At 50.2% G+C, this 57671-nt stretch carries 41 protein-coding genes (2 of these 41 cut by a window edge); 16 read left to right on the forward strand and 25 right to left on the reverse strand.

Translation table 11 applies throughout. The annotated features are described in order from the left end of the window. The 3 genes in view from BLU47_RS10570 to BLU47_RS10580 are tightly spaced (at most 28 nt apart) and all read left to right on the forward strand, a layout consistent with a single transcriptional unit that may run on beyond the window. Positions 1–377, forward strand: the 3' portion of a protein-coding gene (locus BLU47_RS10570) for a cytidylate kinase-like family protein (RefSeq protein WP_091962257.1). Its footprint begins 244 nt before the window's first position; the window shows 377 of its 621 coding nt (coding positions 245–621); its start codon lies off the left edge, out of view; it ends in the stop codon at positions 375–377. Between the two features lie 28 nt (positions 378–405). Then, on the forward strand, positions 406–1398 hold the full coding sequence (mutY, locus tag BLU47_RS10575; protein WP_091962260.1) for an A/G-specific adenine glycosylase: 993 nt from the start codon (positions 406–408) through the stop codon (positions 1396–1398). Between the two features lie 3 nt (positions 1399–1401). Further along, positions 1402–1983 (forward strand): phosphoribosylglycinamide formyltransferase, encoded by a 582-nt coding sequence (locus BLU47_RS10580; RefSeq protein WP_091962263.1) that lies wholly within the window; start codon positions 1402–1404, stop codon positions 1981–1983. On the opposite strand, the gene BLU47_RS10585 is transcribed toward BLU47_RS10580, so the two are convergent. The 3 genes from BLU47_RS10585 to BLU47_RS10595 are packed head-to-tail and all read right to left on the reverse strand — an operon-like array spanning position 1970 to position 4772. Next, positions 1970–3454, reverse strand: coding sequence for a family 43 glycosylhydrolase (locus BLU47_RS10585; protein WP_091962266.1), 1485 nt, complete (start codon positions 3452–3454; stop codon positions 1970–1972). The two genes, BLU47_RS10580 and BLU47_RS10585, sit on opposite strands and share 14 nt — an antisense overlap. A gap of 21 nt (positions 3455–3475) precedes the next feature. Further along, positions 3476–3763: a SemiSWEET family sugar transporter gene (locus BLU47_RS10590; RefSeq protein WP_143025542.1), complete on the reverse strand. Its 288-nt coding sequence runs from the start codon at positions 3761–3763 to the stop codon at positions 3476–3478. Between the two features lie 31 nt (positions 3764–3794). After that, entirely contained in the window at positions 3795–4772 is a 978-nt protein-coding gene (locus tag BLU47_RS10595) for a hypothetical protein (protein WP_091962269.1), read from the reverse strand. A 76-nt stretch (positions 4773–4848) separates the two neighbouring features. Here BLU47_RS10595 and BLU47_RS10600 point away from each other — a divergent pair, with 76 nt between their 5' ends. From BLU47_RS10600 to ispF, 4 genes are read left to right on the forward strand one after another with little or no spacing between them, the layout of a single operon-like run. Further along, on the forward strand, positions 4849–5466 hold the full coding sequence (locus tag BLU47_RS10600; protein ID WP_091962272.1) for a fumarylacetoacetate hydrolase family protein: 618 nt from the start codon (positions 4849–4851) through the stop codon (positions 5464–5466). 56 nt (positions 5467–5522) lie between these two features. Beyond that, positions 5523–9008 (forward strand): type IX secretion system sortase PorU, encoded by a 3486-nt coding sequence (porU, locus tag BLU47_RS10605; RefSeq protein ID WP_255402160.1) that lies wholly within the window; start codon positions 5523–5525, stop codon positions 9006–9008. Between the two features lie 9 nt (positions 9009–9017). Beyond that, positions 9018–10181 (forward strand): type IX secretion system outer membrane channel protein PorV, encoded by a 1164-nt coding sequence (gene porV, locus BLU47_RS10610; protein ID WP_143025543.1) that lies wholly within the window; start codon positions 9018–9020, stop codon positions 10179–10181. Continuing rightward, positions 10178–10651 (forward strand): 2-C-methyl-D-erythritol 2,4-cyclodiphosphate synthase, encoded by a 474-nt coding sequence (ispF, locus tag BLU47_RS10615; protein ID WP_091962280.1) that lies wholly within the window; start codon positions 10178–10180, stop codon positions 10649–10651. The genes porV and ispF overlap by 4 nt, the downstream gene beginning before the upstream one ends. A gap of 453 nt (positions 10652–11104) precedes the next feature. Here the strand turns inward: ispF and BLU47_RS10620 are convergent, their stop codons facing one another. Further along, positions 11105–11572, reverse strand: a complete 468-nt coding sequence (locus BLU47_RS10620; RefSeq protein ID WP_091962283.1) for a nucleoside deaminase — start codon at positions 11570–11572, stop codon at positions 11105–11107. Positions 11573–11672: 100 nt separating this feature from the next. Here BLU47_RS10620 and BLU47_RS10625 point away from each other — a divergent pair, with 100 nt between their 5' ends. Both BLU47_RS10625 and BLU47_RS10630 read left to right on the forward strand, forming a co-directional pair. Further along, positions 11673–12947 carry a glycosyltransferase family 4 protein gene (locus tag BLU47_RS10625; protein ID WP_091962286.1) on the forward strand — a complete coding sequence of 425 codons (1275 nt, stop codon included), beginning with the start codon at positions 11673–11675 and terminating at the stop codon, positions 12945–12947. Beyond that, positions 12944–13738: a glycosyltransferase family 2 protein gene (locus BLU47_RS10630; protein ID WP_091962289.1), complete on the forward strand. Its 795-nt coding sequence runs from the start codon at positions 12944–12946 to the stop codon at positions 13736–13738. The genes BLU47_RS10625 and BLU47_RS10630 overlap by 4 nt, the downstream gene beginning before the upstream one ends. A gap of 86 nt (positions 13739–13824) precedes the next feature. Here BLU47_RS10630 and BLU47_RS10635 read toward each other — a convergent pair whose 3' ends face one another. From BLU47_RS10635 to BLU47_RS10645, 3 genes are read right to left on the reverse strand one after another with little or no spacing between them, the layout of a single operon-like run. Beyond that, on the reverse strand, positions 13825–16638 hold the full coding sequence (locus BLU47_RS10635; protein ID WP_091962292.1) for a glycoside hydrolase family 2 TIM barrel-domain containing protein: 2814 nt from the start codon (positions 16636–16638) through the stop codon (positions 13825–13827). Further along, positions 16635–20495 (reverse strand): malectin domain-containing carbohydrate-binding protein, encoded by a 3861-nt coding sequence (locus BLU47_RS10640; protein WP_091962294.1) that lies wholly within the window; start codon positions 20493–20495, stop codon positions 16635–16637. The genes BLU47_RS10635 and BLU47_RS10640 overlap by 4 nt, the downstream gene beginning before the upstream one ends. 9 nt (positions 20496–20504) lie before the next feature. Next, positions 20505–23156: an alpha-d-galacturonidase gene (locus tag BLU47_RS10645; RefSeq protein ID WP_091962297.1), complete on the reverse strand. Its 2652-nt coding sequence runs from the start codon at positions 23154–23156 to the stop codon at positions 20505–20507. Between the two features lie 622 nt (positions 23157–23778). Here BLU47_RS10645 and BLU47_RS10650 point away from each other — a divergent pair. From BLU47_RS10650 to BLU47_RS10660, 3 genes are read left to right on the forward strand one after another with little or no spacing between them, the layout of a single operon-like run. Beyond that, entirely contained in the window at positions 23779–24405 is a 627-nt protein-coding gene (locus tag BLU47_RS10650) for a hypothetical protein (RefSeq protein WP_091962300.1), read from the forward strand. 12 nt (positions 24406–24417) lie between these two features. Beyond that, the gene (locus BLU47_RS10655) at positions 24418–24711 is read left to right on the forward strand and encodes a winged helix-turn-helix domain-containing protein (protein ID WP_091962303.1); all 294 of its coding nucleotides are present in this window, start codon (positions 24418–24420) and stop codon (positions 24709–24711) included. Beyond that, positions 24708–26006, forward strand: coding sequence for an alpha/beta hydrolase (locus BLU47_RS10660; protein WP_091962307.1), 1299 nt, complete (start codon positions 24708–24710; stop codon positions 26004–26006). Before BLU47_RS10655 ends, BLU47_RS10660 begins: the two co-directional genes overlap by 4 nt. Before the next feature lie 61 nt (positions 26007–26067). On the opposite strand, the gene BLU47_RS10665 is transcribed toward BLU47_RS10660, so the two are convergent. The 10 genes from BLU47_RS10665 to BLU47_RS10710 form a co-directional block, all read right to left on the reverse strand. After that, entirely contained in the window at positions 26068–28068 is a 2001-nt protein-coding gene (locus BLU47_RS10665; protein WP_176780548.1) for a TlpA disulfide reductase family protein, read from the reverse strand. After that, positions 28055–28624, reverse strand: a complete 570-nt coding sequence (locus BLU47_RS10670; protein ID WP_143025544.1) for a hypothetical protein — start codon at positions 28622–28624, stop codon at positions 28055–28057. Before BLU47_RS10670 ends, BLU47_RS10665 begins: the two co-directional genes overlap by 14 nt. Positions 28625–28712: 88 nt before the next feature. Beyond that, positions 28713–29270 carry an RNA polymerase sigma factor gene (locus tag BLU47_RS10675; protein ID WP_091962316.1) on the reverse strand — a complete coding sequence of 186 codons (558 nt, stop codon included), beginning with the start codon at positions 29268–29270 and terminating at the stop codon, positions 28713–28715. 156 nt (positions 29271–29426) lie between these two features. After that, a complete protein-coding gene (locus BLU47_RS10680) occupies positions 29427–33281 on the reverse strand; it encodes a family 78 glycoside hydrolase catalytic domain (protein ID WP_091962319.1) in 3855 nt (1284 codons plus the stop codon). A 33-nt stretch (positions 33282–33314) separates the two neighbouring features. Then, entirely contained in the window at positions 33315–34772 is a 1458-nt protein-coding gene (locus tag BLU47_RS10685) for a glycoside hydrolase family 140 protein (RefSeq protein WP_091962321.1), read from the reverse strand. A gap of 86 nt (positions 34773–34858) precedes the next feature. After that, positions 34859–36859 carry an alpha-L-arabinofuranosidase C-terminal domain-containing protein gene (locus tag BLU47_RS10690; protein ID WP_091962324.1) on the reverse strand — a complete coding sequence of 667 codons (2001 nt, stop codon included), beginning with the start codon at positions 36857–36859 and terminating at the stop codon, positions 34859–34861. A gap of 108 nt (positions 36860–36967) precedes the next feature. Continuing rightward, positions 36968–39391: a glycoside hydrolase family 95 protein gene (locus BLU47_RS10695; protein ID WP_091962327.1), complete on the reverse strand. Its 2424-nt coding sequence runs from the start codon at positions 39389–39391 to the stop codon at positions 36968–36970. Positions 39392–39462: 71 nt separating this feature from the next. Beyond that, positions 39463–41142: an MG2 domain-containing protein gene (locus tag BLU47_RS10700; protein ID WP_091962330.1), complete on the reverse strand. Its 1680-nt coding sequence runs from the start codon at positions 41140–41142 to the stop codon at positions 39463–39465. After that, on the reverse strand, positions 41139–42359 hold the full coding sequence (locus tag BLU47_RS10705; protein ID WP_091962333.1) for a hypothetical protein: 1221 nt from the start codon (positions 42357–42359) through the stop codon (positions 41139–41141). The genes BLU47_RS10700 and BLU47_RS10705 overlap by 4 nt, the downstream gene beginning before the upstream one ends. A gap of 223 nt (positions 42360–42582) precedes the next feature. Further along, complete coding sequence (locus BLU47_RS10710) at positions 42583–44406, reverse strand: L-fucose isomerase (RefSeq protein WP_091962336.1); 1824 nt, start codon at positions 44404–44406, stop codon at positions 42583–42585. A 311-nt stretch (positions 44407–44717) separates the two neighbouring features. Here BLU47_RS10710 and BLU47_RS10715 point away from each other — a divergent pair, with 311 nt between their 5' ends. The 4 genes from BLU47_RS10715 to BLU47_RS10730 all read left to right on the forward strand — a co-directional run bounded on the left by BLU47_RS10715 (position 44718) and on the right by BLU47_RS10730 (position 46363). Further along, entirely contained in the window at positions 44718–45356 is a 639-nt protein-coding gene (locus BLU47_RS10715; protein ID WP_091962339.1) for an HU family DNA-binding protein, read from the forward strand. Between the two features lie 106 nt (positions 45357–45462). Further along, positions 45463–45681 (forward strand): DUF3791 domain-containing protein, encoded by a 219-nt coding sequence (locus BLU47_RS10720; RefSeq protein WP_091962341.1) that lies wholly within the window; start codon positions 45463–45465, stop codon positions 45679–45681. Continuing rightward, complete coding sequence (locus tag BLU47_RS10725) at positions 45681–46157, forward strand: DUF3990 domain-containing protein (protein ID WP_091962407.1); 477 nt, start codon at positions 45681–45683, stop codon at positions 46155–46157. The genes BLU47_RS10720 and BLU47_RS10725 overlap by 1 nt, the downstream gene beginning before the upstream one ends. Beyond that, on the forward strand, positions 46154–46363 hold the full coding sequence (locus BLU47_RS10730; RefSeq protein ID WP_091962344.1) for a hypothetical protein: 210 nt from the start codon (positions 46154–46156) through the stop codon (positions 46361–46363). The genes BLU47_RS10725 and BLU47_RS10730 overlap by 4 nt, the downstream gene beginning before the upstream one ends. 969 nt (positions 46364–47332) lie before the next feature. Here BLU47_RS10730 and BLU47_RS10740 read toward each other — a convergent pair. The 8 genes from BLU47_RS10740 to BLU47_RS10775 form a co-directional block, all read right to left on the reverse strand. Further along, the gene (locus BLU47_RS10740) at positions 47333–49153 is read right to left on the reverse strand and encodes a S41 family peptidase (RefSeq protein WP_091962350.1); all 1821 of its coding nucleotides are present in this window, start codon (positions 49151–49153) and stop codon (positions 47333–47335) included. A 30-nt stretch (positions 49154–49183) separates the two neighbouring features. Continuing rightward, the gene (locus tag BLU47_RS10745; RefSeq protein WP_091962353.1) at positions 49184–50698 is read right to left on the reverse strand and encodes a sodium:solute symporter family protein; all 1515 of its coding nucleotides are present in this window, start codon (positions 50696–50698) and stop codon (positions 49184–49186) included. A 17-nt stretch (positions 50699–50715) separates the two neighbouring features. Beyond that, positions 50716–51654 (reverse strand): dihydrodipicolinate synthase family protein, encoded by a 939-nt coding sequence (locus tag BLU47_RS10750; RefSeq protein ID WP_091962412.1) that lies wholly within the window; start codon positions 51652–51654, stop codon positions 50716–50718. A gap of 108 nt (positions 51655–51762) precedes the next feature. Next, the gene (locus BLU47_RS10755; protein WP_091962356.1) at positions 51763–52497 is read right to left on the reverse strand and encodes a phosphocholine cytidylyltransferase family protein; all 735 of its coding nucleotides are present in this window, start codon (positions 52495–52497) and stop codon (positions 51763–51765) included. 6 nt (positions 52498–52503) lie between these two features. Beyond that, complete coding sequence (locus BLU47_RS10760) at positions 52504–53547, reverse strand: pyridoxal phosphate-dependent aminotransferase (RefSeq protein WP_176780549.1); 1044 nt, start codon at positions 53545–53547, stop codon at positions 52504–52506. A 4-nt stretch (positions 53548–53551) separates the two neighbouring features. After that, a complete protein-coding gene (locus tag BLU47_RS10765; RefSeq protein ID WP_091962418.1) occupies positions 53552–54592 on the reverse strand; it encodes a lysylphosphatidylglycerol synthase transmembrane domain-containing protein in 1041 nt (346 codons plus the stop codon). A gap of 5 nt (positions 54593–54597) precedes the next feature. Then, complete coding sequence (locus BLU47_RS10770; protein ID WP_091962359.1) at positions 54598–55578, reverse strand: CDP-alcohol phosphatidyltransferase family protein; 981 nt, start codon at positions 55576–55578, stop codon at positions 54598–54600. 97 nt (positions 55579–55675) lie between these two features. Then, positions 55676–57671 carry the 3' portion of a family 78 glycoside hydrolase catalytic domain gene (locus BLU47_RS10775; RefSeq protein WP_091962362.1) on the reverse strand. 341 nt of this gene lie beyond the right edge of the window, so the window shows 1996 of its 2337 coding nt (coding positions 342–2337); its start codon lies beyond the right edge, outside the window; it ends in the stop codon at positions 55676–55678.

Genomic DNA, 57671 nt, shown 5'->3' on the forward strand with positions numbered 1-57671 from the left:
ACGGGCAGGAGCAAGACCTGACGAGTCATGAACTTTTTGACGCCCAATGTGCTGCTATCAGACGAATAGCCTCAGAGGAGTCCTGCGTCATCGTGGGACGCTGTGGCTTTGACGTCTTTGCCAATCATCCTAATGCGCTGAAAATCTTTGTTCATTCCAGTTTGGAGTGCCGTAAGCGTCGCATAGCTGAAAAGTATGATATCAGTGAGTTTGATGCTGCAGCTATGATAGTGGACAACGATTACAGCCGTGAACTCTACACGAAGAAATACACAGGGCGCAATTGGCTTGATGCCACCAACTATGATGTGTCCTTGGATGTTCGTAAGTTCGGTGTTAATGGAGCTGTTGACTTCCTGATGAATTGTATCGAGTAATGCTATTGTTTGGTCCTTGGCGATATAGATGACTTTCACCACAACGATATTACAATGGTTTCGGGAGAATGGCAGGGCGCTTCCTTGGCGTGAGACAAGAGACGCCTATGCTATATGGCTTTCCGAAATCATCTTGCAGCAGACGCGCATAGAGCAAGGGCGCCCCTATTGGGAGCGCTTTATGCAGCGCTGGCCGACGGTAGGTGATTTGGCGGAAGCCACGGAAGATGAGGTTTTGCGCGAGTGGCAAGGACTGGGATACTACAGCAGAGCTCGTAACCTACACGCGGCGGCTCAGCAGATTGTTGCAAGGGGTGTGTTTCCACAGACCTTGGAGGGCATTAAGACACTGAAAGGTGTGGGAGATTACACAGCTGCGGCTATTGGTTCTATCGCCTTTGGATTACCCGCTGCAGTGGTGGATGGTAATGTCTATCGTGTGTTGGCGCGCCATTATGGCATTGATACGCCTATAAATACCACAGTAGGTAAGCGTGAATTTGCATCACTAGCTCATGAGCTATTGCCTATTGATGAGGCTTCCGCATATAACCAAGGGATGATGGATTTTGGATCCATTCAATGTACACCACATAATCCCGACTGTATGAGTTGTCCGTTAATGGAAACATGTGTGGCATTGCGTGAAGGAAAAGTTGAAGAACTGCCTGTGAAGCAAAAAACGCTGAAAGTAAAAGAGCGTAAGTTGACATATATATATATAAGGTATAAAGGATTGTCAGTTATTCATCGACGTGGAAAAGGGGACATCTGGCAAGGGCTATATGAACCTTGGCTTACAGAGAATGTTCCTGAAGGGGCCCGATTAATAAGAAAGAACGTAAAGCACGTACTGACACATCGGATTATCTACGCCGACTTTTGGCTATGGGAACCAGATCAGCAACCAGTGCTGCCTGTGGATTATTGCTGGATTAATGAGGAGGATTGGGTTAACTATGGGATACCACGACTGATAGAAATTATGTTGAAAGAAATAAATAAGCAAACAAACAAATAAATAATGATAAACTTAGCCATTTTTGTTTCAGGAGGAGGCTCCAACTGTGAGAATCTAATCAGGTATTTCAAGACCTCAGACAGTGTTTATTGTGCATTGGTTGTCAGCAACAAAGCTGATGCCTATGCACTAGAAAGGGCAGGACGCTTGGGTGTTCCCACGGCAGTGGTCCCTAAAGTACATCTTAATGATGAGCGAATTATGATGCCGTTGTTGGAAGAGTATCGAATAGACTTTATTGTGCTTGCTGGATTCTTACCTTTGATACCCGACTTCCTGATTAATGCCTTCCCTCGTCGCATCATCAATATCCATCCTGCACTTTTACCCAAATATGGTGGAAAAGGCATGTGGGGACATCATGTACATGAGGCAGTGAAAGCTGCTGGCGAGACTGAAACGGGGATGACGGTGCATTATGTTACTCCCGTGTGCGACAGTGGCGAAATCATTGCCCAATATAAAACGCAACTGTCACCCACTGATAGTGTGGACGACATTGCGGAGAAAGAGCACCTATTGGAAATGGAGTATTACCCTAAGGTGGTGGAACAGGTGCTGAAAGATACATTCAAAGTTTTGTGAATTTGAAATTCTTGAAGGTGGCATAACCATTTCCTGAGGCGAAAACGCCAGGTAGCACACTTTGGAATTCGTAGAGCGTGTTATGGTTGTATCCAGAACAATCCATGCCCCACGTCTCACGTTTCCACTCCTTCCCATCCAGGCTGTACCAGCCTGTGATGATGTTGTCGCGATTAACCAGTCGGAGCCACATGTGGTTGGTATGGGTAGAATTGATGCCCCCACGCGTCTGTCCCCCCTTGCGATAGCGATATCTCTTCTCACGATCGAATCCTGTACCTTGGTAGAACTGGCTATTATAGTACATGACCAGGCCAGCCGTGACGTCACCATGTAATTCGATCTCAGCCTCTATCTGATAACGGTGGGTTCCTGCAACAAACATCAAGGGTGCCGATGTACCAGGTGAATCTCCTTGCGCTTTCAGTGTCAGTGCACCATTATTCACTTTTACTCGGTCAGGATTGAAGGCTTTATAGAATTTCCATTCTAGACCGAGGCGGAATTCTGACAGACGGGTATGACGGTCAACATTTACCACGTTCTTGATGGGGACACCAATAGGAAGAGCAACGTCAACTTGGTTGTAGCGATGAAACCATCCGTCTTGTCCAAGGTAGATAGGCTCCATAAGCGTCTGACGTCCTAGGCAGGTAAAGTCTTTTTCGTAACTATGGTAGACTATTACCCATTTCCCGTCGGGTGTGTCAACGATTGACCCGTGGCCCTTGCTCCACCAACGCTCATCCTTACTCCATGTATGGATGAGTGGATTGTTGGGCGCATTCTCCCATGGGCCATTGATACTCTGTGAACGGGCTTGTGTCACCATGTGGCTGGTCGGCGGACCTGCCGTGCCACCTTCTGCATTGAGATAATAGTAATACTTGCCAATCTTACGCAGTTTGGGACCTTCTAAGCAGAATCCCTCTGTTTCCCAATCTTCGGGATATTGCCATCCTCTATATACAATTTCTTCTGTATCTGGTATAGTGGCTAGTCCATCATCGGTAAGTCGTACGCGCTTGCCTGCGCTCATGAACAACCAACGTGAACCATCTTCGCCGACCACATGGCAGGGATCGATATTGCCAATGTGCAAGTCGATTGGAGCGCTCCATGGTCCAGCAGGATTGTTGGCCCATACCACATAGTTAGAGCGAGGCTGTGTGGCAACGGTAAAATAGATGTAATATTTGTCCTTGTACTTGCAGATGTCTGGAGCCCATATACTTCCAAGATAGGTTTTGAGGGCATATGAGATGGGTTCCCAGTGGACTAGATCCCGACTGTGGAAGACGGTGAGTCCTGGCTGGTAGTCGAAAGCCGAGTGCGTCATGTAGTAGTCGGAACCCTCACGCATAATGGTAGGGTCAGGATAGTCTCCACCTAAGATGGGGTTCGTGTATGTTTGTGAAAAAGACGATATACTCAATATGAGCATACTAAAAAGGAATAGTATTTGTTTCATGTTGGTTAGTAAAAGAAATGGTTATTTTTTCTTGGAATAGTCATTATATATCTTGATGACGAAAACAATCAGGCTGCAAGTGCCTGTGACGGTATTGGTTAAGAAGAGAGACCAGATAACCTCTGGCTCGTGGAGCAATGCCTGGATGACGAAGAATATTGCTCCTACGAACATCATGATGAATGTCGGCATAGCAATGCCGTCCGTATTACGGGTACGAATAGTTTGTATGGCTTGAGGCAGATAGCCTAAAATCATGGCCACACTGGCCAGCATACCACTCACTTCGTAAAATAATCCTTGTTCCATAGACTTTTATTTTAATATGATGCTAAATGATTTAGTCCCAATAGTCCAGCGTACGCTTCTGTAAAACGGTGGTATGTTGGCTTTGTTGACCTTTCTCCCAATAGGAGAGGGCGAGTGAATTGCTTGTCCAGTTACCATTGTCGTCACGAGTTAGGTAATTGTTGTGCATGGTAATGGTCATGATGCACTCCTTGTTCTTGTCGTACACCTTCTGATACTGAGTAGCAATGTCTCCCTCCTCGTTGTAATTATATTCGTTGATATAACTGATACCAGCTTCCGTGTTGGTCAAGGTGCGACGTTTTAGCCGATAGGCTTCATCGTATTCATATTGCACGGTGCTGTGTCCTGTTCGTTCCTTCATCTGAGCACTGATGAGGTAGCCGTAACGGTCATATTTCCGCTGACTGAGGTCTTGGTTATCTAACTGTCCATCTTTGTGGAAATGGAGGAATTGTTCCTCTGCAACAGCATTCTCCGTCACAACTTCCTGTACGTTTCCGTGAAAGCCAATGCTCAGTGCATCCTTATAGTATGGTGCATCAGGGAGATAGGTGATTCGAATCTCGCGTGATCCGTTGAAGTTGTGGGCAATAGCCAATTTAACGCTACCAAAGTTGTCCATAAAGAAATAGGAGTCGTCGCGTTGGGTGTATTCACCATGATCTTTTTGTAGTTTGTAGAGGAAATATTGGATGTTCTTCGTCAGCATGGCTTCAGTACCATAAGGACCGATGGTCACGTAGGCAGAAGTAACCAAGTTGGTTTCCGAATTTTTGCTGACCAGAAGTTTGGCCCGGATGCCATAGAAATTGCCACGGAAATAGATGTCCTCACCATCGTCTGATTGTCCCCACTCAGAGAACCCGTTTTCTGTAAGTTGTTGGCGGACACTATCGACAGGCCCTTCAAAGGCCATACCCATCAGGGATAGGCAGCGCGGATCATTGGCTGCATGAAGGTATAATACTTCTAGAAAAAATGCAGTCAAAAGGATATATCGTTTCATTTTATACGTTTTCACACTGCAAAGATACGATTTTTCATTCAAAAATAGCTACCTTTGCGACAAAAATCAATAGAATATGAAAATATTTGCAGTAGGAATGAATTATATCCAGCACAATAAAGAACTGGATGGTGCGTTATATAAACCAGAGCAACCCGTCATTTTCACCAAGGCGGATTCGGCATTGTTGAAGGATCATAAACCTTTCTTCATTCCCGATTGGAGCCAACAGGTGGATTATGAGACAGAATTGGTGGTGCGTATCTGCCGATTGGGAAAGAGCATACCTGAGCGATTTGCTCATCGCTACTATGATGCAGTGACTGTAGGTATAGACTTTACGGCACGCGACTGGCAGCGAAAGGCTCGTCAGGAGGGACATCCTTGGGAGATTTGCAAGGGATTTGACGGATCGGCAGTCATCGGTGAATGGGTGGAAAAAGAGAAACTGAGAGACATCCAGACACTACACTTCCATCTGGACATCAATGGGCAAACGGTACAAGAGGGCTGTGCAAGCGACATGCTTTATAAAGTAGATGAACTCATCAGCTACATTTCACAGTTCTTCACGTTAAAGACGGGCGATTTGCTTTTTACCGGGACACCGGTAGGTGTAGGTCCAGTACACATCGATGACCATCTGGAAGGATGGTTGGAAGATCGGAAAGTGCTGGAGTTTAATTGTAAATAATGCATTTGGAAAAAAAAAGGTTTATACTTTGCACAGCATTGTGGGCATGCTGCCTGATGGTAAGCGCCCAGCGATTTTTCAATCTGACCGCTCAGGAGGTTAGGATAGACTCTTTATTGCCAGTATTTACCTATGCTTATCCTATTGGTCCTCGCTATGCTGACTCGATTTATACAGTAAGCATTGAATATCCTGAGTTTATCCCGATGAGTGATGCTGATGTTAAGAGTTACCATGAGATAAGTGGAGAGACGTTGAAGGCGATGCCTGACGTGCAGCAGCACATCGCTGTTTCGCGGAAGCAGGGCGCATTGTATGTCTCGTTCGTACCGCTTGTCTGTCGTAACGGACAATATCTGAAACTAGTTAGTTTCATGCTTGACATCAAGAGTCGGGAAAAGGTGCGTCTCCGCCGTGCTTCTTCGGCAGCAGAGCGTTATGCGGATAATTCCGTTCTAAGACATGGGACATGGATTAAAATCAGTATTCCGCAGACCGGAATCTATCAGTTGACAGAAGAACTGGTCAAGAAAGCTGGACTCACCAGTCTTGACAATGTCAGAATATATGGTTATGGTGGCGGATTGCAACCAGAGAAACTGACTGCTGATTATCTGATGGAAACTGACGATTTGCAACAACTGCCTACCTGCCGTGTGGACGGCAGAAAGTTTTTCTATGGTATTGGTCCCGTTACCTGGGATGAGTCCTTTCAACGTGTACGTAATCCTTATTCTAACTATGGTTATTACTTCTTGACGGAGAATGATGAAGAAGACTATGTTATTGATAAGGATACTTTCCTTCAACAGTTCTATCCCTTGGCTGATGACTACTGCTCACTCTATGAGGTAGATGACTTTGCTTGGTTCCACGGTGGGCGTAATCTTTATGACGCAAAGGAACTGATAGCAGGGGAAAGCTATGCCTATGAAATCTCGTCAACGGGGACGACAGCAGAAGGTCTTGTGACCGTTTGCCTCTCTGCGGAAGATGGAGCAAGGGTAGAAGTCAAGGTGAATGAGGGTGAGCCTCACTCGATGGTAGTCGAACAAAATGGCAGTTACGAGAAGATGCGCACAGAGACTCTGACGTTTGGTGTGACTAATCTGCAAGCCGCCAATCAAGTGGTTCTGACCCCACAGGCGGGAAGTGGTACTGTACGATTGGACTACATCTCGATATATGCCAATAAGCCGAAGCCTGCGCCAGAGTTGGCAAAGACATATGCGGAACCTAAATTAGTTGGGCGCATAACGAATCAGAACCATCATGCTGCAGAGGCTGCTGACATGGTGATTGTCATCCCGACAACACAGACGTTGCTTGCGCAAGCAGAACGACTGAAAGCGCTCCATGAGGAACATGATGGGCTGAGGGTACAGATAATACCTGCTGATGAGTTGTTCAACGAGTTCTCCAGCGGTACACCAGATGCAAATGCCTATCGCCGCTATCTGAAAATGCTTTACGACAGGGCAGAAACGGAAGAGGATATGCCTAAGTTCTTGCTTTTGTTGGGCGACGGAGCCTGGGACAACCGCATGTTGGTCAGCGATTGGAGCAATTGCTCGCCTGACGATTTCTTGCTTTGTTATGAGAGTGATAACTCTTATAGCGCAACACACTGTTATGTGTCTGATGACTATTTCTGTATGTTAGACGACGAAGAGGGTGGCCGTCTGGTAACTAGTGACAAGGCAGATGTAGCAGTAGGGCGTATAACAGCGCGGACGGCAGAAGAAGCAGAAATCGCAGTTGACAAGGTAGAAGGCTACATGAATAATAAGGAGGCGGGCGCTTGGCAGAATGTGGTATGCTTCTTAGGTGACGATGGCAATCAGAACCAACACATGGCTGATGCAGACTCTGTGGCGAAGTCTGTTGAGGAACTTTATCCACACTTACTGGTAAAGCGCATCATGTGGGACGCCTATACGCGCGTCAGTTCGTCAACAGGCAACTCTTACCCGGATGTGACACGACTGATTAAGCAGCAGATGCAGCAGGGAGCGCTGATGATTAACTATTCAGGACACGGGCGTGCGGATGCTATATCACATGAGTATGTGATGCGACTGACCGATTTCCAGACAGCAACCTCCTCGCGTCTACCCTTGTGGATGACGGCATCATGCGATATCATGCCCTTTGACGGACAAGAGGATAATATTGGCGAGGCTGCTTTCTTTAATAAAAAGGGTGGGGCGATTGCCTTTTATGGTACAACTCGAACGGTTTATCAAAGTTACAACAGATTGATGAACCTAGCTTTTACTCGCCATGTCCTTGGTAGTGATGATGAGGGACTCCCAATGCCAATAGGGGAGGCTGTGCGCCTGACGAAAAACGAATTGATAGCCACCAAACTGGATCAGACACCTAACAAACTCCAATATTCACTGTTGGGCGACCCTGCTTTGCGGCTGGCTATCCCTAAACGTGAGATAAAAGTCGATTCTGTCAATAATTTGCCACTTACAGATGGTATGACTCTAATTTTGAAGGCAGGCTCCACAGCAAGGTTGTCAGGCCGTGTATTGAGTGAAGATGCCCAGACAGAGGAGCATTTCAATGGCGTGCTGAGTGCTGTAGTACGCGATGTGAAAGAGCAGATTACATGTAAATTGAATGATACATCGTCGGAAGGCGCAAGTGTTCCTTTCGTCTACGAAGATCGTCCGAATATCGTGTATAGTGGTAGCGACTATGTTAAGAACGGCCGCTTCTCGCTGACCTTTGCCGTTCCCAAGGATATCAAGTATTCGGATCTTCCTGCTTTGGTAAATCTTTATGCCGTTAATGAAGAAAAGACAGTTGAGGCCAATGGTATCTGCCGGAATCTGGTGTTGAACGGAAAGGATGAACAAAGTCAGGGAACTGTTGGTCCGAATATCTATTGTTACCTGAATAGTACGTCTTTTACCAATGGGGGTCGTGTTAATCCAACGCCTTATTTCGTGGCAGAACTTAGTGATGAAGACGGCATTAATGCGTCAGGAGGAGGCATCGGTCATGAGTTGCAATTAGTAATTGATGGCGAGATGTCGAAAACCTATTCGTTGAATGACTATTTCCAGTTCGATTTTGGAAGCTATACCAAAGGAAAGGTTGGGTTTAGCATTCCTCAACTGTCCAATGGCCCACATAAGTTGAAATTCACAGCGTGGGATATCTTGAACAACTCTTCAACATCCGAACTGTCGTTCGTCGTAGAGAAAGAACTCGCGCCATTGTTCCTGGATGTGGAGTGCTCACCTAATCCGGCGCGTACAAATACCTCTTTCCGTATTATCCATGACCGTATTGCAGCTGAAATGGATGTCAAACTGGATGTTTACGATACGTCGGGAAGACATTTGTGGACTCATTCTGAGAACGGGGTGACTGCTGATAATACCTTTACCGTTAACTGGGATCTGACTGTCGATGGAGGTCGCCGATTGCATACAGGTCTCTACCTCTATAAGATAAGTATCAGTACAGAAGGTAGCAGTTATGTATCGAAGACAAAGAAACTGATAATATTCTCACATCAATAAAATAAGATTATGAAGACAACAAGGATAGTAACTTTAACAGCATGCCTCTTGGCAGGACTGTTGACTCGCGCTCAGGACACTAAGAGCCAGTTCAACCCCATCGACCATGCTGTCATCTCGCAGACGATTGCTCCTGACGCCCGTGCTGCCGGTATGGGTGATGTGGGTGTTGCAACCGATCCTGATGTGAACTCACAGTACTGGAACCCGGCAAAGTATCCGTTTTGCATCAGTCGTGCAGGTGTGGCATTGAACTACACACCATGGTTGAGGCAATTGGTGAATGACATTGACCTGGCTTATGTGGCAGGTTATTACCGTATCGGCGACTATGCGGCTGTCAGCGGATCGCTGCGCTATTTCTCATTGGGCGAGGTGATGACATCAGAGGCTTCCAACGCCATGACAGTCAAGCCCTATGAGATGTCACTCGATGTGGGCGCTTCCCTGATGTTGAGCGAGAAATTCTCCATAGCAGCAGTCATCCGATGGCTATATAGCGACTTGCGTTATGACTATACGGAAAATGCTAGTCCAGCATCGGCATTTGCTGCTGACCTGGCTTGTTACTACAACAATTATATCAATATTGGACCAAGGGAGTGCCAACTTGGACTCGGTATGAATATCTCGAATGTTGGTAGTAAGATTAAGTATTTTGGTGATGATAAGTCAAACTTCCTCCCTGCGAACTTGCGTGTTGGTGCTTCGCTGATGGTACCTGTTGATGAGTACAACCGCTTTACGATTGCTGCTGATGCCAACAAACTACTTGTACCTACGGTGCCTAAGCAGAATGATGGCGAGTCAACTGAGGACTACCAACAACGTGTCATCAGTGAGTATAATGATTTGGGATCTATTGCCGGTATCTTTAAGAGTTTTCATGATGCTCCTGGTGGATTCAAAGAAGAGATGCAGGAGATTCAGTGGAGCGTGGGTGCAGAATATGTCTATCATGACCAGTTCTCGCTGCGCGCAGGATATCACCACCAGTCAGAAAACAAGGGAAATCTAAAATATTTCACCGTGGGTGGAGGATTCCGCATGAGCGTCTTCTCCCTTGACGTGGGTTATGTCATTGCTACGGCAAAGACTAATCCGCTTGACCAGACACTTCGTTTCACCCTTGCCTTCGATATGGATGGCATTAAAGACTTGTTTAGAAAATGATAAGAGTAGGAATGGGCTATGATGTTCATCAGTTGGTTGCTGGACGTGACCTTTGGATGGGCGGTATTAAGATTGAACATGAGTTGGGCCTGTTAGGACATAGCGATGCTGATGTGCTGATACATGCAATATGTGATGCGATATTGGGTGCGGCGAATATGCGCGACATCGGTTATCATTTCCCGGACACGTCAGCAGAGACAGATGGTATGGATAGCAAGATTATCTTGCGGAAGACCATTGAGCTTATTGCAAGCAAGGGTTATCATCTGGTCAACATCGATGCGACGATATGTGCAGAACGGCCAAAGATGAATCCTCACATCCCTGCTATGCAACAATGCATGGCAGAAGTTATTGGTACTGATGCAGACAGTATCTCTATTAAGGCAACGACTACTGAGAAGTTGGGCTTTACAGGTCGCCAGGAAGGCATCTCGGCCTACGCAGTAGCACTGATTGAAAAGTAGTGGCAAAAAAATGCCACTACTCATCAACGAGCAGTGACATCCAAAAGCCTATGTTTAACTAAAAATCCTTTTCATTTTAATTCCGGTTTTTCAACCGGAGGGCCTGTTTTACCAAACAGGAATATCTAACAAATACTAACCTTTTTCTAAAGAAAAGAAAGTTATGACCGCCTCACGGTGCCCACTGTTTTTCACACATTTAAAACTTTCTTTTTACCAATAACTAAAAACCTAAAACTATAAATATTACTACTAACCTAAAACAATCTATTAACCAATTTTCTTTGACTTCACTCAGTCAAAGCCGGTGTGAACCGGTTGTCTTTGTTTGACGATGCAAAGGTACGAAGTTTTTTCTTACCTGCAAGCATTTTATTTCTTTTTGGTGTAAAAAATACGTTATTCTTGATTTAAATCAAGTAGCTGTGTGCGCAAACAACAGTTGTTAACATTTTAGTACTCCGTTTTATCATCTTTTTGCATCCACATGTCAAAAGCCTTGCTTGCCTCTGCTTGCATGAAGACTTCGCTGGGCTTCTTGCGATACTGTGGCTTCTGTTCCAGTTCCTGATAGATGAAATCGTCGTCGAAACCGATACGGGCGGCGTCTTTTCGGTCATTGGCATAGTAAATCTTGTCCAGGTGAGCCCAGTAGATTGCCCCCAGGCACATGGGGCATGGCTCACAGGATGTATAAATCTCACACCCCGACAGGTCGTAGGTGCCCAATTTCTTAGTGGCCTTGCGGATGGCACTCACCTCGGCATGGGCCGTAGGGTCATTGTCAATGGTGACGCAGTTGGATGCTTCCGCAATGATTTCACCGTTCTTCACAATGACGGCACCAAACGGACCGCCACCGTTCTTAACACTGTTCTCTGAAAGCGTAATGGCTCTCATCATAAAATCTTTTTTCTCCATAGTATGATATATTAGTTGTTGCAAAGGTAAGAAAAAAAATCAATTATTCCTCTTTTTATTTGTTTTTATTTGTACCTTTGTGGCAGTATAAAGATAAAGTATGAGAATTCTGATTGTCAATACGAGTGAGCGGACGGGTGGCGCTGCTGTTGCTGCTAACCGACTGATGGATGCTCTGAAGAATAATGGCGTGAAGGCGAAGATGCTGGTTCGAGACAAGGAGACCGCGTCGCTGACGGTCTGTGGATTGTCATCCAAGTGGTGCACACAGTGGCATTTCCTATGGGAACGTTTTGTCATTTGGCTCCATCTGCATTTCAATCGTGAGCATTTGTTCGAGATTGACATTGCCAATTGCGGTACGGACATCACACGGTTGCCAGAGTTTCAGGAAGCAGATGTAATCCATCTCCACTGGGTGAATCAAGGCATGCTTTCGCTGAAGAACATCCGCAAGATTCTGGTGTCGGGGAAAACCGTGGTGTGGACGATGCACGACATGTGGCCTGCAACGGCCATCTGTCACCTGACCTTAGGCTGTCAGTCATTCCTGACGGGCTGTCATCATTGTCCTCTCTTGCCTGGCGGTGGTTCTTCCAACGACCTGTCAGCGCGCGTATGGCATCGAAAGCAGCAGATGCTTGCAGGTCATCGCATCAGTTTCGTGACCTGCAGTCAATGGTTGGCGGGTGATGCCCGAAAGAGTGGACTGTTGAAAGGACAGGATGTTTTTTGCATTCCTAATCCTATCGATACCCGGCTTTTTCGTCCAATGGATCAGTTGGAGGCACGTAAAGCTCTTGGCTTGCCCGCAGAAGACAGAATCATCCTGTTTGCCTCTCAGCGTGTAACCAATCCTAATAAGGGCATGGCTTTCTTGATTGATGCCTGTCGGTTGTTGGCAGACAGTCATCCGGAAATGAAGGAGCACATCAGTGTGGCTATCCTTGGGGGACATGCCGAGGAGATTACCGGCCAGTTGCCTTTCCGCTCGTTTCCTTTGGGATATGTCAGCGACCAACAGCGCATTATTAAAGTATATAATGCCAGCGATGTCTTTGTGTTGCCTTCACTGTCGGAGAATCTTCCCAATACCATCATGGAGTCGATGGCCTGCGGCGTACCTTCCGTCGGTTTCCGTGTGGGCGGCATCCCAGAGATGATTGACCATCAGGAAACCGGCTATGTGGCAGAATATCGAAATGCAGAAAGTCTGGCCACTGGCATCAGATGGACTCTCTATGAAGCCGATTCACATCGTGTGCGCGAAGCGTGTTTGCGCAAGGTCGCACATAACTATTCGCAACAGAGCGTGGCCAATCGCTATATAGAAGTCTACGAAGCTGCCATGAAACCAAAGGAGATGAAGCGATGATACGGATTTCGATAGTTACCATTACCTACAATGCGGCACGCACCTTACAGCGAACCCTCGATAGTGTTTGTCGACAGACCTATCCGCACATCGAGCACCTCATTATCGATGGGGCTTCCAAGGACGATACGCTTCGGATTGCACAGCAATACAAAGCCACAAGTCCTCATGAGGTCATTATACAGTCGGAGCCTGACAACGGACTCTATGACGCCATGAATAAAGGACTGCAGAAGGCTACGGGCGACTACATCGTATTCCTCAATGCAGGCGACTCGCTCTATGCTCCAGATACTATTCAGACGGTGGTCAATGCCGCCAGTCCTCAGTCGTCAGCCGTCAGCCCTCAGCACCTCCCTGCCGTAGTCTATGGTGACACAGCCATCACCGACGGTGAGGGGCGTTTCCTCCATTTGCGTCGCCATCGTCCACCCAAGTTGCTCACTTGGCGTTCTTTCAAAAAAGGCATGCTTGTCTGCCATCAGGCTTTCTATGCCCGTCTTGACATTGCCCGCCAGTTCCCTTACGACCTGAAATATCGCCATTCGGCTGATGTTGATTGGTGCATTCGTGTGATGAAAGAAGCTGAGCATAGAGGTCTGCCGCTTGTCAACGCCAATGTCATCGTAGCCAATTTCGAGGAAGGTGGCGATACTACTCAACACCACCAGGACTCTCTTTGGGAGCGCTTCTACGTTATGGCCACCCATTACGGTTACATCCAGACCGTCCTTCTGCATGCCTGGTTCGTTCTTCGTTCCGTGTTGATGAAACTCAATTGCTACCTTTAAAACTAGCAATTATTGCCTTTGTGCGAATAAGGATACCTTATTGACAAATAACCCTGGGTTAATGAATGATAACCCAGGGTTAATTTTTATTCCGTGATCCGTATCTTCAGCTGGTGCTTTTTGTTTTTGTCGATGGTGTATTTCTTCAATACGCCGGGTCCGCATGAACTGTTGCCCAGACCCATCACGGCGCAGTTGATGCTGAGATAGGTCTTGCCTTGGTCTTGCAACTCGTAGTCGTGGGTTTTAGAATTCAGGTACTGGGCAGAGTAGGGAAGGGCAGAGAAGGAGAAGACGTCATCAACAGCTTCGATACGGATTTTCTTGCCCTTCTTGGTCTTTAGCTCCACGAAGGTGCAGTCCTCGTGGTTGCCTGAGTCTTGCGGACGAGGATAGTGAACGTATTGCTGGGAAACGGTTGATTTCCATAACCCGATGGGGCACGACTGCTTGCGGTCGGGATAGTTGTCCCATGGTCCGCGTCCATACCACGTCAACTGCTCATACTCGCGAGGCAGTTCAATGACGATGCCCAGTCGGGGCAGAGGGGGCAGCGAGTCAGGAATTTCGAAGGTGAAGGTAAACTCGTTGCCTTGCTGTTCGGTCTTCATGGGAATGCGCCGGGTGTCCAGTCCGCAACGCTTCCAGTCCTTGGCTAGCCAGTTGCCGAAACTCTTGTCGTTGTCCGTAGGAGCACGGAAAACCTGCGGTTTGATGTTAGATGTAAGATGGATGATGTAAGAGGTAGGAGCCTTTGATTTCGACACCTTGGGCTTGGCAGCCTTGGTCTCGGGATGTTGGTCGGCAATCTCCTGTTCGCTCATGCCGCCATAGATGGCTTGTACCTCGTAGTATTTGGGTGTCAGCGTGCGGTCGCTCAGTACGACGCCATTCATGCAGAAGGCGTGCAAGTTGGGCTTGTCACCAAAGTCACCACCATAGAGTATGGCGCCCCTCGGGATACCAGCCAATTTCTCATTTCTCATTTCTAATTTCTCATTTAGGGCTATGCCCTGATCCACCCAATCCCAGATGAAGCCGCCCAGCATGCGGGGATTGGAGTTAATCTCGTCCCAATACTCCTTGAAGTTGCCGAGTGCATTACCCATGCAATGGGCGTATTCGCTGGTGAGCACGGGGCGCGGACCACCATCGGAACCCACCCATGTACAACGGTCGCCCGTCTTGTTAGCAATCTCCAAGAGCCGCTCCCAACGAGCATTCTCGGCACGCTCCTTGTCCGAACCTTCCGGAATGCCGGGGTTTAGGTATTCTTGCATCACACGAGGATAGAAACGCGAGATGACATCAACAGTGGAAGGGTCGGGAATTACTTCTCCCTTGCCCGTATAATTACCCTGGGCACCCTCGTAATGAACGGGGCGCGTGGGGTCGAACTCATGGAGCCAGGCGGACATGGCTGCCTGATTGGGTCCATAGCCGCTCTCGTTGCCCAGGCTCCAGAAGATTACACAGGGATGGTTTTTGTCGCGCTCTGCCATGCGAATGGCACGGTCGAGGAAGGCATCGCCCCAGTCGGGGGTGGAAGCTAGTGTGCCTCTCAGTCCATGAGTCTCGGCATCGGCTTCGTCCATCACATACATGCCCATCGAGTCGCACAGCTCATACCAGCGCGGACAGTTGGGGTAGTGCGCTAGTCGGACGGCATTGATGTTGGCAGCCTTCATCAGTCGCAGGTCTTGAAGCATGCGCTGCTCCGACATCACACGTGCGGTATAGGGGTCGTGCTCATGGCGGTTGACACCCCGAATCTTGATGGCCTTGCCATTGATGAGCAACTGTCCGCCTTTAATCTGGATAGTACGGAAACCGACCTTCTGTGTTACTTGTTCGACCACGGTACCGTCGGCCTTTTGCAGTTGCAGGCGGAGGGTATAGAGGTAAGGCTGTTCAACGCTCCACAACTTAGCATTGGCCACCTTTATCTCCATGCGGTTGAACTTGCGATGACCTCGCTGTGGATACCACTCGTTCATGCGGGCTGCCTTGTGCTGCAGGTCGAGGATTTCAGCAGCAGCTACGGTGTCACCACCTACAGGGCGGTTGGCATCCAAGAGGGTGGCAACAAGACGATAGTCCTCGCCCGTCTCGCCCCGATACACAGCGAACTGCGGGTTTATCTGAAGTACACCGTCCATAGAGGCACGAACGGCTACGTCGCGAATTCTCACATCGGGAGTGTGATAAATCAGCACATCACGATGAATGCCGCCAAAGCGCCAGAAGTCCTGATCCTCGAGATAGGAGCCGTCGCTATATTTATATACCTCGATGGCTATCTGGTTTTCGCCTTTCTTGATGTAGTTGGTAATATTGAATTCCGAAGGCTCCATCGAGCCCTGGCTATAGCCAACGCGCTGACCGTTTATCCAGACATAGAAGGCAGACATTACTCCTTCGAAGCGAAGGAAGGTCTGCCCCTTCTGCCAGGCATCGGGAATGGTAAACGTGCGCCGGTATTGTCCCGTCGGGTTGCGCTCCACATAGGTCGTCCATTCCTTCTTGGGCTCTCGCATCACGTAGGGAGGGTCGATCTTGAAAGGATAGCCTGCTGAGATATAGATAGGAGTACCGTAGCCGTTCACCTCCCAGTTGGCAGGTACCGCCAGCTTGTCCCATGCCGAGGCGTCGTAATCCGTGCGGTAGAAGTCGTGGATGCGCTCATCGGGAGTCTTTGTCCAACGGAACTGCCACGTCCCGTTCAGGCTCACCATGCGGTCGCCCTTGTGCTCGGCATAGGGAATGAAGTAGGTACGTGCCGGTTCACGGTTGATTTGCAGCACGTGGTTGTCTTCCCAGTCGTGGTGCGTCTGCGCCACTGCGTGGCAAAGTGAAAAGTTAAAAGTGAAAAATGATAAAGTAAGCAGGATAGTCCTCATTGTACTTCTAATTCTTTAAATTCCACATCCTTGGTTTCGATACGCAGTCGGTAGGTTCCGGCATTAATCTGCGTACCTGTCGTTGTCGACAACATCTTAAACTTGTTCGGTGTCGGGGGGAAGGTGACATCCGTATCCACCAATGTTGTATTCTTCGAGTCTGTAACCGTCATGCGGGCTGTTACGGGTTCTCCAGTAGTGTTCTTGTAACGGAAACGAAGGGCATACTCCTGTCCAAGACCAGGGGTGATGATGAATGTGGTGGCATTACTCATCGCTTTTCCTACAACCTTTTCAGGCTCGTAGACCGAAGCAGGGCGTGCCTCTGTGTCCTGTGGCAGCTCTTCTTTCGGCAATTTGGCAATGGTGTCGGTGTCCAATGCGCGCCAGTCGACGGCAATGGGTTTCAATTGTTGGGCGGAGAGGGTGATACCGCTACTCTTGCTGGCTATGGCGATACCACACAGGATGGCCTGTCCTGCCTTCACCTCCGGGAAGGAGATGTGGAGCTTGCCGTTAACGGCTTTAGCTGTGACCACCCGTTTCAGCGAACCGCAATAGCCTGCCTCGGCCCATGGATCCAGGTCGTCGACGACGGTCTGTCCGTTAATCGCCACGTCGAAGATGCGCAGTCCTTCGTAATCTGCCGTTTCCGCGATGTCACGACCATGCCACGGCTCCACGAAATAGAGTTCCACGCGGTATTCTGCCGATGCATCAGGGACGGGGAGGTCATACCACAGGCGATGGCGACCGAAGCGGAAATATTGGAACAGTTCATCGCTCTTCGTGCCGCGGATGTCTGTTGTGATATGGCGCTGGCTGGCTTGCAAGGCATTGATGCCCTTGAAGTCCTGTCCCCAGGAATGGCTATGCAGGGAGTCGTCAGCCAGCCATTCTTGTCCGAATTCATCCTTGAAGGCATTGCCTCCGCAGTTGATGCGGTAGAGGTAGTGATAGTCCGCTGCTCCCTTTACGAGGTCGATGTTCCTGTCGGCTGCGATTTTGTCAGTTGCTGTGGCACAGCAACTCACATAACGGCTGCGGTACATATAGTAAGCTGGGGTAGGCTCCTCCCAGGCTGTGACCAGTCCTTTGTAGTTGATAGGACCAATCTTGTCAATGCGGCGATAGGCTCCGTCTGGCTGTACGCGTCCGGGATTGTCGTGCGAGTTGAAAATCCATTGGAAATGTCCGCAGACGCTGTCCTTGGCATTTTCTGCCAAACGGGCTTTAGTCTCCAGCAGTTTCGTGAATGATTCCTCGCTGTATTTGGCTGAGCCGTGCAGGTCGATGGTGCGCCATGCACCATACTCTCCGTTCAGCAGTTGCTCAGCACGCTTCAACTCGTTGTCGTAGTTCTCGGCTGAACCGCCATAGGTACCGCTCCAGTTCTGGATAACGTTCCAGTCAGTACCCTCGCCACCATTGCAGGTGGTGATGGCTCGCTGGTCGCGACAAGTAGGATCCATGCTGCGGATGATGTCGCTGCACTCCTCGGCAAAAGCCTTGGGCAGCACACTCTCGTTCTGCAGTCCCCAGAGGATGACGCTGGGTGAGTTGCGACGTTCCTTAATCCAACGTACCAGCAGGCGCTTGAAGTTACGGCGGAACTTGGACGTGTCGTACCATACATGGGCGGAGAATTGGCTCCAGAACAGGATGCCCTGCTCGTCGCACAACTGTTGGTAAAGCAGGTGGTGTGGCTGATGGGCCTCTCGCAGGGCGTTGAAGCCGGCATTGGTTATCTGTTTGATGCGTGAACGTATCTGTTCTGGTGTAAAGGCGTGGCTGGCACCGAGCAGGTGCTCATATTCGCATGTGCCGTTGATGAACACGGGTTTGCCGTTGAGCAGGAAACGGTTGTCGCCATCCTTACGAAGAACGGGCCATGAGATGCTACGGATACCGAACGGCGTGCGCACCTCGTCGGTTGTCTTGTTGTCACGCTTGACCATCGTCGACAATTGGTAGAGGTAAGGATCGTCCAAGTTCCAGCGGTGTGCGTCGGCCACCGCCTCTGCGTAGTGCAGCGTCTTGGTCTCACCAGCCTTCAGCGCTACAATCTCAGCGCGTCGGAACACCTGCTTGCCACTGGCCAGCGTGAATTTGTTGACCAGTTCGATGGTCTGCGCCTGTTTGGAGTAGTTCTTGACCTCGGTGTCGATGAAGACGGAATCGCATGGCGCATTATTCCAGATGTGAACACCGAAGGGCTCGATGCGCACGGCATCCGTCTCGATGAGGCTGACAGGGCGGAAGATACCGAAAGGCTCAGAACCCTCGCTGAATCCCCATTCCGAGGAACAACCGCCGCAAATCCAGGGTGAGGCAGTCTGCATGGCGGGATGGTCTACGTTGACCTGCAACTCGTTTTGTCCGTTCTTCATGCGATCGGTAATGTCAAGGGTCCATACGGTGCGGCCCACCAGTTCCTCGGGATACTTATGACCGTTGAGGATGACGGTGGCATAGGTTCCCACACCGTCAAACTGCAGGAAGTAGCATTTGCTATCCTGCTTCTCCACGTTGAAGGTCTTGTGGTAGGTCGCCTTTCCGTGCAGGTTGCCATGACGCAACTGACGGTAGCCGTAGTAGTCGTCGAAGTTATGGGGAATGTTAACCGTTGTCGGCATCGTGTCGCGGCCCACGGCGCACTGGGCTGTCCATCCGTCGTTGAGCGAGATAATGTTACGGCGCCCTTTCCGTTCAGGCTCCGGGAAGCGCACGTCACTACGTCCCAAAGGCACGCTGGTGGCTACGGCGATGCCTCGTTGCTGGTCGTTGTTGACGGCACAGTAGAAGTGATAGACCACCCCGTTGTGCTTCACTACATAGCTCTTATGGGCAAACATCTCGTCGTAGGGCTTTGAGGGGACGATGAGGTCTTGTCCCGTCCAGTCCTCCCAATGCAGTAAGTCGCGGCTGACGCTGAACGTGTTGTAGGCGTTATATTTGCGGTCAGGATTATAGGCTGAGAAGTAGAACATGACAAACAGGTCGCCCATCTTCACAATCTGGGCATCGCCTGTGATGATGCCCGGTGCCTCGTGGAAATAAACGGGGTTCTTGTCATAGCGTTTCCATTTCTTCAGGTCGTTGCTTAGTGCAATGCCGATACGCTCCGCCTTGAGATTGTTGAAGGGGCTGATGCCGCCGGCATTGTAAAACATGATGAATCGGTACTTCCGAATCTCAGGTGGCAGCAAATTTTTCGCTTTTCCCTTTTCACTTTTCACTTCATAAATCGTGCTCTTATATTGCACCATTTTCTCCCACCACTGCACATCTTTGTCGTCGATGCTGAGCAGGGGCTTATCGCTGGTCTGCCACTCATGCGCCTGGGTGATGTCGCCCTGCGTCCATGCCATGCCGATGTTCAGCGGTTCGCGCACGGCCTCGTAGCCTGTGCCGTGTCCGCCGATGTAGGTCATCCAGTAGTTCTTCTTGTATTTCGAGATGCCGTAGTCTCCTCCCCATGTCCAGTCGATGAGGGCAGGGAATCCGCCCCGTTGGTTGGCATCCCATCGGGTGGTGTCTGAAGGGTAGCTGAGCAGTCGGCCTTGCGTCTTCCAATGCAGCAGGTCGTCACTTTCAGCCATCCAGGTCTCATAGCCTCGTCCGTCTAGTCCGCCCTTGCCGTTATAAACGACATAGGTCATGAACCATTTCTCGCCTACACGGAACACCGTAGGGCAGTCTATCTTATGGTAGTTGTCCGTGGGAGCCACCACCATACCGTATTTATAGGGTGTGCGTACCTCATTGTAGATGCGCTGCATCTGTTGCTGGCTGATGCTTTGTGCCGCAGCAGTCAGAGTGGTGAGGATAAGGAGTGCAGTCAGTCGTATCTTCATCGTCTTGTCTTATTTTTGGAACAGCCAGTCAACCTCGCCCGACGGACCGTTCAGTCCGCAGTCGCGCGGCTTGATGTCGCTCTGGGTGAATCCTGCTACCATGAGAATACCTTTGGGCAGGCGGATGGTATTGCGACCTGCGGGCAGCGAATACTGGTGGATGTTCACCTTGGGCATCTGCACGATGCTGATGGCATTGGTCAGGATGGGTTCTGCCTGTCCGTATTCATTGCCCGTAGCGTCAATCTCCAACTTCGGAGCCTTGGCAAACTTCTTGTCGTCGTCCTTGAAAAGACCAACGAGCAGTTTTACAGGCTTGTCGCTCTCATATTCGATGGTAGTGCCAACGATGCGGGTTGTGTCACGGTTCAATACCAAAGCCTGCAGACCTGCCAGTTCGGGAGCCAGCGAGTCAACGGGTGTGTCAGGACGCTTCTCGAACAGAATGGCACCTTTCTTCAGGGGCAAGAGGTGAGCGTTGAGCGGTGAGTGGATGGTAATCTGGGCAGGCTGGGCGGGCTGTATCTTGATGGCTGAGGCGGGAGCAGGGTTCTTTAGCTTCTCGATGTTCTCCTTGAAAGCGTCCAGTTCTGCCTGATAGACCACAGCCAGTTCGCTCCACGTCTTCATCTTGCCGCCGTCACCACCAACAGGGATGCGGCGCTGTGCCGTCTGCATGGAATTGGCATAGAGATACCAGTCGTCCGTCATGCGGCTCAGGTCGTACCAGATGCTGAGGCTTTGTTCCAGCCAGATGACAGCTGTTTCCAGGTGGCTGATGTCCTGTGTCCACTTATAGCGCAGCACCTCGGCAGCAGCACGTACCTTCAGCTGGAAGGCCTTGGCGAAGGAGGCATAGCAAAGAATGTCGTTCCATACACGCTGGTATTCTTCAGCATGGCGGGTGGGCTTGGCGGCTACGGCTCCCATCTCAACGAGTGCCCTGTCACCATGATTGACACACTGGTCAACGATGTCAAAGGGCAGTTCGCCCACATGGGGCTGTCCTTTATATTCCTTCTCGATGTATTCAATGAGTTTCTCGCCCTCAGGACCGCAACTCTCGTAGAAGCCCGGGTAGATGGTATATTTGTACGGGTTCACCAACTCACCCATCGTCATACCGAGCAGGAGTGTCTGACGGTTACCCTCCGTGATGCCGAAACGGCGCAGCAGTTTAGGGGCTATCTCGCCCGCCTCATCGTAGGCGTTCAGCACGTGTCCGGCACTAATGGTGTCGATGCCGTAGTAGTCGGCCAGTGTCTTCTTCCAGAAGGTCTTGTCCTCACCGCGCTGGTCGTTCCAACTGTATCGTCCCCATGCCTCATACCACATCCAGTCGCGGTCCAGCTGCTTCAAGCGTTCGCCATTAGGCAGCTTGTCTGCCGTGTATGGCCAGTCCCAGTAGGAAGCCTGCGGATAGAGGTGAAGTCCCTTCGAGTGGTGCACGCGGTGCATGGCCTGAACGGTCTTCTGGATGAAGGCGGGCGATGACCAACGCCAAGGTTCCAGATTTGCCAAGATATGTACATTGTCAATATGCACGGGAGCAGCGGCAGCCAACTGGCGATGGGTCTCGCCCCAAGGTCCTCCAGGTGTGTAGGTGGTCAGCGACTCACCGGTATATTTCGACATCGTATAGATGTTCGGGTAGAGGGGCAGGCTCTCCTTTAATACCAACGGTCCGTCGGTATCGTGCGAGCGCAACACCACGGGGGGAATATCCGTTCTACCGCTGGTCTTCAGTCCATCCTTGATACCAGGGATGATGGTTTCCTTCATCCATTTCACGTCGTCGTCGATGGTGGCCATGGCTTCACCCAGACACACCAGCAGTCCCACGTTGGGATATTTCTCGATAAAGGCTGCTATCGATTTGCGCGTATAGTCGCTGATCAAGGGCGTAATCGGACGGTGGCGGTCTTGTGTCTTCAGGCCGTAATGGTCGGCAAAGGGCTTGCTCAGGATGATGTTATAAAACATTTGGATGACCCAAATGCCTCGTTTGTCAGCTTCATGGGTGAGGAACGAGAAGATTTCTTCGTTCTTCTTGAATGTCTCCTCATCCACCTCCAGTGCGAAGGGATAGTCCTTCAGCTTCACCAGCGAGGCAAAGGGATGCCCGTTCCAAAGGTATAGCGAGTTGTATTTGTTTTCCACCATCATGTCGAGGTATTTCACCCATTCTGCCTTGTCATAGAACCAAGGGAAGTTCTCGGGGGTGTATGGGTATTCATAGACACCATGACCAGGCAGATAGACTGTCTTCTGCAATCCGATACATGTACCGCGCATGACCATTTGGGGTGCTTCCGTTACAGGCTGTATGTCAAGTCCGCCGGCTTGATGGATGCGGTCTGCCAGTTCCACACAACCATAGATAACACCCGTGGCGTCATTGCCCGTCACCGTGATACCCTTCTTGTTCCTGTCTATCGTGTAACCTTCTGCTGTTCCGCTGTTTGCGTTCGAAAGCGTAATCTGGCAGTCCGCCTTCTTGGGATTGACGGTATAGCCCATCTCCGTTAACTTCTTCTGCAGGTATTCTGCAGCATATTGTTCACGTGCTGATGCTTTCTTTCCTGTCTGGATACTGACTCGTTGTGCCATTGCCAAAGTGGTCAGGCAGACCAGTAACAATAAGGCTGATATTCTCTTCATGTTTTCAAGTAGTTTTATATATAAAAAAGACTGATGACATCGTTATTTGTCATCAATCAACATTTAAAGTACACTATAAGGTTCGCATTGCACTTTAGACAAGTTTAGATAAGGTGCTAATTACTCTCTAATTACTCTCCTATTCAACTCATGTCCTCCTACACTCCATCCAAGTCCTTTCCTTACTTCATCTACACTTGTTGTCCGTTTGTTGTTCGATTGTTGTTCGTTTGTTGTCCGATTATATAACGGACAACAAACGGATATCAGACGTACATTAAACGAACAAAGATAGGCGTTAATATTTAGGTGAATTGGGGCTGAGGTAGTTTTACTTATGCCCTAAACATACTTTCTTTATGAGCCTTCTTAGAGTTCCATTGGAGTTGTTTGGGGGCGTTATTGTAAAGCTAGTGTTACATGGGTAATATCTTTAAAGAAATGTTAAATTTGTGTCTTAACGAAAAAATATTTGCGAAATAATTTGGTTTATATTATAAACTTCTTTATCTTTGCAGCGTGAACCGGACACAATAGGCTAAATTCGGGCTTTCTGCAGGAGCACGAACGAGGCCAGAGAGTATTAAAACAAACGTAGAACAACTTTTAAAATGAAACAACAATGGAAGTAGATAACAATCTGACTGCTGAGCGCAGTCTGGAGATAATTAGAGAATCAATAGAGCGCAGTCAGCGAACCATCAACAAGAATTCGGCTCTGCCGCTTATCTGGTGGGGAGGCTGTGTTGTCGTGTTTTCGCTTTTTATCGCATACCTGTGGAAGAATCATGGTGGGCCAGTGTGGAATATGCTTTGGGCTGTATTATGGTTGATAGGATATGCAGGCAATTGGATGATTGACAAGCGAAGGGAGAGCGTACCTACAACCTTTGTGGGGAAAATCGTCAGTTATGTGTGGTCAACATTTGGCATATTCTGCTGTGGTATAGGCATGATATTCGGTTTTATCGGTTGCGGTGTGTTACCAATGGAACTGATTTTGCCCAAAGTGTATGCATTTGGCTGCATTACAAGCGTCATCTCCTTGTGTTTTGGAATGGGTACGACCATCATGGGACTTGTCATCCGAAACCGCATCATTCAGGTATGCGGTCTTATCGCGGGTATCGGCGGATTTTTCGGTGCTTTGCATTTCTCTGGTCATACACAACTCTATGTGATGGCTATTGTCGCCTTGATTGGTCTGATTGTGCCAGGCATAACGATTCTCTTGCAAAACCAGAAATAAGGAGGTACGAACATGTTCAAGCCATTAGACCCCCTGCTTCACTCCGAGTTGCGACTAGCCGTGATGTCGCTGCTCATCAACACTGAAGAAGCCGAGTTCCCGTACATCAAGGAGCAGACGGGAGCCACGGCGGGCAACTTGAGTGTGCAGATAGACAAACTCTCGGCAGCGGGCTACATTGAGGTGGAGAAGACTTTTAAGGGCAAGAAACCCTGTACCCTCTGCCGTATCACACCTACAGGACTGAAAGCTTTTGAGGAATATGTTAAAGCTCTGAAAGGTTATCTTAATGTAAAAAAGACATGAAGACAAGATTTATCATTCTATTTTTATTGATTGGCTTCATAGCTATCGTAACAAAAGCACAAGTCTGTGACATAAAAGGCGATTGGACGGGAAAGCTGAGTGTGTATGGAAATGAAATTCCACTTGTGTTCCATTTTGATGGTGAGAAATGTACGATAGACTCGCCTGACCAAGGCGCAAAGGGTATTCCTGCCCAGTTGGAACGCACGGCAATGGGCATCAAAGTCGCTGTTCCGTCTATCAATGCCAATTATGAGGGTGTCAATATAGGCGATTCCGTTATGGGTACGTTCAAACAACACGGGCAGTCGTTCCCGCTGACTCTCAAACCAGGCTCAGTGAAACGTAACCGTCCGCAGACCCCAACGCCTCCCTATCCGTATCAAGCGCAAGAGGTGAATTTCAGAAACGGCGATGCCGTATTGCAAGGTACGCTGGTCACACCAGAAAATGTTTCCAGTCAAACCCCGGTACTGTTGATGGTGACAGGCAGCGGCCTGCAAAACAGGGATGAGGAAGTCTTTGAACACAAGCCGTTTGCTGTGATTGCTGACGCTCTGGCGCGGCAGGGCTTCGCTATGCTTCGTTATGACGACCGTGGCTTCGGCGAATCAAAGGGCGACCTCGTGAATGTCACCACAGAAGACCTCAAAAACGATGCTTTGGCAGGAGTGGAACTCTTGCGTAAACAGTTTAACCGTGTGGGCATACTTGGGCATAGCGAAGGGGGCACCATCGGACTGATGTTGGCAGCCGAGGGTAAAGTGGACTTCGTGGTGAGTCTGGCTGGAGGTGTCGTTTCGTTTGAGAAAACACTGTTGGAACAAAACCGATGGACACTTCAAAAGACTGGATACTCGCGAGATGTGATAGACCGCTATTGTACGGCACTCGAAAGCCTGTTCGACGATCTGAAAGCTGGCAGGAATCCTGAAACGACCAACCACGGCCTACCTACAGAATTGGAGAAAAACCTACAAATAGCAAAAGTACAGAGCAGTACACCCTATATGCGCTATTTCCTTGCACTGGACTTGACCGACCGTCTGGGAAAAATAACCTGTCCTGTGCTGGCGCTGAACGGAACAAAAGACCGTCAAGTGAACAGCGAAGAAAACTTGAATGCTCTTATGGACAGGTTGGCTGGTCAGAAAGAAATCAAAGCCATAGAAGGACTCAATCACATGTTCCAACACTGCAACACAGGCGATCCGAGCGAATATAAGGATATCGAAGAAACTTTTGCGCCAGAAGCCCTTGAAATCATCACTACATGGCTGAAGATGTTTAAATAGCAAGAGCTTGATAAGAGGCTAATAAGTTGTCTGCCAGACGGCGCAGCTCCTTTAACCCAAATCAGTCTAATGACCGATTTGGGTTTAATGTCTCAAGAACATTTTCGAGTTCTTCGACGTTCCGAGGACTGGCTATGATGATACCATCAGGACCAATGACTATTGTCTCTGGCCACGAGCAGATGCCATATAAATTCCAAGCCGCTTTCGTAGCCAGTTGTGGCCAGGGGAGTTGCTCCTCTTTCAAACGCTCAGTCCACTTGCTGTTAGGGTTATTGATGGCATCAGTAGCCAGACTGATGATTTCGACATTTTTTGTCTTGTGATACTTCTCATAGAGTTTGTGCAACTGTGGCAGAATGTCGAACTGGTCGCGGTGCCAACTCTCCCAGAAGTGTAGCACTACATATCCTTTGCCTACATACTCTTTCAGTTCATGATAGTTACCCAGTGTGTCCACAAGCAGCACGTTCTCATAATGCTTTCCAGGAAGACGTTTCTCCAAACCTGCCACGTATTCTTTGACAGGAGCCATCAGCAGATGGTTGGCGTGACGGAATTTGTTGCTTACAAAGGGCTTCAACTCGTCGTAGGTCAGTTCAGAATAAAACTTGTAGAGGGCGTAAGTTCTCAGCAGGTCGTCTTTGCCAGAGAAGATGACTTGTCGATAGCGCTCACATTGTCTGTTGATGGCAGTATCCAATTCTGCACGGTCCTTTATTTTTAGCATACGCATTCGTTCTGCTTCCGTCTCATTCACGAAGTTGTTGCGCAGTTGCGATGCTTTTGAACTTTTGACGGAACCATGTTTCAGGTCTGCCGTGACGGGTTGGCCATCGACCCAAAAGTAGGTCATAGAACGATTGTCAAGCAAGAGGTAGCATACCTCATCTTTAGGCAACTGACAAGTAAAAGAGAAGCGACCGTTTTTAACAGGAAATTTTCCAAACACCTCAGAATGCGACACACTACGACGGACACTGATGCTGTCGGCATCGTCAGGGGCTGTGCCACTAATCTGACAGTTAACCAGTTGCAGGTCTGACGATTCATTCACCACCAGTCCATTGTGGGTTACAAGTTTCTTTAGTTGTGAGGTGGTCACAGAGGATGACACGATCATGGCAGGCCGACTCTTCACTTCGCCGCCCTCATCCTGATAGTGCTCGCTCTTCTTGTAGAGCGTATAGCAGGTATAGCCAAACATTTCCTTGTGTTTCTGTCCGACGGCAGACTCGGTGAAAGGATGAAGGATGTTAATCAGCGCGTTGTACTGTTCACGGGTCAGGGTGTTGGGATAGCCGTCACACATCTTGTGAAGAATAACTACGGCAGCCGTCTTTCCTTCTGTTGTCTCACGCTGGTATATTTGACAGGTTTGCCTGACCTTGGCCAGCAATTCCTCGTATGTCTGAGGGGATGATGAATCTGGAGCATACTTGATAGTGGCTGTCAGTTCCTGCTCCTTTCGCTCAGAATAAGGCCGGATAAAAGGCATGTGCCCGAGCTTCTTGGCATGAATCTCAAAGATGGTACCATTCATCAGCCATGTATTGCCTATCTGCTTGTCCTGCTTTATCTGCTGTTCCCACAACAAAAGAAGGGCATAGCGATAGCCGTTTGTCATGTCGAAGGACAGTAGCCGGATGTTCTGTTTCTTTCCAAATACATACATTCCGCTTACGTAACCATTGGTATTCCCTAATGACCATTGTATGCCAGGTATCAATGGATCTCCTTCTTTTGCGTCATGCATGTAGATTTCCTTGGCATGCATCGCTTCACTACGCAAGGTCTGTTCCAGTTCTTTCAAGTGCGGAAACAGGACAGTCGAATTATCGCTGTCCATGCCAAATACCATACTGAAACTGTAGGCAATAGTCTTACTGCCCGAAACTTCGTCGCTGTTGACGACCCGTCCTTTGTCAACGTTATACTCGCCGGAGGCAACGAAAGCCTGCAGCTTATCATGGATATTACGAACGGCATCGCTCACCTGAGCCTGGACTGACACAGCCAGTATCAGGAATATCACCATAACAATCGTTCTATTCTTCATCATCATTATTTATTACAGGGTTCATAATTGCGGCCTCGTGGGACTGGACATCTTTATGCAACTCATTCAGGATGTAGTTGTTGACAATGCGCTGCAGTCGCTCATCAGCATGCATCAATTTATGAATGCGCTCTATATAAAGGCTGTCCTCCACCAGGGCCAGTTCGCGTTCTATCTTGTTGATATAGTAGTCGAGGCTGTCAGCTGTCGCGGCTGCATCCTCTAACCTCACAGTTTGATGATGCCGTACAACTAATTTTATGTCTGTTCTATTAGCCTTGTATTTTGCCTCTTTGGCTGACAGCTCTCCACTAAAGTCAGCTGTATCTGCTTTACTGTCCGTGTTCAGTCCGCTCCCGTCGGACTTGGAGTCCGCTCCCGTCGGACTTGGAGTCCGCTCCCGTCGGACTAAATCGTTCTGTGCTATCGGCTTTTCATTTTCTCTGGTATCCATATTCGTCGTCAGCATGACAAGCAGCATGATGCAGGCAGCGATGGCGACGACAGTGGCTATGTAAATCCGGACCCGCTTAGCAGGCTTGGCCTTTGGGCAATCCAAGTCTGGCAGGCTGTCGATGATGCGGTTCGTCAGTTCATCAGGGTCGCTGATGACGGGCTTTTGTTGCTGTAAACTATTGAGTATGTCGTCAATCTTCTTCATATCCTAAGTCTTTTAGTCGTTTACGTATAGTCTGGCGAGCCACATAGAGATTGCTTTTCACTTGTCGGGCATCCATTCCAGTTATCTGTTCTGCTTCCTGCGAGGAAAGCCCTTCCAGTTGGCAGAGTGTGAACACAAGCCGTTGCTTCTCGCTCAGCCCTTCAGCCAACAGCGTGACAATAGATATCCATTCGCTATTCTCCAACGTTCGTTGACTGTCGTTGTCAGAGGCAAAACAATGTAGGACACGCTCGTCATCAGGCATCGGACAGACTAACTTGGTGGCTTTCATTCGATCGAGACATTGTCTTGTTGCTATCGTGTAGAGCCAGGTAGTGAACGACCTCTTTGGGTCATAGTTTCTGAGGTTTTGCCATACTCGTATAAAAGTTTCCTGCACCACATCCTTTGCCTCTTCTTCATCGCCCAACATTTTTAGCGACAACGAAAACAGCATTTGCTGATATCTTTTTACCACCCATTTGAACGCGGTCTTGTCGCCGCGCTGACATCGTGTGAGTATTTCGTTGTCTATCTGCTCCATTTTATTCTTTGTTCACTTCGTCGAGTTAAACCTTCTAAAATATATACGATGGAGAAACCCTCAAGTCAAATCTATCTACATTTTTTCACAAGAAAAAGACGTTTGGCGGCTCAAGGAATTGATGCTAATGACAAACTGTAGAAAAAAACTGCTCAGCTATGGTAGCTGAGCAGGATCGATTTCTTTGTAGGCCACACGCAATCGTCGCCAGGTATAGATGGCATGCAGTTTGCCGTCCTTGCCCTGGATGATGCTGGGGTAGGAGTACTGGCTGATGGGCGAGTCCTCCAAGGTCAGGGCGTGACGCCAGTGGATGCCGTCGTCGCTGACGGCAATGGAGAGCGGTGTGCGAACACCCTTCTTGGTGCCAGGCAGCGAGGCGAAGTCGTTGTAGATGAGCACATGACGGCCGTCCTGCAGGGTGACGGCGTCGGTACCCGACTGGTTGTTGGGAACATCCAGAAGTGTCACGTTAGTCCAGGTGTCACCATTGTCGGAGGAGAAGGATGTGCCAATCTTGCCGTTACGGGTGCGCATGAGCACTTGCAGACGACCGTCCTTCAGCTTGAGGATGGAAGGCTGGATACAGTCAATAGGGTGGCGACCGTCTTTCGTAGCCACACCTCCGGCATCAGGAGCTTCGATGTCCTCCTTGTCGCTCTTGGCACCGGCGGCTTTCATGTCCTCGGTGCGCATAGCCAGTTCAGCCTTGACGGGACCTACATATTTCCATTCCTTTTTGGCAATGTCGTAGATTTCCATGTGGAATTTCCACCCATTGTCCTCCGTGCTGGACGGACAGAGCAGGCGACCATTAATGATTTCGGGCTTGTTCTTGATTGGTCCGAGGAATCCTTTGGGCAACGGCTCCTTGTCGCTCCAAGTACGTCCGCCATCTTTCGACTTGCAGAGCCATCCTGTCCAATCGGATACTTTCAGACCCACTTTGAAGAACAGCCACAGCTCGCCGTTGGGCATCTCCGTGATAACGGGGTTCCAGCAGGCTTTTCGTCTCTGGTTAGCAGAGGCGGTGCCTTTGTGCACAGGGCCTTCGGAAGCAGGAGTGCTCTCAGCGTTGATGCCTGCGATTTCGGCATTCTTCGTGCCTAAGGTGAAGACACCGTCGGCGGCAAGGATGGGCTTGCTCCATTCGTTGGTGCCTTTCTTCTTGATGCTTACCCAGATGCAGACATCGGGGTTGCGCTCGTGCTTGCCGCCGAAATAGGTAGCCACGAGGTCGCCCTTCCTGGTCTCGACGATGGTGGCAGCATGACACTGGGGGAAGGAGGCCTGCTCATAGAGGAACTCATCCTTTAAGATGGCAGGCGAACTGGTCGGGATCTCACACGAGAAATGGTATTTACCTGAGCCAACAGTCCTGATGATGCCATCGGGCAGACAGATGTCTGCTGTGGTGTTGCATGGAATCTGTACATCCCATTCCACATTTTGCAAGGTCTTCTTCCAACTACTGATAATCGTTCCGTAGGGACTGTCGTACTTGACATTAGCCCAAGGACAGTCCTGGATGGAGAAGTCGGGTTTGAGCACGATATGCTTATAGGCATTGCCCGTCTGACGGATGCCACCGAGGTATTGGTAACACCAAGTGACCAAGTCGCCCAACAACATGACATGGTTGCCGCTGTTCATCCTCGGCGATGCCTTGTCGCCGTTCCAAAGCTCCCAAATGGTGGTGGCACCATTCTCTGCCATATAGCCCCATGAAGGATAACTGTGCTGGGTGGCAATCATGTAAGCGACGTCGCTGAAGCCGTTGTCGGACAGTCCGCGCAGCAGCCATGAGATGCCGATGACGCCACAGGGCACGTGGGCATTGTTCTTGATGATGATGTTCTCCACCACATTCTTAGTCACCTCGGCACGGTATTCCTCCGGCACAATGCCGAACGAGAGCGCTAGCAAGTTGGCGGTGGCGGTGTTGTTGCCATAGAACACGGAGTCAGGATAGAGCACATGACCCGGAGCCTGTGAGGTGCCGCGCTTGACGGTGAGGAACTCGCGGTTGAAGGCCTCCGTCATCTGTTGGCGGAGTGGGCGCCAGTGGTCAGCCTCGCAGCCCCACTGCTCCATAAGTTGCATGGTGCGGATGATATAGGCTGTGGAGATGAGCGATATGTCAGTCTTGCGGGCAGGGTCCTGCGAGTGGATGAGCTCCAGTTTCTCAGGTGGCACGCACCAGTCGCCGTACTTGCCGCAGTGGACGATGCCGTCGCGGCTGTATTCGTCGATGATATGGTTGACCCACTTCTTGATGTAGGGATAGCAGTCGTCGATAGGCTGGCGATTGCCGAACTGCCGCCACAGCATGTCGCAGCCGAAGGGTAGGGCAGCTGCCCACGTGACGTCATCCGAGTAGTAGTTCCAGAAGGCCGGTGCCACATCGGGTATGCAGCCGTCGGTGCGCTGTGCCTCGCAGATGTCCCGCATCCACTTGGTGTATAGTCGCTCGTTGTTGAACAGAAAACTCTCGCCCAGCGAACCCATGGTTCGGTCGCCCAGCCAGGGCTGGCGCTCGTCGCGCTGAGGGCAGTCGAGCGGCATGCCTTTGTAGTTGTCTACAAGTCCCCACCAAGCATTCTTCATGATCTTGTTGAGCAGCGGGTCGGCACTCTCGAAGTTGCCTGTGGAAAGCATCTCGTCAGCCACCACCTCAGCTATGAAGTCGGCAGCGGTGGCATGTTTCAGCCCGATGACCTCAGCATATTGGAAACCATGATAGACGAAGGTCGGTGTCCACCAGCGTCCGCTCTTGCCCTCGTCGCCGTTGCAGACATAGATGTCGGTAGTCCGTGCATTGCGCAGGTTTTCCCGATAGAGTGTGCCGTCAGCGTTCAGCTTCTCAGCATAGACGATGCGGATGGTATCGCCCTTCTTACCGCGCATCCTGACCTTCAGCCATCCGGCGATGTTCTGTCCGGTGTTGACGATGTTGCGGTCGACGGTGACAGGCTTGAGTTGCTGCAGTACCTTCATGCCTTCCGTCATCTGGGCGCGCAGCCAGGCCTGCGGGATGTCGGTGCGCTCAGCCTTCAGCCATTTGGAGTCGTCGAAGCCCACCTCGCTCCAGCCTTTCATCTCATGGCGGGCATCATATTCCTCGCCGTCGTATTCGTTGTTGGCACGGATAGGACCGTCAGCCGTCACTTTCCATCCTTTGTCGTCGGTCTGCAGGCGCTGGGTGGTGCCGTCGGCATATTCCACGATGACGTTGATGCGACACTTGGGATAGCCGAAGGTGTGAATCTTATAAGGCTTGTGCTGCTGCATGGGGAACAGTCGGCCGTTGCCCAGAACGATGCCGAGGCAAACCGATTCCTTGGTGAGCGCCTCGGTGATGTCGTAGGTATTATAATAAATGGTCTTGCGGTAGTCGGAAGCTACGGGTTGCAGTACACCGTCGCCCATGCGCTGACCGTTGACGTAGAACTCATGGAGACCGATGCCTGCCACATAGGCTGTAGCCCTTTTGACCTTCTTGGCATCCAACTTAAACTCCTTGCGCAAATAACGGGCTGCCATGCGCGAGTGGAAGCCACGTTCCTCGCCCGGCATCAGACGCTCCAGTCCTATCCAGTAGCCGCGCCATTTCGCCTCGCCCAGCAGTCCGATGCTGAACGACTGTGGTTCGCTCCACGGAGACTCGCCCACCGTCGTCCACACCTTGACCTTCCAAGTGCCATGCGTGTTGCTGGACAGTTTACTGCCACCATAGGGCACCCATAGTTGTTGGTCGCTCTCCACGCGTCCGGAGTTCCACAGCTCACCATTGTCGTCGGAGACGATGAGCTGGTAGGCGGTCTGGCTGACATCCTGCTTGTCAGACAAGAGCATCCACGAGAAGCGGGGCTTGTCGGTGTCGATGCCGAGCGGCTGCTTCATGTTCTCAACACGTAGCCCGCTGACGACGACGTCGGATTTGGCCACTTTCTTCCTGGCGAAGCCTATGATGGGCATCAGCGCCAGCAGGATGATAAGGAGTCTTTTCATTCGTAAAATCTATGTAAGTCTGTGTGGTCTTTACTACTCGTTCAGGTCGCGTTCCTTGGCCTTGTAACCATCAGGGGAAAGCTCCGTCTGCTCTTTGGTTAGATAGTCCTTGGTGCTGTCGATGGCGATAAGCACACCATCCTCGATGCGGGCGGACTGCGGATGGTAACGGAAGGTGAGCACCTTGGAGTCGAACTCACCGAGGTATTTCAGCTTGCCCGTGGATGCCGTCATCCACCAGACATTCTTCTTGCTGCCCGAAATCTTGGTAAGGTCGAGCTTCATGGCATTGCCGTTGTAGTTGTAGACCAGCAGGTAATCGTTGCCACGAGTGGCTATGAGCCGATTGTATTGGGCACCATTGTCCTTGATGATGCTTTGGTCGGCGACACGCTCGAAGTAAGGGAACGAGAGGATGAGGCGCTTCAGGTACTGCATCTGACGGAAACCCGGATCGTGGAGTGCCTGGTACCAGGTCTTCACGTCGCCGGCATCACCATAACTCGTGGGATAGCCCGGCTTCAGCATCTGCATGATGGCATTATGTCCGTAGGTGTGCCCGCACGAACCAGCAAAGACACTCCAGTAGGCATAGCGGCGCACGTCATAGTCCTGCCAGCGAGCCTCGTTAGGATCGTGCAATCCCACGGGGATATCCTCATAACTAGGCTCAGCATCCAATACAGGCTTGATGGGGTTGTACTTCCATGTCGAGTCGACATACATCCAGTTGTCCTCCTCGGTATTGTCGGGAATGGGGTAGTCGGCATTGCCCATGCGCTGTCCATAGCGACGGTGTCCACTCTGGAAAGTATGAAAGTCCATCCATTTGGCTTTGCTCCACCATTTGGCAGAGGTGTAGCGTCCACGAGGATGATAGGTCATCAGGTGGTTTTTGTCTATCGACTTAATAGTGGTGGCGAGTGCTTCCCATACCTCAGGCTTGATGTTGCCCTGGATGTCGCCACCCATGAACCAGATGATGTTGGGCTTGTTCTTATAGCGATTGGCGAGGAAGGTGCCGTACTTCTTGGCATCCTCGACGGAGAGCTTGCCGTCCTTTACCAGTCCGCCCCAGATGCACACCATGCCGATGTAGATGCCGTGGTCGGCAGCGCGGTCGATGATGTAATCCATGTGGTCCCAATAGCCGTAGACCCCCTTCTGGTTGATGTTCTTGAAATTCCATCCGTCGATGTTAGACATTTGTCCGTAGATGTTATAGGCGGGAACACCGTCGATGGTTTGCACCTGTACGACATTATAGCCGGCTTTCGCACAGCTTTGCAAATACCATTCTGCCTCAGCACGGTCAAGACGTTCAGGCAACAACCAGCCAGTCTCGCCCAGCCAGAAGAAGGGCTGTCCGTTTTCAAACTGCAGATAACGCTGGTTATCCGAAACACGCAACTTGCCGTTATCCCACGGCTTGCCTGCCTGTGCCGACACCGTCAGCAGCGCAAGGCTCAATATCATCAGAAGTTTCTTCATAGTCTGTCCTTTATATTATATAAAAAGGACTGATGACGTATTGATTTGTCATCAGCCCTTTAATGGTTAGGCGGTTGATAGGAAACTTATAACTGGTATTCGAGCATGACCATAGAGTAGGGCTCCAGGTCCATGTCGAATTTCTTCTCGGCCTTTATGGTCTCCTTCTTGGGAGCGATAGGCTGTGCCTCGTAGTTGTTCTCGTCGTCAGCCTTGCCAGAGAGAACGGTCTTCACACAGCGCTTCTTGATGGGGAAGCGGCTCAGGTTGATGTCCACCTCTTTCTCCTTGTCGGTAGCGTTGACTAACTTGACATAGAGCTTGCGCGTCTTCACGTTTAGGATGACGCTCTGTCCGTAATGGACGTCAGCCTGTGGCTGTTCTACGCCGGCCTTGTCGTCCTCGAACTTCACGCAGTCACCATAGTAATACTGACCGCTAGACTGTCCGAACAGCTGCTGTACATAGTAGCTGCAGGTGAGGTATGGACGCTCGTTGTCGAAATAAATCATGTCGGGATTCCAGTTGGTGGCATCCTTCTTAGCGAAGAGCGGTGCGTAGGAGGTCATGCAGACAATGTCGGCATTGCGCTCGACGTGCAGCAGGTAGAGTCCCTCAGCTAGCGCATCGATGAGCTTCTTGTCCTTGGCAGCATACTCACCCAGATAAACTTTGGTTTTGCGGTTGCGCGGATATTTGTCGTACTGACGACTGCTGAGGAAGTAGTCACGTTTCTCGTAGTAGTGTTCGTCGATGATAGGCATGCCCAATTCCTCGGCCAGCTTCCAACCATTCTCCAAGTCTGGGTTGCCAGGGTGTGAGCCAGGACCGGCGGTACCAACAATAATGATGTTGGGATACTTCTCCATAATCTTCTTGTACATATAACGGAAGCGCTCGCAGAACTCCGGAGAGATGCGCTCCTCGTTACCGATGCCCAGATACTTCAGACTGAAAGGCTTGGGATGACCAGCCTCTGCACGAACACGGCCCCATTTGGTGCTGGCGTCGCCGTTAGCCCATTCTATCAGGTCGAGGGCATCCTGTACCCATTCGTCCATCTCAGACATGGGAACAACATCCTGGGCCTGGTTCTTCATGCCCCAGCCACCATTGGTGCCCTGACAGGATACCCCACAAGGCAGGATGGGCAGCGGTTCCATGTTCAGGTCTTCGCAGAATTGGAAGTATTCATAGTATCCCAGTCCCATAGACTGGTGGTAGCCCCACGTATTCTTCAAACCGCGGCGCTGCTCCTTCGGACCGATAGTGGTCTTCCAGCGATAGGTGTCCCAGAATCCGTCGCCACCACCATGAACGACACAGCCACCAGGGAAACGCATGAACTTAGGTTGCAGGTCAGCCAGCGCCTGAGCAAGATCTTTGCGCAGACCATGTCCCTTGTAGGTGTCCTGTGGCATGAGCGATACCATGTCGATGTCCAGCACACCGGTGTTCAATACAAGGATTTGCAGGACGGCATTCTTGCAGTCCTCCTGGGCGGTCAGCACAGCCTCGTATTTCTTCCAGTCCTTGCTGTCGGCAGTAATGGTAGCTTCTGCCAGTAGTTTGGGATCCTTGCCCCATCCCTGCGGAATGCCCAGAACGATGCGAACCTGCTTGGCAACACCCGTGTTGCGGAAGAAAGCGGAGAAGTTGTACTTGGCACCAGCCTTGACGGAGATGCCTTTGAATCCCTCGTTCTCGATGCCGAAGCCTTTCCACCCGGTATAGTCGTAATATTCCTTCACGCGCTCAGCATAGAGACGCAGATAGGTTGGGTTGTTGGGGTGAATGGAATTGTCCTTGCGCACCTCGAGGGTTCCCAGAGAGTGACCGGGACGAATCTGCTTCCAGGCTGTGCCGGCTCCCCAGCCGTCGCGTTCGGCAGGACTGTATTCGAACGAACCGTTCTGTATCAGTTCGGCATAGAGACCACCATCGGCACTCGAGCTGATGTCCTCGAAGAAGATACCGATGAGTTCGTCACTAATAGCCTTGCCGCCTTTAGGGGCGTTCATCGGCTTCTGGGCGTTGAGTCCCAAGGTGGCTGCCATCAAACAGGCAGTAATCGTAATACGTTTCATATTCTTAATTAAATTAGGTTAGACTGAAATTGTGGTTGCAAAAATAATAAAAAAGACTGGAACGGACGAAGAATCCGTTCCAGAATGCAACAAATAATGAAGTTTTTGCTACTTTTTGTAAAGTGTGTACTCGCAGCCGGCTTTAGTTGACAAAGAGTAGACAGCGGTTTCCTTGCCCTTTTTCAGTCCTTTTCCCTTCAAGGGTGTAAGACAGCGAATCATGCAGTTGCCGCCATTTCGCGAGCGAATGACCGCCTTTGTCAACTGGCCGCCTTTCCATTCGATGTCGATTTCAAAGCCGCCACGGGCCATGAGTCCTTTCACATTGCCGTATTTCCATACCTTGGGCAAGGCAGGCAACAGATAGATAAAGCCGTCGTAACTCTGCATGAGCATCTCTGCAATACCGGCAGTACATCCGAAGTTTCCGTCAATCTGGAAGGGTGGGTGAGCATCGAACATATTGGGATAGGTGCCTCCGCGCTGCTTGACTGTTCCAAAGATCAGGAAGGTGTCGGCCGTCAGCGTCAGCTGGTCTTTGATGAGTTTATAGGCATGTTCGCCATCCAACAGACGGGCCCATGAGCACACTTTCCAACCCATGCTCCATCCTGTGCTGACATCTCCGCGTGCCTCCAACGACTTGCGTGCAGCATTCCATAGGTTGGGTGTGCGGAAGGGGGATATCTGATAGGAGGGATACAGTCCGTAGAGATGAGAGAAATGGCGATGATCGTCCTTGGGATCGTCCAAGTCGTCGAGCCATTCCTGCAGCTGTCCCCAACGTCCAATCTGCATGGGAGGCAACTGGTTTAGTTGGGTTCTGACAGTGTCTAGGATATCTAGATGGTCTAGATTGTCTAGATGATCTAGATGGTCTAGAATCTTAGCAGCCTCGAGAACGTTGGTATAGAGTTCTGTTACGATCTGGTTATCCATCGTCACACCAGCATCCAAAGGGGTGGGGCGCCCTTTTCCGCCATGTTCGGGTGATTCGCCGGGACAGACGACCAGCCAACCTTTCGTAGGATGTTTCACCAATGTCTGCGTAAAGAAGCGGGCAGCATCGAGCATGATGGGATAGTACTGGCGCAGGAAATCCTTGTCGCCCGTGTAGAGGTAGTGCTCCCACAGGTGGCGACAGAGCCAGGCTGCACCTACAGGCCACAAACCAGTCTGCGCCCGATCTACAGGACCGGTGATGCGCCATTGGTCGGTATTGTGGTGTAGCACCCAACCCTCCGCGCCATACATGTCGCGGGCCGTTTCCTTACCTTGCTCGTAAATCTCGCGGATGAGTTTGAACAATGGCTCGTTCATCTCCGTCAGGTTCGTGACTTCAGAGGGCCAGTAGTTCATCTCCAAGTTGATGTTTGTGGTGTATTTCGAGTCCCATGAGGGGAACATCTTGTCGTTCCAGATGCCTTGCAGGTTGGCGGGGTTCATGTTGCCGGGTTGTGACGAAGAGATCAACAGGTAGCGTCCAAACTGGAAATAGGTGGCTACGAGATGCCTGTCAGCGACGGAATCGCTGACCACACTAAACTGCTCGATACGTTTGTTCATAGGCACTTTGGCATAGGCATCGTCACCCAAGTTGAGTTTCACGCGGTCGTAGTATTTATGGTAGGTCTTCTCGTGCAGGTCTTTCAACGCCTCGTAGCCCATCGCCATAGCCCCTTGCAGCCGCTCCCGTGATTGTGCCTCCTCGTCGCCCGTGATGTCCTTGTAACTCTTGACATTAGTGCCTACGGCGAGGTAGAGGGTTGCCTCGTCGGCACCCACCACGCTGATGTTTCCATTCGAGCCGTTCACTTTGCCACCCTTTGTCTGTACAGCCATGCGACCCATGAAGCGCACCTTGCCTTTCAGTCCTTCATGCTTGGAGGACACGCCCAACAAGGTGGCTTCGTTTCCATCCATATTAACAAGTACATTCTCGTGGGGGCTGGTCATGTTGGCGGTGAAAGTGATCTTGCCTTTCTCGCTGGCAGTCAGGTGGATAGCAATAACCTCGTGACCACCCAATGGTGCAATAGTCTCGCGTTTGTATTTCACACCATCCACTTCGTATTTCACGATGCTCTTGGCGTCATCCAAGTCCAGCCAGCGCTCGTAGTTCCGATAGTCAGCATGTCCAGGCATCGCGATATACAGGTCGCCAAAGGGTTGGAACGGCATACCCATGTTCTTGCCTGCTGCATTGGGCATCACTTTGGCATTGGCCAATTCCTGTGCCTCCTTGTATTTCCCTTCGAAGATGAGGCGGCGCACTTCAGGCAGCGCTTCCTTCGCGTTGGGGTTCAACACGTTGTTGGGCTGACCAGCCCAGATGGTTTCCTCATTGATTTGAATGTGCTCCACGGCGGGTGTTCCAAACACCATACCACCCATCACACCATTGCCGATGGGCAAGGCCTGCGTCCACGTCATTGCAGGCTGGTTATACCACAGTCTGTGCTGTTGTGCAACAGCACAAATGAGGAATGAGAAATACGAAATGAGAAATACGGTTAGTGTCAGTCGTTTCATAATTCAGTTATGTTTGTCTTGTTTTAAAATAAAGACTGCCAGATGATTTAATTGTCGTCAGTCTCTTAGGGTTATTCGATGATTTGCTGATGGTGAACGATAGTTCCGTCGTTGCTCACACCTTCCAAAGTGACGAGGTAGCGTTTGGAGATGTCGCTGGCATAGAACTTGATACTGGCATGTCCCTTCTCGTCTGTCTCCACCTTCGGATTCCAGTAGAGCGTCGTGCGATGGTCTGTACGCACATCGCTCTTTGTGCTTTTATATTGTGGAGAGTAGAACTCCACGGCAGGACGATAGCCCAACTGACGCACGCTGACAAAGGAAGGGCTGTCTTTGGCTCTTGAACTGGCAATCTCAGAGCCGTCTTTCAGGAAGATAAACAGTACACCAGGCACCTTGCCGTGGTTGGCAGGTCTTGCTGCAAAGAGTCCGTTGATGGCATTGTTGGGCGTGAAATACTCTATGGACTTGACATCTGTTGGCAAGAGGTTCAGGACAAAGCTATGATCTTCTTCCCTGAAGTTGTCCACATAGGGTAGGACACCGGCATTGTCTGGTGTCGTAATGTAGGGTTCGCCATTGTTGGTATAAGCCACTCTCATGCCCAGATTGATGAGCAATTGCTGCATGGTAACGGCACGCTCAATGCGAGGATCTCCCTCTTGGAATCCTCGTGGAGCCTCCATGTTCATGAAGTTTCTTCTGAGGGGTTTCTGCTTTTTGCCTATCTTCGTCACCTCAGGCAGTTCGATATATCCTGCTCGTGAGTACATCTGTTGTGTTTGGGCTTGTGTGCGGAAAGTACTCAGGTCTGGGCTCTCCGTTAAGGAGTAGTGGGGCAGGGCTACCTTGGGAAAGGTCAGCGAGTCTATCTGTAACTCCACAAAAGCTGTCTTTCCGCTGTTCCGCGTGCCTTGCAACAGGAAGGTGGTTCCCTCAGGGTTGTCCACGCCCAACGAAAAATTAGTGCTGTCGCCTAACTCGAACTCCCATTGTTCTCCCGTTTTTGCGTTGACAACCAGCAGGTGTGGGTTCTTGAGGCGTTTCTTCCAAGTACCCTTGATGCGTCCTGTGATGAACTGCATCTCCTGATAAGGATAGATGATTTTGTGCAGGGTGTCGGGCTGATAACTCAGATGTTGGCGCAGCAGGTTCTGGCGGATGTCACCAAACAGACTGTCAGGCTTCACTACATCGTAGTCTGTCACGGACAAAGCATAGATTCCTTGCAGTGGTTGTCCCTCTTTGTCGTGGATGTCAAAGTCGAGCTTGATGGGTTTTCTGTCTGTAGCGGCATTCCCTCTGACGGTTACCTTCGCATCCATGTGTGCAAGCACCTTGTTGGCTATGCGATGCCCTCTGGCACGTTGCCCACCCACCACCGTGAGGGGTTGGTAACAAAATTGTTCTGCGGGGAAGTTGCGCATCCATTGGGTGTAGGCCACCAAGGTATAGACACCGCCTTTCAAAGACTTAGGCAACAATATCCTGTTGGCAAACACACCGTCCTTGTCGCCTCGAATCATCATGCGTTGCATCAGCGTGTCGGACTGCTGGTCGTATAGCTCGACATAAACGAAACGTGAGCGACTGAAGGGGATATTCGTGTCGGCTTCCATCAGATGGGCACGTAGCCATACGGTGTCGCCTGGTGCATAGTAGGGCTTGTCTGTCTGGATACAGATTCGCTCCTGAGCATAAGACGCACCTAATGAGAAGAGCAGAAGGACAATGAGTTTTAGCCTCATTTATACAGCGATTTCAGCGTTTCTTCCGATTCAATTTCTATCTTGCTTTCATCGAGCATCGAGCGGTCTAGACCGAAGACGTCGATGAAGAAGTCATAAACGGCATTGCGCTTGTTCTCACGGAAGTCGTGGCGCTCGTTGGGCAGGTGGACATTGCGCACCTTGTCCTGCGCTCCGTAGAATCCGTAGATGCGTTGCAGATAGGGGAACTCCAACGTGGGAACACTGGAAGTCCAGTCGCCTCCGTCGCTCACGACGAGCATGGGTTTGGGCGCTATGACAGCTGCCAGTTCTGGCTCGCAGGTACCGCCTGCTGACAGTTGGACGGGCATACCACTCTCGCACGGACAGCCACCATCGAAGTGGGAGGCCAGATGAACCACAGGGGCTGAGGCAGTGACGCGCTCGTCCAACAGCGAGAGCATCACGGTATGAGTACCACCACCAGAGCCACCCATCACACCTACACGCTCCGTGTCGATGTCCTTGCGGTTCTTCAGCATCCAGTCCAGGAGAATGTAGCCACAGGCTGCCTGATAGACGTGAGCGCGACTACTATGATGGTCGCCTACTTCTTTCTCACTCTCTCCCCATCCGTAGAGGTCGAAGTCTACGCAGACGGCACCCATGCGAGCGAGGGTGCCCAGTCGTTGCTGCTCGTCCTTGCGATAGCGGTAGGGCCAGTGTCCGTCGGGACAGACTATCAGTGCGTGCTTGCCCTTCTTCAAGGAAGCATAGATGGTGCCAAAGAGGTGTTGTCCAGGTGTCAGCTCGATACAGATGTTCTGCGTGGTATAGCCATCGTGCTTGCGAATCTTCGAGAGGATGACGGGACGCACCAGATTGCCCTTCTTGTCCTTGGTCACCACACACGAGTCTAGGAACTTGTCCAGTTCCAGACGTTGGCGCACCTCACGGCGCAGGGTGTCACGACGAGCCTCCCATTGCTCCTTATTATGATATAAGGATGAGAGCCAGTCGAGCATCATCTTACCCTCTGCCTCATGACGACGCGGATACTCGTAGAGCTTGATTTTATACGTGTTGCCACTCTGCTTCCACCAGTTCCAGTCGTAGTATTTGCAGATGTTGTCGAGTGTCATTTCGAGCGAGTAGGGGCGCACACGGAAGTCGGCGTAGGGCATCTTCTTGCCTACGGTATCCACGTTCTTGTCGAACTTGAACTTCACGCCAAAGCGCTTGGCGACATCGTTCATCAAGTCCGTCACGCTACGCTCGAAACGCGTCTCGTATGTCTGCGCCTGTGCTCCGCAAATGAGAAATGAGGAATGAGAAGTGAGAAATGGGGAATGACCAATGAGAAATGCCCCTATCAACACCTTCCACCTTTTGTTCGCTATTCTTTTTGGCTTCATATCGTTCGTTTTCATTTCTTCATTTTTCATTTTCACTTCTCATTTCTCATTTCTCATTTCTCATTTATTTGTATATCGGTCCAAAGTTGGCGCAGGCACGATAGTCGGCACCCTCCTTGTCCATTCCGAAGGCATTCCAGCACGAAGGACGGAAGATGTCCTTATCAGCAATGTTATGCATACAAACAGGAATGCGCAACATAGCACACAGTGTGATGAGGTCGGCACCAACGTGTCCGTAGCAGATGGCTCCGTGGTTGGCTCCCCAGTTGTTCATGACGGAATAGACGTCCTTGAAGGCATCCTTCGTGGGATCCAGGCGTGGTGCAAACCATGTGGTAGGCCATGTGGGATCGGTACGTTTGTCCAGGATGTCGTGCGTCTTGGGATCGAGCTCTACAGTCCATCCCTCAGCCAGTTGCAGCACAGGACCCAGACCCTGTACGAGGTTCAGACGCAACATGGTCATCGGCATACCACCCTTGGTGACGAAGTGGCTCGAATAGCCACCACCACGGAAGTAGTCGCGGTCGGCAGGCATCCACGAGGTAGCCTTCAGACAAGCCTCTACGTCCTCTTGCTTCATCTCCCAGAAGTTCTTGATGGTAGGCTTGCCGTCCTTGTCCGTCATAGCACCTGTGGCATCTAATGTCGTAGCACCGCTATTGATCAGGTGGATGAAACCGCCTGCAGCCTGACCTTCGGGCTTCTTGCCAGCCACGCGCTCAACAGCCTCCGGACTCCAGTAGGTGCGGATGTCCGAGAACATGACGCCCTTGTTCGTCAACAGGTGTCCGAACAGCATTGACATACCGTTCAGGAAGTCGTTCTCCGTAGCCAGCGTGTAAGCCTCACGCGGACCGTTCCAGTCGAACGAGGTACACATCATCGACTCAGGGAAGTCGAAGTTAGGCTTGTAGTCCGTCCATTGACGCTGACCCTGTACACCGGCAGCAATGGCGTTGTGTCCGATGGCCTCTTCCTTGTAGCCCATCTCCAGCAGCTTGTCGCTTCCCTGCATCAGGTCGCGGATGATCATCATGCACTTCACGGTGAACTCCCAGTCTTCGTCCTTCTCCTGACGGTTCTTGCCCTTGCCCTTGCCGTTGAAGGTGGTCATAGGCACGCCAGGGAACAGCGGACGGTCCTCGTTATAGTCGTGGCCCTCCTGGGGCTTGCAGTATTTCTCTATCCATTGCATGGCCTTCTCGAACTCCTGCTTGTCGTAGATGCCGAAATCGACACGACGCAGAATCTCCACCAGCGACACATACTCCGTGCGCATACCCAGGTACTGCTGGAGGAAGTCGGCATTCACGATACTTCCGGCGATACCCATACAGGTGTTGCCCAACGACAGATAGCTCTTGCCACGCATGGTGGCCACCGCCTGGGCAGCACGTGCAAAGCGCAGTATTTTCTCGGCTACATCCTCAGGAATGGTGTTGTCGTTCAGGTCCTGCACATCGTGACCATAGATGCCGTAGGCAGGCAGACCCTTCTGGGCGTGGGCAGCCAGCACGGCAGCCAGATAGACGGCACCTGGGCGCTCCGTTCCGTTGAAGCCCCAGACGGCCTTCGGATAGGTGGGGTTCATGTCCATCGTCTCCGAGCCGTAACACCAGCACGACGTAACGGTGATGGTACTTCCCACACCCTCGCGCTCGAACTGCTCAGCACAGGCGGCACTTTCACCCACACGACCGATGGTGGTGTTGGAAATGACACACTCCACGGGACTTCCGTCACCGTTCTTCAGGTTGCTCTCAATCAGGTTCTTGACTGCCTTAGCCAGATTCATGGTCTTTTCCTCAAGACCTTCGCGAATGCCACCCTGACGACCGTCAATCGTTGGGCGGATACCAATTTTCGGATAGTTTGTTTTCATTGTCTCAGTATATTTTAGTTGTTTTATATTAAGACGAACACCTCTCGTGATTGTCACCAAAATACATTGGTAACAATCATGAGAGGGCAAATCTTTTATGGATTGTAATGTGCAACTTTGCACCGCTTTGCTCTTATTCGCTTTTTCTGATGAATTAATGGTATAAAAAGTTGTGCCTTTCACAAATTTTCCGTATCTTTGCAGAAAAGTTTAATTGCAGGTCGTGAAACGCAAATTGCAAGACGTGAAACGTACATTGCAGGACGTGCAATATAGATTGCAAGACGTAAAAAGAAATAAAGATTAGTAGTATGGCAAATTATGTAATCAAGGAAATGCCAACAGGTATGGGCAACGGAAGTGAGGGAAAGGCATTCCCCAAGATGCAGGTCTATACGGAGTTCGACTACAACAAGGTGGTTGAGCTAATCCACGCCTATTCGCCAGCCTTCAGTCAGGCTACCGTTCGTGGTGTGCTCGACACGCTGACTGTTGTCATGAAGTCGTATCTGCCTATGGGACACACCATGAAAATTGACAACCTCGGTGTGTTCTCGCTGTCGCTGGAATTTGTTGACAACGAGGCGGATAGCACGAATCCACAGGCTACGCAAGTGCTCGCGTCCAAGAAGAAATACCATCATGTGAGGGTCAAGGGTGTCAACTTCAAAGTGGACAAAAAGTTGGTTGACGACATCAACCAGGAGAACACCTTCGAACGCACAACCGGCAACCCCACCTCTCCCTCTCCGTACTCCCTCGAAGAGCGTATGCAACGTGCCCTGAACCATATCAGCAAGCACGGTTTCATCACCCTGCAGGAATACGCCAACCTCAACGGCCTCAGCTATAGCACAGCCTCGAGGGAACTCGCCAAGCTCGTCCTCGATCCCCATTCTGGCATCAAGGCGAAAGGCGCCGGTTCCCACAAGGTCTGGGTTAGTAGGTGATTTCACTTCTCTAGGGTGATTTCAACCATCATTTACAAAAAAGAAGCAGGAAAGTTGCAATCATTCGAAATTTCTTTGTATATTTGCAACGTAATACATATTTTTTATGTTTAGTATCAAGGACATCTCAGAGTATATCGTAGCGCTTATAGCAGCCTTTGCCAGTCATTATTCGATGACAGAAGTTGAGGCATATCGTTACCTAAACCGTTATGGAGCCATTAAAGTGGCTCACGACTTCTACGACGTGATGCATACTCAATCGTTCGATGATATGGTTCAAAGTATGGCTTCCTATTGTCAGCGGAAAGGAGGCAATTTATGATTAAACTTTATCATGGTTCAACTGTCGATATCGAGCATATTGATCTCTTGAAATCTCGTCCCAATAAAGATTTCGGACGAGGTTTCTATCTTTCTGCTGATCGTCAGCAAGCATGGCGCATGGGAGAGTTTAAGGCTTTGACAGAAGGTGGGTCCCCTGTTATGAACACTTACCTCTTCAACGAACAGGAGCTTACCTCTGGCGAGTTGCGAGTCCTCACATTTAAGGGATATACTCGTGATTGGGCTGACTTCATCTTCTTAAATCGCAACAACAAAACCACTATTCCTGTACACGACTATGATATCGTATATGGGCCGATTGCCAATGATCGTGTAGGTGTACAAATTGGCAAGTATGAGGCTGGTGATATCACTTTCGATCAGTTTCTTGAGAATCTGAAATATATGAAAGGGGTAACGTTCCAATATTATTTTGGAACAGAACGCGCTATTGCTAAATTGACGAAGATATGACACAACCCAACGTGACACCACAGGAGTTTAAGTATCTGAAGGATCAGGTGACTGCCCGTATGATTCAGATATTGACAGAGGAGCAAGGATACTCGTTGGAAGAAGCAATTGACCGTGTTTATACCTCACCCATCTACGAAAAACTATCTGATGCCTCCACTGGGCTTTTCTTCCAATCACCCCGCTACGTTTTGTCTTATCTTTGATAACATAAGAGGTTTGTAATAAAAGAAGTGTTTCGCAGTTATATAGCTTACTGCACAGCCTCGAGGAAACTTGCCAAGCTCGTCCTCGATTCCCATTCAGGCATCAAGGCTAAAGGTGCCGGTTCCCACAAGGTCTGGGTCAGGAGGTGATAAAAGTGAAAGTCACCACATTATTCTTTTTCTTATTCGGGACTTGAGAAGCAGTTCCCTATTTCCATACCCTTCAATATAACCATTCTTTATGACAAATCGGTTAATGGGTACTGCCCTATAATGGGTGGTGTCCACATCCAAGATATAGACATTATGTGACTCCTTTCTATATACGCCCCAACAATACGTTTGAGAATAGTGTTCACCCTTATAATACATACCGAATGTCGAGTCGTTCTTATTGATTGTCAGCGAAATAGAGCTATCGTTTGCTTCGAATGCATAGTCTATATGTTCACTTTTCCAGTGGATACACGAAGATTGGCAAGCGGCGAAGTTGACTGCGAAGAACATCAGAAACGAATTGATGAAGAACACGATACTCCAACGTTCTTTATTCAAAAAGAACAGAACAATGCTAATAACAAGGTTTATGAATGCGATTAGGAAAGAAAAAAATAATGTGGTAAGTCCGTCTTGGTGACTGGGCGAAGAAAAATACATTAGAATGAGAAACACCGAATCTATGATGGCAATTATCAACATAGGGCGCTTAAGATGTATTGTTGTAGATTCAAACACTTTCATGATGTTTTTCGTCATATCCTAACTGCATTTCTGCCTGCAAAAATACGAGTTATTTTTGAATGAGCGAATAAAATATTGGAAAAAGTTGTATCTTTGCCAATGTAAAAACTATGGATAGGGCGACATTTGAAAGGCAGAAAGCATTTGCGGGCGAGGCTAGGAGGGCGCTTATAGATAAAAGGGGCAGGTTTGAAGCCTGTCCCCTTTTGAATGGTGTGAAAGAAGTGCTTATTTCGCGTAGAATTGCTCTATCAGCTTGCCCACTTTGGGAATGTCGAAGTAGTCTTCGATTTCCAACTGGTAGTCGGGTTCGATGCCTTTGTCGATGTTCTCACCTTTCACATTGTTGAGGCGACTGCGATGAGAGGAGTAATGATAGCCTAAACCATCGGCACAGGGGCCATAGAGAACGGCGCAGGAGCCGCCTCCCGACTTCATGCCGAGCAGGCAGATGCCGTAGTCTTTTAGGAGTGCTGGCAGCATGTTGCCACATGAGAAGCTGACCGGACTGATGAGCACACCGATGTTAAAGTCCAGTTTAAAGTCCTTGTCTTTCTCGTCGAACTTGCCGTCCAGGTTGCGGTCTACTTCATACGTGGACTTTGTCTTCTGGCCTGTCAGCGTGTTTTCGGAGTACATGTCGGATTTGTTGGCGAACATCGAGGTGACGAAAAGCACGATGTCCGACGAACCTCCATTGTTGGTTGATATGTCGAGGATGAAGTTCTTGACCTCAGGGTCTTTCTGTGCTTTCTCGAGTGCATCGATGAGAATGATCAGCCAGTCGTTAGGATAGTCTTCGATGGTTGGCTTGGGACCTTCGCCCTTGTAGTACAAGTGCCATCTGGAATCGTCGCATATGAACTCGTCGAAGAAGCAATAGGCTGTGTTGCCCACTTTGGTGTATTTCACACCTTCGCCTATTTTAGTTTTACGTTGTTCGTCCAGCTCCATTTTCAACAGCTTTCTTTCGGCACTTGATTTTTTTATCGCCACATATTCCGGACAGTAGCTCTCAAACTCTTCCAGTTTTTCGCTACGGATGGGTTTCAGTTTGTCGGGGAAGGAGGAGCCCTTGTCTATCTTGTTAATTCCTGTTAGGTCGATGTTGGTATGTCCGCCGTCGCTGAGCAGACAGCTTAGTGTGGCAGTTCCTGAGAAGAAGTCGTACATGTTTGTGGACAGCAACAGATCGCGTGTCATTTGACCAGCCTTTCCGTAGTCCTGCAAAGCCTGATCCAAGCCCTTCTCCTTCATATCCTTCTCTATGAGTGTGCGACCTGGATAGCCAAAGAAATTAGTGAGCGTGAAACACAGGTTCTTGTAGTTGTAGTTGGCTATGTCGGCTGCGCGCGTATCTTTGTATAGGGGTGTGGTGTAGAATGTCGGGAATCCGTTTAACAGTGAGTAGAAACCATTAGGACTTGTCATTACCGTCAGTCCGTTGAAGGCAGCCATGTGATTAAAGATGTCTGTGTAGAGATTGGCAATGGTTGTGAAGGGGAAATAGACGTTTTGGCCGTCCTCTCTGATGTCAATGTCGAATGCTCCGTAATCCAGCGTCACATCAACCTGCTTGGGTGAAATGTCCACCGACTTCCATTTGATGAGGGGCAGTGCGTCGTATTCGATGTTAGGCAATCCTGGCTTTACCATTCCCATCATGTTGGTAAACGCCACGTAGTCGTTGCTCGTGAAGATGTCTTTCTCGGTGTCTACCTTAGCCGTGCCGAACGGGTTGGTCAAAATATACTTGCCGTCGCCAAGGTTCGTCACCTGAATCGTGGTGCCGGGATAAATCATCTCCTGGAAATGGCTGACGCTGATATAGGCCACGTTGGGCATGTCGTCGTAGAAACGCAACAGTACCGTGCCTAATGGGTCGTTTTCGGTGTTGACAACGGGGAACAAGCGTTCCACATATTTCTTGTCCTTGTCGCTACCACCGCCACCACTGGGGTTGTCTTGGTTGTCTACGCACGAAGTCAGTGTAAAACCCCCCACGATTATCATGGTCAGCAGGAGCCAAAGTGTTTTGTTCTGTTTCATAGTCGATAATGTTATTGAGTTTATAATTTCTTATTTCTTTCCTTTCAAAAGCAGTGTCAGCAGAAAACCCACGAGGAATATCGTCGTGGTGCCCAGGACGATGGCGAGATAGGGATGCAGGTGGATGCCTGGGAGATGCCACAGCTCAGCCAGCGAGATCCATCCGATGACAATAATGCCGCAGACGCACCCTAAGAAAGCTGCGAAGCGACTGATTTTCTGCGGTATGCAACCCAAAAGGAACAATCCCAACATGCCACCCGAGAAGATGCTGGAGAGTGTCCACCAGGCGTCGATGATGCTCTCGACACTCAGCATGGCGATGGCTACACAGGCTCCTAAGAGTCCTACCCCGAAGCTGGAAAGTCGCACAATGGCCAGTTCCAGTTTCTGATGTTTATGATGGTCGGCAGGGTCGTGGTGGCGCAGATGGTCGGCTACGTTGCGTGCCTTGAGGAAGAACGGGCGCACATAGTCCGTGAGGATAATCGTGGCAGCAGAGGTCACAGAGGTCGAGACGGTGCTCATGCCAGCAGCGAAAATCGACGCAATCAGCAGTCCGCGCAAACCTACAGGCAGTCCGTTGACGATGAAATAGGGGAATACATAGTCGGGCTTGGCCTGTATCTCTGCAGGCAGAGAAGCCACACCAGCCTCGTAGTAGCTATACAAAGCACTTCCGATGAGGAAGAAAAGTGCCGAGACGGGGATGAACAGATAACCTCCGAAGAGGGCCGAGAACTTCGCGTCCTTGTCCGTCTTGGCTGCATGGTAGCGTTGCACGTAGTTCTGGTCAATACCGTAGTTCTGCAGGTTGATGAAAATGCCGTAGATGAGGCATACCCAGAAGGTGGATGTCGTTAGGTCTGACGTAAACGCACCCAGCGAGAATTTATTGCCCATCGGTGAGTTGGCAGCCAGTTCGAAGGTCTGCATGGGTCCCTCTGGCATGGAGAACATCAGGATGCCCAAGCACAACAGGGCGCCACCTATTAATATAATACCCTGGATGGCATCTGCCCAGATGACGGCTTTCAGTCCACCCATCATGGAATAGACGATGATGCCGATGGAGGTCAGGATAATCACGGTGTGCATGTCCCAACCCATCAAGATGTACATGGGAACTGCCAACAGATAGAGGATGGAACCCATGCGGGCAATCTGTGTCAGCAGGTAGCATGCCGACGCATACAGGCGTGCCCATGCACCAAACTTCTCTTCCAAGAAGGTGTAGGCGCTGACACTACCGCTATGGCGATAGAACGGCACAAAATACTTGGCTGCAAAATAGCTCGCAATAGGTATGGAGAGCGAGAAGACAAAGGCATTCCAATCGGCGGCAAACGCCTTTCCTGGGTAGCCGATATAGGAGATGCTCGACACGTAGGTGGCGAATATTGACATGCCGACCACCCAACCGGGTATGCTATGTCCTGCCGAGGTGAACTCATCGGCACTCGACCCTTTCTTGAAGAACGAGCAACCGAAGACAACCACACCCAGCGTGAATACGATGAAGATGATAAAGTCAATCAGATGCATAATTCATAATGCATAATTCATAATTGGAGCTTACCGTCTTTGAGCGGAAGGGCTTCCAGTGCCTTCTGGATTTTCAGACGCTCAGGCGCCTCGAACTTATAGAACGGAGAGGCAACAAAGTCGTCGTTGATGATGCCCAGCATGGAAAGCGCACACTTCAGACCTTTCAAATAGCTGGAACCGTGTTTGCCTACGGTGTAGATGGAAGTAGAAATCTGCATGATGAACTGTTGCAATTTGAGCACCGTCTCGATGTCGCGATTCTTGGCAGCTTGATACATGCCTACATAGAGTTCAGGGAACATATTGGCACCACCGTTGATGCCACCGTGACCTCCCAGCAACACGCACTCGCCTGTAATCTCCTCAGGGCCGACGAGCATGGCAAAGTCCTTGCGGTGCTGCATCTTATACATCACACTCTGGAAGTAGACGGCATTGGCTGAGGAGTCTTTAAAGCCCACCACCTGCGGGTTCTGTGCAATGCGTGCCACAGTCTCGGGGGCAAAGCTCACCTTCACGTGACTTGGCATGTTATAGAGGAATACAGGCAACGGCAACTGGGGCACCAGCTCTTCGTAGAACTGAGCCAGTTCGGGCTGACCGGTAGCGAAGTAGTAAGGTGGTGCACTGACCACACCATCGGCACCATAGTCGGCAGCCTTCTTGGCCAGACTGATACTTTCCTCGATGGAAGTATCGGTGATGCAGGCGAGCAATGGCAGACGGCCCCGATTGATGCGGCACGACTCCTTGATCATCTGCTTGCGCACATCATAGGATAGGCTCTGCTCCTCGCCCGTGGTGCCCAGCACGAACAATCCGTGCACACCACCTTCGATGAGGTGCTCAATGAGGCGTTCCAGGCTCTCTACGTCCAGTGTCTCGTTATTCTTCAACGGGGTTACCAGCGGTGGAATAATACCGCTCAAGGGGGTCTTGAATGTTGTATTCATCATTTTAAGTTGTTTGTTTTTATTGTTTTCATAAAGACGAACAATCCCCTCCTTTGTCATCTTCAAAGAAAGGGATTGTTGATTCTTCCAATGCTGTATCGCGTCAGCTTAGAGCAACTCTGCGGGAATCAACTCCTGGGCACGCTGGAAGTCTTCGGGAGTGTCCAGTTCGTAGGAGAAATAATCCGTGGTGTCAACCACCTTGAAGGTATGTCCCTGTGGGATGAGGCGCTCGAAACAACGCTCGTAGAAGACGTCGATGAGTCCTTCTTTCTGAATCATCTGCTCCAGTTCCTTGTAAAGTGCCTCGCAGTAGGTTGCCGTGAAACGTTCGATGCCTACCGACTCGCCGATAGCATCCTTCGGATTACACGTCTTGTTAATCTCCGTGATATGGTTGTCGGCATCCACGATGACCTTGATTTCCTCTTCGCCACACTCATGACGGTTCAATGCCAAAGCTGTTTCCTCTTGATGGGCGATGGCCACTACAGCTGCAGGGTCGCACAGGATATCACTGTCCATCAGCAGGAAGTCCTTGCCACGAACCACCTCACCAGCCATCCACAACGAGTAGATGTTGTTGTTGTGCTCGTAATCAGTATTGTGGAGGAAGGTAAAATGGATGTCCTGACTCTTGGCATAATTCTCCAGAAAGCTGCGTATCATCTCACCACGATATCCCGTCACCACCACATATTCCTTGATGCCAGCCTTTTGCATGGCGCGCACGGTGCGCTCCAAAAGCGTCTTCCCACCTACTTCCAGCAGACATTTAGGCTTGGTGTCTGTCAATGGGCGCAGGCGCTTGGCCATTCCTGCTGCTAAGATAACTCCTATCATAATGCTTTACTTCAGGCAGGACAGAATAGTGTTAACAACAGTCTGTGTCTGTTCTTTGCGTCCTAAAGTGATACGCAGACATGACTCCAGTCCTTTGTCGCTCATGAACTTAATCTTATAGTCCTGAATCTTAAGAGCCTCCATCAGGCGTTCCTTAATCTCAACAGGATACTGGATGAGGATGAAGTTGGCGACGGACTTGTATACCTTGAAGCCAGGCAGGTTGCCCAGTTCTTTCTTGAAGAGGTCGCGTCCCCACTGCATGTCGTCGGCTACGTGGCGATAGTGCTCGTCACTGTCAAGAGCTGCCAAAGCAACGGCCTCAGAGAAACGGTTGTAGCCCAGATACTTGTTGGTGTAGCTTAGGAACTGGTCGTGCCCCTTACCGATGAATCCGAATCCTACGCGCAGACCGGGAAGCCCGTAGAACTTCGACAGGGTACGCGAGATGATCAGGTTGTTGTATTTCTCTACCAGCGGAGCAATGTATGCGGTGTCCGTGCTGATGAAACTGGCATAGGCCTCGTCGATGAGTACCATCGTGTCAGAGGGGATGTTCTCCATGATACGACCGATCTCCTCGGGAGTCAGTCCGTTGCCGGTGGGGTTGTTGGGTGAAGCCAACAGCAGCATACGAGGATGGATGCGGTTGGTATACTCAATCACCTCGTCAACGTCATAGGCAAACGTGTCTTCCTTCTCGTGCAAGGGGTACATCTCAAAAGTACCGCCACACTCGGAGGCTACGCGGTTGTAGTACCACCATGAGAACTCGGGAATCAGTATCTTCTTGTTGTCTCCCACCATCAGGAAATAGTGGATGGCATTTTTCAGCATGTCCTCTCCGCCATAGGTCAGCAGGACCTGCTCCTCAGGCACGTTGTAGATTTCGCTGAGGCGCACAGAGATGACGCTCTTCTTGCCCTGGTCGTAGATGCGGGTATAGAAACACAGTGTCTTTGGGTCAAAATTCTTGATGGCCTCCACCACTTTCGGGCTAGGCTCAAAATTAAACTCGTTACGATCTAGAAAATTCATTTGTTTTTCCATATGTTTATGTTTTATCTATTTTCATGAATAACATTCCTATTAATATCCATACAATCTCCCTGAATCGGCAGATGATACTCACGAAGATGCCTAATGCTGCCGACAACCCGAGGGCTGCTATGGAAAGCACGAAGCCGCCTTCCTGAACACCCAGCTGCATAGGCAGGAAGCCGATGAGGTTGGCAAACAATGTAGTGAACGCTACAATCAGGATGCTATGCAGGAAGGTGATGGTCAGACCTGCCATTCCGCCTCCGTTGTCAATGCCGAAGAGCAACAGCATGAACATCACCTCGCTGCTTTGGACGACACGTGAGAAATACTCTAATACCAGACTCTTATAGAACGCCTTGGTGTCCTGTGAGTATAGAGCCGCAATCTGCGTGTCAATATGTTCGATGGTCTCTGAGTGGCGCGCCCACATGCGGAGTGTCCACCGTTTCAGTCCTGGAATATGACTGATGACGCCCAGCACGTATTTCACCAACCCATTCTTGTAGCCTCGTGAGAAGAGGTAGAAGAAAAAGAGGCAGAAGACAACGATGACGCCCAGTGTGATACCGATGCCTGTTGTAAGAGGCAGGTCGCCTGCGATAGCCAGTGCCAGGTAGATGAATATGCTGAGGAACCAAAACCAGAAATGGGCGAAGAAGTGCATCATGGCATATAGGATGACACTTGAAGTGGCATGTTCCTTGTCGATGTCTTTCGATAGTTCCATGATGCGATAGGGTTCACCACCCAGTCCTCCAACGGGGGTCGCATAATTGAGGGCATAGCCCGTAATCGTCAAACGGTAGATACGCCAGAAACTGATGGGTGCCTTCATGCCCAAGTTGCCTTCAATGATAGCCTTCCAGGCCAATGCGTTGAGTCCGTAGACTAGCAACCACACGCCTAGGATGGGGACAAGCCAGTAGCCTGCATGGCACAGGTGCTCCCACAGTTCGATGAAGCTGACGTCAAATGTCAACAGCATGACTACCACGGCTGCACAGCCGAGGAAGAAGAACATGTTGTTCAGGCGTTGCTTCGTCCACTTCATAGGCATTACAGTTTATCAGCCATCTGACGACAGAAAGTCTCGTGGCGATGGTTGACATAGAGGTAGAGCAGTCCCATGCCCACAATCTCCCAGACAAAGTTCATGACGGGGACGTCGAGCAGACAGAACAGGAAGAGCCATGCTGAGCGGAAGTTAAAGGTCAGTAGTCCGTTCCATTTGATGACGGGTAGCGAATGACGACGGAACTCATCGCGCACCTCCTGAGGGATGTTGTCCGTGCTTCCATACTTCTCGCGAAGGCGTTTCATCAAGTGCTGGAACTGGGGGGTAACAGCTTCCTGCTTCTTAGTGTAGTCGATGTATGACTTCTGGAAATAGCGCTCTACGGCAGGTGTTGAAGCATCCATTTGGTCGAAAATCTCCTGCTGGCGTTGTGAGTTGTCGAGTTCAGAGCCTTTCTCACCTTTCAGGAAGAAGAGGTGTACCTGAATGTAATAGTCGGCCAGACGTTGTTGACCAGCCAGTCCCATGATGCCTGAGATGAGTCCTAAGGCATAGGCAATACCAGTGGCTATCAGAGCGTTCTCAGGGGTGTCCTCAATGCCTAGCCACTGGAATTCCAATTCGTGGTGCAGATAGAAACGGTATACCATTGCATGGTAGATGGGGATGAACCAGGCAAAGCCTGCCACACCATCAAGGATGCGGCCCAGACGGCTTTTCTTGCCTGTCATACGAGCCAACTGACCGTCTGTGCAGTCAAAGATGTCGGCCAGGCACAACAGTAGGATGGCAATCAGGTTGAACATAAGACCCTCGATGCCATTGTAATAGAAACTGGCGCAACCAAAGAAGATGGCGCTTCCGGCTCCAATGAACATGGAGAGGATGGTTACCGTGTTGGGATGTATGTCTAGACGGGCAAAGAGCAATGCCCAATAATAGCAGAAAGGACGCACAAAGTGCAAGTCCAGCCAGTCTTCTGTCTCAGAAGATTTGAGTGTTTTTTTAAACTCTTCGTTCATGATGCTACGTCAAAAAAGTTGAATTCAGCTTGCAAAGGTACGAATAAGTAAGCGAAAAAGCAAATTTATTTGCGATTTTCCTTACGGAAAGACCTTTTTAACGTAGTTTCTGACTCACGGGTTCTTCAAAGTGATGATGCCCCTCAGTAACGGACTCTGCTTTGCCTGAGAAGGGCAGGTAGACATCTGCAAACCCGTCAGTGGGAATATCGATGTCCATCAGGAAGATGCCATCTTTGATTTCCCAAGCTACACTGACGGTGCCTTGCGCGCTCTCTATGGAGCCCTTGCACCAGATGAGGTCGCCCACGGGGTGGGGTGCTATCTCGATGAGGTTTCCACTGCGTGTAATGCCCAGCAGGTCGGGGATGAGCAGGTTCTCGATATGTGCCATCATGAAATGATTCATGGAAGCTCCCATGTCAGGGTTCCATTGTTCCGTCAGGGTGGTTTGCCCTTTCTTGATCTGGTAGCCATAGCCAGGTACATCGTCGTGGTTCAGCATTTTATAGAGCAATTCTCGGTGCCCGTTCTTTGCCAGCGTATAAAACAGGTAGCGATTGCCTATGTCACCAGTTGTCAGATGGTCTCCATGCTGATGGATGTCGTTGACAAGATTTTGAAGAACGGCCTTGAAGTCGCTTTCTGGAACGAGTTTTAGATAGAGTGGCAGGGCGAGTGAGCACTGCGACCCAGTGCCGTAGGTCTTGCGCTTGGCATCGTAGAACGCCCGGTTGAAGGCCTGACGGATTTTTTCTGCATGTTGGTTGAACATCTCGGCATCTTCCTTGTGCCCTAGGTGCTTAGCCATCACATACAGATAACATGTCCACTGATAGTAATGTGCAGTAGCCACGAGTGGCATGGGAGTGTTCTGTGAGAAACCTGCGCGTCCTGGTCCGTAGTCATACCAGTCGCCCAATCCCATCTTCAGGATGAAGGCAGAGTCTTGTGTGGCCAGGTATCCCAGATAGCGTTTCATCGAATCGTAGTGCTGGTTGGCTAACGACAGGTCGCCATAGTGCTGCCAATAGAGCATGGGCAGGGCGATGATGGCGCCTCCCCATTCAGGTGACTCTTGGAAAGGACGTGCCCACGAACCCGTGAACTGGGTGTATTCGGGGGCAATCTCAGGCATCGAACCGTCAGCATGCTGTGCGTCGACAATGTTCTGCATCGTCTGCTCGATCATACTCCTGGCATCGTAGTTATACACCAGTGCCTCTCCGTTGAGCCAGTCTTGTTCGAGCCATCCAAGCTTCTCACGAGCCGGACAGTCCGTCCAGACAGATTGCCAGTTTGAACGTATAGCACGGTCGATGAGTTGGTGGGTGGCGTTGATACGAGGATTGGAACACTCGAAGCTGCCTGTGCGCCTGGCGGCATTATAGATGAAGCATGACTCCACACTTTTCAGCACATTCACATCGCCCTCCACCTGCAGGTAGCGGAATGAGTAGTACGAGAATCTTGGATGCCACGACTCTTGATGCGCTCCTCGCAGGGTGTAGGTATAGTAGTGTGGACGACCCGTCTGTCGCTGGTTCACTAGTCCGTTGGCATCCAGCGTCTCACCAGGTGTCAATTTCAGTTGTTGGCCCCGTTGTCCACTGACGGTTATCTCAGGAAATCCTGCCAGGTTTTGTCCCATGTCGAGCACGAGGATAGTATCCTTGCGGAGCACCTGCTTGACTGGATAGCGTTCCATCAGTTTCACAGGGTGAGCTATCTGTGGGCGCAACAGTCCCTTGGGACCTTCCATCATGACAACGGGCTTCCATCCTGCCTCTTCGCCTTCTTCGCTCAACTCCAGTCTGGCATCGTAATCTTCTCCGCCATAGATGCTGTTGAAGGTGATAGGTGACAGAGTCCATTCCCACTTCTCGTCACTCAGCAGTCGCTCGCGCAGACCGTCTTCGTAGGTAACATATAGGAGGAACAAAAGCGTGGGTGGTCCAAACGAGATACGAAGCTTATGGTATCGCCCGCCTTGCTCGTTGTAGAATCCGTTACCTAAGAGCACACGGATGTTATTGTCGTCTTGTTGAATCAGTCGGGTGACGTCATAGGTGTTGAAAAACACGGTTTTGTCG

The organism is Prevotella sp. tc2-28, assembly GCF_900107705.1.
Classification (GTDB): Bacteria; Bacteroidota; Bacteroidia; order Bacteroidales; family Bacteroidaceae; genus Prevotella.

Excerpts from the sequence above, each read along its gene's own strand:
- mutY (WP_091962260.1), top strand. The coding sequence starts at position 406 with ATGACTTTCACCACAACGATATTACAATGGTTTCGGGAGAATGGCAGG.
- BLU47_RS10580 (WP_091962263.1), top strand. The coding sequence starts at position 1,402 with ATGATAAACTTAGCCATTTTTGTTTCAGGAGGAGGCTCCAACTGTGAG.
- BLU47_RS10585 (WP_091962266.1), bottom strand. The coding sequence starts at position 3,454 with ATGAAACAAATACTATTCCTTTTTAGTATGCTCATATTGAGTATATCG.
- BLU47_RS10590 (WP_143025542.1), bottom strand. The coding sequence starts at position 3,763 with ATGGAACAAGGATTATTTTACGAAGTGAGTGGTATGCTGGCCAGTGTG.
- BLU47_RS10595 (WP_091962269.1), bottom strand. The coding sequence starts at position 4,772 with ATGAAACGATATATCCTTTTGACTGCATTTTTTCTAGAAGTATTATAC.
- BLU47_RS10600 (WP_091962272.1), top strand. The coding sequence starts at position 4,849 with ATGAAAATATTTGCAGTAGGAATGAATTATATCCAGCACAATAAAGAA.
- porU (WP_255402160.1), top strand. The coding sequence starts at position 5,523 with ATGGTAAGCGCCCAGCGATTTTTCAATCTGACCGCTCAGGAGGTTAGG.
- porV (WP_143025543.1), top strand. The coding sequence starts at position 9,018 with ATGAAGACAACAAGGATAGTAACTTTAACAGCATGCCTCTTGGCAGGA.
- ispF (WP_091962280.1), top strand. The coding sequence starts at position 10,178 with ATGATAAGAGTAGGAATGGGCTATGATGTTCATCAGTTGGTTGCTGGA.
- BLU47_RS10620 (WP_091962283.1), bottom strand. The coding sequence starts at position 11,572 with ATGGAGAAAAAAGATTTTATGATGAGAGCCATTACGCTTTCAGAGAAC.
- BLU47_RS10625 (WP_091962286.1), top strand. The coding sequence starts at position 11,673 with ATGAGAATTCTGATTGTCAATACGAGTGAGCGGACGGGTGGCGCTGCT.
- BLU47_RS10630 (WP_091962289.1), top strand. The coding sequence starts at position 12,944 with ATGATACGGATTTCGATAGTTACCATTACCTACAATGCGGCACGCACC.
- BLU47_RS10635 (WP_091962292.1), bottom strand. The coding sequence starts at position 16,638 with ATGAGGACTATCCTGCTTACTTTATCATTTTTCACTTTTAACTTTTCA.
- BLU47_RS10640 (WP_091962294.1), bottom strand. The coding sequence starts at position 20,495 with ATGAAGATACGACTGACTGCACTCCTTATCCTCACCACTCTGACTGCT.
- BLU47_RS10645 (WP_091962297.1), bottom strand. The coding sequence starts at position 23,156 with ATGAAGAGAATATCAGCCTTATTGTTACTGGTCTGCCTGACCACTTTG.
- BLU47_RS10650 (WP_091962300.1), top strand. The coding sequence starts at position 23,779 with ATGGAAGTAGATAACAATCTGACTGCTGAGCGCAGTCTGGAGATAATT.
- BLU47_RS10655 (WP_091962303.1), top strand. The coding sequence starts at position 24,418 with ATGTTCAAGCCATTAGACCCCCTGCTTCACTCCGAGTTGCGACTAGCC.
- BLU47_RS10660 (WP_091962307.1), top strand. The coding sequence starts at position 24,708 with ATGAAGACAAGATTTATCATTCTATTTTTATTGATTGGCTTCATAGCT.
- BLU47_RS10665 (WP_176780548.1), bottom strand. The coding sequence starts at position 28,068 with ATGATGAAGAATAGAACGATTGTTATGGTGATATTCCTGATACTGGCT.
- BLU47_RS10675 (WP_091962316.1), bottom strand. The coding sequence starts at position 29,270 with ATGGAGCAGATAGACAACGAAATACTCACACGATGTCAGCGCGGCGAC.
- BLU47_RS10680 (WP_091962319.1), bottom strand. The coding sequence starts at position 33,281 with ATGAAAAGACTCCTTATCATCCTGCTGGCGCTGATGCCCATCATAGGC.
- BLU47_RS10685 (WP_091962321.1), bottom strand. The coding sequence starts at position 34,772 with ATGAAGAAACTTCTGATGATATTGAGCCTTGCGCTGCTGACGGTGTCG.
- BLU47_RS10690 (WP_091962324.1), bottom strand. The coding sequence starts at position 36,859 with ATGAAACGTATTACGATTACTGCCTGTTTGATGGCAGCCACCTTGGGA.
- BLU47_RS10695 (WP_091962327.1), bottom strand. The coding sequence starts at position 39,391 with ATGAAACGACTGACACTAACCGTATTTCTCATTTCGTATTTCTCATTC.
- BLU47_RS10700 (WP_091962330.1), bottom strand. The coding sequence starts at position 41,142 with ATGAGGCTAAAACTCATTGTCCTTCTGCTCTTCTCATTAGGTGCGTCT.
- BLU47_RS10705 (WP_091962333.1), bottom strand. The coding sequence starts at position 42,359 with ATGAACGATGTCGCCAAGCGCTTTGGCGTGAAGTTCAAGTTCGACAAG.
- BLU47_RS10710 (WP_091962336.1), bottom strand. The coding sequence starts at position 44,406 with ATGAAAACAAACTATCCGAAAATTGGTATCCGCCCAACGATTGACGGT.
- BLU47_RS10715 (WP_091962339.1), top strand. The coding sequence starts at position 44,718 with ATGGCAAATTATGTAATCAAGGAAATGCCAACAGGTATGGGCAACGGA.
- BLU47_RS10720 (WP_091962341.1), top strand. The coding sequence starts at position 45,463 with ATGTTTAGTATCAAGGACATCTCAGAGTATATCGTAGCGCTTATAGCA.
- BLU47_RS10730 (WP_091962344.1), top strand. The coding sequence starts at position 46,154 with ATGACACAACCCAACGTGACACCACAGGAGTTTAAGTATCTGAAGGAT.
- BLU47_RS10740 (WP_091962350.1), bottom strand. The coding sequence starts at position 49,153 with ATGAAACAGAACAAAACACTTTGGCTCCTGCTGACCATGATAATCGTG.
- BLU47_RS10745 (WP_091962353.1), bottom strand. The coding sequence starts at position 50,698 with ATGCATCTGATTGACTTTATCATCTTCATCGTATTCACGCTGGGTGTG.
- BLU47_RS10750 (WP_091962412.1), bottom strand. The coding sequence starts at position 51,654 with ATGAATACAACATTCAAGACCCCCTTGAGCGGTATTATTCCACCGCTG.
- BLU47_RS10755 (WP_091962356.1), bottom strand. The coding sequence starts at position 52,497 with ATGATAGGAGTTATCTTAGCAGCAGGAATGGCCAAGCGCCTGCGCCCA.
- BLU47_RS10760 (WP_176780549.1), bottom strand. The coding sequence starts at position 53,547 with ATGGAAAAACAAATGAATTTTCTAGATCGTAACGAGTTTAATTTTGAG.
- BLU47_RS10765 (WP_091962418.1), bottom strand. The coding sequence starts at position 54,592 with ATGAAGTGGACGAAGCAACGCCTGAACAACATGTTCTTCTTCCTCGGC.
- BLU47_RS10770 (WP_091962359.1), bottom strand. The coding sequence starts at position 55,578 with ATGAACGAAGAGTTTAAAAAAACACTCAAATCTTCTGAGACAGAAGAC.